Source organism: Comamonas flocculans (assembly GCF_007954405.1).
GTDB classification, from domain to species: Bacteria; Pseudomonadota; Gammaproteobacteria; order Burkholderiales; family Burkholderiaceae_C; genus Comamonas_C; species Comamonas_C flocculans.
In genome coordinates this window covers 549,659-603,342 of the sequence record NZ_CP042344.1, presented here as the reverse complement: position 1 = coordinate 603,342, position 53,684 = coordinate 549,659, and the positions used below count along the sequence as shown (strand labels likewise).

At 67.2% G+C, this 53,684-nt stretch carries 59 protein-coding genes and 2 tRNA genes (2 of these 61 running past the window's edge); 24 read left to right on the top strand and 37 right to left on the bottom strand.

Annotated features, from left to right (window positions below):
* Positions 1-553, bottom strand: partial view of an arginine/lysine/ornithine decarboxylase gene (locus FOZ74_RS03090; RefSeq protein WP_146911697.1) — the 5' portion only. 1,724 nt of this gene lie to the left of the window's left edge; only the first 553 of its 2,277 coding nucleotides appear in the window; its start codon is at positions 551-553; its stop codon lies off the left edge, out of view.
* Between the two features lie 147 nt (positions 554-700).
* Here FOZ74_RS03090 and FOZ74_RS03085 point away from each other — a divergent pair, with 147 nt between their 5' ends.
* The 7 genes from FOZ74_RS03085 (at position 701) to FOZ74_RS03055 (ending at position 5,414) form a co-directional block, all read left to right on the top strand.
* A complete protein-coding gene (locus FOZ74_RS03085) occupies positions 701-1,132 on the top strand; it encodes an NfeD family protein (protein WP_146911696.1) in 432 nt (143 codons plus the stop codon).
* Between the two features lie 51 nt (positions 1,133-1,183).
* Positions 1,184-2,101 (top strand): SPFH domain-containing protein, encoded by a 918-nt coding sequence (locus FOZ74_RS03080; protein ID WP_146911695.1) that lies wholly within the window; start codon positions 1,184-1,186, stop codon positions 2,099-2,101.
* Between the two features lie 42 nt (positions 2,102-2,143).
* A complete protein-coding gene (gene pgsA / locus FOZ74_RS03075) occupies positions 2,144-2,710 on the top strand; it encodes a CDP-diacylglycerol--glycerol-3-phosphate 3-phosphatidyltransferase (protein WP_146911694.1) in 567 nt (188 codons plus the stop codon).
* Between the two features lie 233 nt (positions 2,711-2,943).
* Positions 2,944-3,216 carry an HU family DNA-binding protein gene (locus FOZ74_RS03070; protein WP_146911693.1) on the top strand — a complete coding sequence of 91 codons (273 nt, stop codon included), beginning with the start codon at positions 2,944-2,946 and terminating at the stop codon, positions 3,214-3,216.
* A gap of 18 nt (positions 3,217-3,234) precedes the next feature.
* Positions 3,235-3,310 (top strand) — tRNA-Val (locus FOZ74_RS03065).
* Positions 3,311-3,373: 63 nt separating this feature from the next.
* Positions 3,374-5,293 (top strand): SurA N-terminal domain-containing protein, encoded by a 1,920-nt coding sequence (locus FOZ74_RS03060; protein WP_146911692.1) that lies wholly within the window; start codon positions 3,374-3,376, stop codon positions 5,291-5,293.
* Between the two features lie 45 nt (positions 5,294-5,338).
* A tRNA-His gene (locus FOZ74_RS03055) sits at positions 5,339-5,414 on the top strand.
* Positions 5,415-6,121: 707 nt separating this feature from the next.
* On the opposite strand, the gene FOZ74_RS03050 is transcribed toward FOZ74_RS03055, so the two are convergent.
* From FOZ74_RS03050 to gloB, 12 genes are all read right to left on the bottom strand, one after another.
* A complete protein-coding gene (locus FOZ74_RS03050) occupies positions 6,122-6,337 on the bottom strand; it encodes a hypothetical protein (protein WP_146911691.1) in 216 nt (71 codons plus the stop codon).
* Positions 6,334-6,552 carry a phosphoheptose isomerase family protein gene (locus FOZ74_RS03045; RefSeq protein WP_146911690.1) on the bottom strand — a complete coding sequence of 73 codons (219 nt, stop codon included), beginning with the start codon at positions 6,550-6,552 and terminating at the stop codon, positions 6,334-6,336. Before FOZ74_RS03045 ends, FOZ74_RS03050 begins: the two co-directional genes overlap by 4 nt.
* Positions 6,536-6,784 carry a hypothetical protein gene (locus FOZ74_RS03040; RefSeq protein WP_186764645.1) on the bottom strand — a complete coding sequence of 83 codons (249 nt, stop codon included), beginning with the start codon at positions 6,782-6,784 and terminating at the stop codon, positions 6,536-6,538. The genes FOZ74_RS03045 and FOZ74_RS03040 overlap by 17 nt, the downstream gene beginning before the upstream one ends.
* A 71-nt stretch (positions 6,785-6,855) precedes the next feature.
* A complete protein-coding gene (locus tag FOZ74_RS03035) occupies positions 6,856-7,647 on the bottom strand; it encodes a hypothetical protein (RefSeq protein ID WP_146911689.1) in 792 nt (263 codons plus the stop codon).
* Between the two features lie 98 nt (positions 7,648-7,745).
* Positions 7,746-8,480, bottom strand: a complete 735-nt coding sequence (locus FOZ74_RS03030) for a helix-turn-helix domain-containing protein (protein WP_186764644.1) — start codon at positions 8,478-8,480, stop codon at positions 7,746-7,748.
* A gap of 2 nt (positions 8,481-8,482) precedes the next feature.
* Entirely contained in the window at positions 8,483-8,836 is a 354-nt protein-coding gene (locus tag FOZ74_RS03025) for a helix-turn-helix domain-containing protein (protein ID WP_146911688.1), read from the bottom strand.
* A complete protein-coding gene (locus tag FOZ74_RS03020; RefSeq protein ID WP_146911687.1) occupies positions 8,837-9,085 on the bottom strand; it encodes a helix-turn-helix domain-containing protein in 249 nt (82 codons plus the stop codon).
* Positions 9,086-9,186: 101 nt separating this feature from the next.
* A complete protein-coding gene (locus tag FOZ74_RS03015) occupies positions 9,187-9,654 on the bottom strand; it encodes a hypothetical protein (protein ID WP_146911686.1) in 468 nt (155 codons plus the stop codon).
* Between the two features lie 105 nt (positions 9,655-9,759).
* Positions 9,760-11,016: a tyrosine-type recombinase/integrase gene (locus FOZ74_RS03010; protein ID WP_255437753.1), complete on the bottom strand. Its 1,257-nt coding sequence runs from the start codon at positions 11,014-11,016 to the stop codon at positions 9,760-9,762.
* Positions 11,017-11,430: 414 nt separating this feature from the next.
* Positions 11,431-12,246: an alpha/beta hydrolase gene (locus FOZ74_RS03005; protein WP_146911684.1), complete on the bottom strand. Its 816-nt coding sequence runs from the start codon at positions 12,244-12,246 to the stop codon at positions 11,431-11,433.
* 41 nt (positions 12,247-12,287) lie between these two features.
* Entirely contained in the window at positions 12,288-13,811 is a 1,524-nt protein-coding gene (locus FOZ74_RS03000; protein ID WP_146911683.1) for a transglycosylase SLT domain-containing protein, read from the bottom strand.
* Positions 13,808-14,584: a hydroxyacylglutathione hydrolase gene (gene gloB / locus FOZ74_RS02995; protein ID WP_186764643.1), complete on the bottom strand. Its 777-nt coding sequence runs from the start codon at positions 14,582-14,584 to the stop codon at positions 13,808-13,810. The genes FOZ74_RS03000 and gloB overlap by 4 nt, the downstream gene beginning before the upstream one ends.
* Here gloB and FOZ74_RS02990 point away from each other — a divergent pair.
* Positions 14,583-15,380: a class I SAM-dependent methyltransferase gene (locus FOZ74_RS02990; protein WP_146911682.1), complete on the top strand. Its 798-nt coding sequence runs from the start codon at positions 14,583-14,585 to the stop codon at positions 15,378-15,380. The genes gloB and FOZ74_RS02990 overlap by 2 nt on opposite strands.
* Complete coding sequence (rnhA, locus tag FOZ74_RS02985) at positions 15,380-15,829, top strand: ribonuclease HI (RefSeq protein WP_146911681.1); 450 nt, start codon at positions 15,380-15,382, stop codon at positions 15,827-15,829. Before FOZ74_RS02990 ends, rnhA begins: the two co-directional genes overlap by 1 nt.
* A gap of 92 nt (positions 15,830-15,921) precedes the next feature.
* Here rnhA and FOZ74_RS02980 read toward each other — a convergent pair whose 3' ends face one another.
* On the bottom strand, positions 15,922-18,171 hold the full coding sequence (locus FOZ74_RS02980; RefSeq protein WP_186764642.1) for a TonB-dependent hemoglobin/transferrin/lactoferrin family receptor: 2,250 nt from the start codon (positions 18,169-18,171) through the stop codon (positions 15,922-15,924).
* A gap of 237 nt (positions 18,172-18,408) precedes the next feature.
* On the opposite strand from FOZ74_RS02980, the gene FOZ74_RS02975 reads away from it, so the two are divergent.
* Complete coding sequence (locus FOZ74_RS02975) at positions 18,409-20,130, top strand: cytochrome D1 domain-containing protein (protein ID WP_432417469.1); 1,722 nt, start codon at positions 18,409-18,411, stop codon at positions 20,128-20,130.
* A 151-nt stretch (positions 20,131-20,281) separates the two neighbouring features.
* On the opposite strand, the gene upp is transcribed toward FOZ74_RS02975, so the two are convergent.
* The 4 genes from upp to FOZ74_RS02955 form a co-directional block, all read right to left on the bottom strand.
* The gene (gene upp, locus FOZ74_RS02970) at positions 20,282-20,911 is read right to left on the bottom strand and encodes a uracil phosphoribosyltransferase (protein WP_146911678.1); all 630 of its coding nucleotides are present in this window, start codon (positions 20,909-20,911) and stop codon (positions 20,282-20,284) included.
* A 27-nt stretch (positions 20,912-20,938) separates the two neighbouring features.
* Complete coding sequence (locus FOZ74_RS02965) at positions 20,939-21,913, bottom strand: pyridoxal-phosphate dependent enzyme (RefSeq protein ID WP_146911677.1); 975 nt, start codon at positions 21,911-21,913, stop codon at positions 20,939-20,941.
* 92 nt (positions 21,914-22,005) lie between these two features.
* Positions 22,006-22,839, bottom strand: a complete 834-nt coding sequence (locus tag FOZ74_RS02960; protein ID WP_146911676.1) for an enoyl-CoA hydratase-related protein — start codon at positions 22,837-22,839, stop codon at positions 22,006-22,008.
* 32 nt (positions 22,840-22,871) lie between these two features.
* Entirely contained in the window at positions 22,872-24,380 is a 1,509-nt protein-coding gene (locus tag FOZ74_RS02955) for a helicase HerA-like domain-containing protein (RefSeq protein WP_146911675.1), read from the bottom strand.
* Positions 24,381-24,443: 63 nt separating this feature from the next.
* Here FOZ74_RS02955 and FOZ74_RS02950 point away from each other — a divergent pair, with 63 nt between their 5' ends.
* From FOZ74_RS02950 to FOZ74_RS02920, 7 genes are all read left to right on the top strand, one after another.
* The gene (locus FOZ74_RS02950; protein ID WP_146911674.1) at positions 24,444-25,163 is read left to right on the top strand and encodes a YebC/PmpR family DNA-binding transcriptional regulator; all 720 of its coding nucleotides are present in this window, start codon (positions 24,444-24,446) and stop codon (positions 25,161-25,163) included.
* A 27-nt stretch (positions 25,164-25,190) separates the two neighbouring features.
* Positions 25,191-26,465, top strand: a complete 1,275-nt coding sequence (purD, locus tag FOZ74_RS02945) for a phosphoribosylamine--glycine ligase (RefSeq protein ID WP_146911673.1) — start codon at positions 25,191-25,193, stop codon at positions 26,463-26,465.
* Positions 26,462-27,400 carry an oxygen-dependent coproporphyrinogen oxidase gene (hemF, locus tag FOZ74_RS02940; protein WP_146911672.1) on the top strand — a complete coding sequence of 313 codons (939 nt, stop codon included), beginning with the start codon at positions 26,462-26,464 and terminating at the stop codon, positions 27,398-27,400. The genes purD and hemF overlap by 4 nt, the downstream gene beginning before the upstream one ends.
* Before the next feature lie 100 nt (positions 27,401-27,500).
* The gene (rsfS, locus tag FOZ74_RS02935; protein WP_146911671.1) at positions 27,501-28,178 is read left to right on the top strand and encodes a ribosome silencing factor; all 678 of its coding nucleotides are present in this window, start codon (positions 27,501-27,503) and stop codon (positions 28,176-28,178) included.
* Between the two features lie 12 nt (positions 28,179-28,190).
* Complete coding sequence (gene rlmH, locus FOZ74_RS02930) at positions 28,191-28,658, top strand: 23S rRNA (pseudouridine(1915)-N(3))-methyltransferase RlmH (RefSeq protein WP_146911670.1); 468 nt, start codon at positions 28,191-28,193, stop codon at positions 28,656-28,658.
* 63 nt (positions 28,659-28,721) lie between these two features.
* Positions 28,722-29,012: a type II toxin-antitoxin system RelE/ParE family toxin gene (locus FOZ74_RS02925; protein ID WP_146911669.1), complete on the top strand. Its 291-nt coding sequence runs from the start codon at positions 28,722-28,724 to the stop codon at positions 29,010-29,012.
* A 14-nt stretch (positions 29,013-29,026) separates the two neighbouring features.
* On the top strand, positions 29,027-29,329 hold the full coding sequence (locus tag FOZ74_RS02920; RefSeq protein ID WP_146911668.1) for an addiction module antidote protein: 303 nt from the start codon (positions 29,027-29,029) through the stop codon (positions 29,327-29,329).
* Between the two features lie 7 nt (positions 29,330-29,336).
* Here FOZ74_RS02920 and FOZ74_RS02915 read toward each other — a convergent pair whose 3' ends face one another.
* From FOZ74_RS02915 to FOZ74_RS02905, 3 genes are read right to left on the bottom strand one after another with little or no spacing between them, the layout of a single operon-like run.
* Positions 29,337-30,164 (bottom strand): ABC transporter permease, encoded by an 828-nt coding sequence (locus FOZ74_RS02915; RefSeq protein WP_146911667.1) that lies wholly within the window; start codon positions 30,162-30,164, stop codon positions 29,337-29,339.
* Positions 30,165-30,174: 10 nt separating this feature from the next.
* Positions 30,175-30,987 (bottom strand): ABC transporter ATP-binding protein, encoded by an 813-nt coding sequence (locus tag FOZ74_RS02910; RefSeq protein WP_146911666.1) that lies wholly within the window; start codon positions 30,985-30,987, stop codon positions 30,175-30,177.
* A gap of 6 nt (positions 30,988-30,993) precedes the next feature.
* Entirely contained in the window at positions 30,994-32,016 is a 1,023-nt protein-coding gene (locus FOZ74_RS02905; RefSeq protein ID WP_146911665.1) for an ABC transporter substrate-binding protein, read from the bottom strand.
* Positions 32,017-32,115: 99 nt separating this feature from the next.
* Between FOZ74_RS02905 and FOZ74_RS02900 the strand changes: the two genes are divergently transcribed.
* Together FOZ74_RS02900 and rng are read left to right on the top strand one after the other, a co-directional pair.
* A complete protein-coding gene (locus FOZ74_RS02900; RefSeq protein WP_146911664.1) occupies positions 32,116-32,736 on the top strand; it encodes a Maf family protein in 621 nt (206 codons plus the stop codon).
* A 29-nt stretch (positions 32,737-32,765) separates the two neighbouring features.
* Positions 32,766-34,247 (top strand): ribonuclease G, encoded by a 1,482-nt coding sequence (gene rng / locus FOZ74_RS02895; protein WP_146911663.1) that lies wholly within the window; start codon positions 32,766-32,768, stop codon positions 34,245-34,247.
* A gap of 141 nt (positions 34,248-34,388) precedes the next feature.
* On the opposite strand, the gene FOZ74_RS02890 is transcribed toward rng, so the two are convergent.
* From FOZ74_RS02890 to lptF, 4 genes are read right to left on the bottom strand one after another with little or no spacing between them, the layout of a single operon-like run.
* Positions 34,389-35,540, bottom strand: a complete 1,152-nt coding sequence (locus FOZ74_RS02890) for a pyridoxal phosphate-dependent aminotransferase (protein ID WP_146911662.1) — start codon at positions 35,538-35,540, stop codon at positions 34,389-34,391.
* A 57-nt stretch (positions 35,541-35,597) separates the two neighbouring features.
* Positions 35,598-36,539, bottom strand: a complete 942-nt coding sequence (locus FOZ74_RS02885) for a CysB family HTH-type transcriptional regulator (RefSeq protein ID WP_146911661.1) — start codon at positions 36,537-36,539, stop codon at positions 35,598-35,600.
* 53 nt (positions 36,540-36,592) lie between these two features.
* Entirely contained in the window at positions 36,593-37,693 is a 1,101-nt protein-coding gene (gene lptG, locus FOZ74_RS02880; protein WP_146911660.1) for an LPS export ABC transporter permease LptG, read from the bottom strand.
* A complete protein-coding gene (gene lptF / locus FOZ74_RS02875; protein ID WP_146911659.1) occupies positions 37,690-38,784 on the bottom strand; it encodes an LPS export ABC transporter permease LptF in 1,095 nt (364 codons plus the stop codon). Before lptF ends, lptG begins: the two co-directional genes overlap by 4 nt.
* 74 nt (positions 38,785-38,858) lie before the next feature.
* Here lptF and FOZ74_RS02870 point away from each other — a divergent pair, with 74 nt between their 5' ends.
* The 4 genes from FOZ74_RS02870 (at position 38,859) to FOZ74_RS02855 (ending at position 43,099) form a co-directional block, all read left to right on the top strand.
* Positions 38,859-40,334, top strand: coding sequence for a leucyl aminopeptidase (locus FOZ74_RS02870; RefSeq protein ID WP_146911658.1), 1,476 nt, complete (start codon positions 38,859-38,861; stop codon positions 40,332-40,334).
* Between the two features lie 170 nt (positions 40,335-40,504).
* A complete protein-coding gene (locus tag FOZ74_RS16025) occupies positions 40,505-40,678 on the top strand; it encodes a hypothetical protein (RefSeq protein ID WP_186764641.1) in 174 nt (57 codons plus the stop codon).
* A gap of 302 nt (positions 40,679-40,980) precedes the next feature.
* Positions 40,981-42,336 carry an FAD-dependent oxidoreductase gene (locus FOZ74_RS02860; protein ID WP_146911656.1) on the top strand — a complete coding sequence of 452 codons (1,356 nt, stop codon included), beginning with the start codon at positions 40,981-40,983 and terminating at the stop codon, positions 42,334-42,336.
* Between the two features lie 70 nt (positions 42,337-42,406).
* Positions 42,407-43,099, top strand: coding sequence for a Rieske (2Fe-2S) protein (locus FOZ74_RS02855; RefSeq protein WP_146911655.1), 693 nt, complete (start codon positions 42,407-42,409; stop codon positions 43,097-43,099).
* A 46-nt stretch (positions 43,100-43,145) separates the two neighbouring features.
* Here FOZ74_RS02855 and FOZ74_RS02850 read toward each other — a convergent pair whose 3' ends face one another.
* Complete coding sequence (locus FOZ74_RS02850) at positions 43,146-44,840, bottom strand: thiamine pyrophosphate-binding protein (protein WP_146911654.1); 1,695 nt, start codon at positions 44,838-44,840, stop codon at positions 43,146-43,148.
* Positions 44,841-44,918: 78 nt separating this feature from the next.
* Between FOZ74_RS02850 and ylqF the strand changes: the two genes are divergently transcribed.
* On the top strand, positions 44,919-45,872 hold the full coding sequence (gene ylqF / locus FOZ74_RS02845) for a ribosome biogenesis GTPase YlqF (protein WP_146911653.1): 954 nt from the start codon (positions 44,919-44,921) through the stop codon (positions 45,870-45,872).
* On the opposite strand, the gene FOZ74_RS02840 is transcribed toward ylqF, so the two are convergent.
* The 11 genes from FOZ74_RS02840 to FOZ74_RS02790 all read right to left on the bottom strand — a co-directional run.
* On the bottom strand, positions 45,869-47,125 hold the full coding sequence (locus FOZ74_RS02840; RefSeq protein WP_255437747.1) for an MFS transporter: 1,257 nt from the start codon (positions 47,123-47,125) through the stop codon (positions 45,869-45,871). The genes ylqF and FOZ74_RS02840 overlap by 4 nt on opposite strands.
* Before the next feature lie 49 nt (positions 47,126-47,174).
* The gene (locus tag FOZ74_RS02835) at positions 47,175-47,996 is read right to left on the bottom strand and encodes a LytR/AlgR family response regulator transcription factor (protein ID WP_146911652.1); all 822 of its coding nucleotides are present in this window, start codon (positions 47,994-47,996) and stop codon (positions 47,175-47,177) included.
* Complete coding sequence (locus FOZ74_RS02830; protein WP_186764640.1) at positions 47,993-49,084, bottom strand: sensor histidine kinase; 1,092 nt, start codon at positions 49,082-49,084, stop codon at positions 47,993-47,995. Before FOZ74_RS02830 ends, FOZ74_RS02835 begins: the two co-directional genes overlap by 4 nt.
* Positions 49,081-49,563: a monooxygenase family protein gene (locus FOZ74_RS02825; protein WP_146911651.1), complete on the bottom strand. Its 483-nt coding sequence runs from the start codon at positions 49,561-49,563 to the stop codon at positions 49,081-49,083. The genes FOZ74_RS02830 and FOZ74_RS02825 overlap by 4 nt, the downstream gene beginning before the upstream one ends.
* Positions 49,560-50,219 (bottom strand): glutathione S-transferase family protein, encoded by a 660-nt coding sequence (locus FOZ74_RS02820; protein ID WP_146911650.1) that lies wholly within the window; start codon positions 50,217-50,219, stop codon positions 49,560-49,562. Before FOZ74_RS02820 ends, FOZ74_RS02825 begins: the two co-directional genes overlap by 4 nt.
* Positions 50,220-50,225: 6 nt before the next feature.
* Complete coding sequence (locus FOZ74_RS02815) at positions 50,226-50,513, bottom strand: 2TM domain-containing protein (RefSeq protein WP_146911649.1); 288 nt, start codon at positions 50,511-50,513, stop codon at positions 50,226-50,228.
* Positions 50,514-50,526: 13 nt separating this feature from the next.
* On the bottom strand, positions 50,527-51,090 hold the full coding sequence (locus tag FOZ74_RS02810; protein WP_146911648.1) for a DUF6622 family protein: 564 nt from the start codon (positions 51,088-51,090) through the stop codon (positions 50,527-50,529).
* 142 nt (positions 51,091-51,232) lie between these two features.
* A complete protein-coding gene (locus FOZ74_RS02805; RefSeq protein ID WP_146911647.1) occupies positions 51,233-51,520 on the bottom strand; it encodes a DUF1330 domain-containing protein in 288 nt (95 codons plus the stop codon).
* A 177-nt stretch (positions 51,521-51,697) separates the two neighbouring features.
* Positions 51,698-52,453 carry a cell division protein ZapD gene (gene zapD / locus FOZ74_RS02800; protein WP_146911646.1) on the bottom strand — a complete coding sequence of 252 codons (756 nt, stop codon included), beginning with the start codon at positions 52,451-52,453 and terminating at the stop codon, positions 51,698-51,700.
* Positions 52,454-52,482: 29 nt separating this feature from the next.
* A complete protein-coding gene (gene coaE, locus FOZ74_RS02795) occupies positions 52,483-53,100 on the bottom strand; it encodes a dephospho-CoA kinase (RefSeq protein ID WP_146911645.1) in 618 nt (205 codons plus the stop codon).
* Between the two features lie 6 nt (positions 53,101-53,106).
* Positions 53,107-53,684 carry the 3' portion of a prepilin peptidase gene (locus tag FOZ74_RS02790; RefSeq protein ID WP_146911644.1) on the bottom strand. 316 nt of this gene lie beyond the right edge of the window, so 578 of the gene's 894 nt are visible here — the last part of the coding sequence; its start codon lies off the right edge, out of view; the stop codon is at positions 53,107-53,109.

The following is a 53,684-nucleotide window of genomic DNA, read 5'->3' as shown; positions in this document are numbered from 1 at the left end:
TCTGGCCGATCGGGCTCTTCAGAAAAGCCACCCCGCCCGAATGGCCGGGGCAGTGCCAGGAGTACGAGCCGTCCTCGGCATAGTCGAGCAGCGCCTTGAAGAACGGCGGCTGTATGCCTTCCAGATAGCCCTTGGCCTCGCGGATGATGTGCTTGGCAACGAACTCCGGCGTGTCCTCGAACATGTGGATGAAGCCGTGCAGCTCGCGCAGGATGTCGTTGGGCAGGTGGCGGCTGGTTCTGGTTTCGCCGTAGATGTAGATCGGCACGTCGGCGTTCTTGCGCCGCACCTCCTCGATGAAGGCGCGCAGGCTGTGGATGATCGGGTCCTGCCCCGAGCCCAGCGTGATCTCCTCGTCGTCGATCGACAGGATGAAGGCGCTGGCACGGCTTTGCTGCTGCGCAAACTGCGTCAGGTCGCCATAGCTCGTGACGCCAAGCACCTCGAAGCCCTCGGCTTCGATGGCTTGCGCCAGCGCGCGTATGCCCAGGCCCGAGGTGTTGTCGGAACGGTAGTCCTCATCGATGATGACAATCGGAAAGCGAAATTTCATGGGCCGGCTCCGGCGTGCGCGCAATGACAAAATGGCGCGAAGTGTAGGTAAAAAGCCAGACGGCCAAGACCGCTGGCGGGCGGTTCAAGGACAATGCGTATGCGCGCCGCCACACCCATACCCTAACGCGAAACAGGAGGCTTTGCCATGGAACTCAGTGCTGCAAGCTTGTGGTGGCTGGCCACCGGTGTGGCGGTGATCATCGAGCTGCTCAGTGGCACGCTGTATTTGCTGATGCTCGCGCTGGGATTGGCCGCCGGGGCGCTGGCGGCGCATCTGGGTCTGGGCAGCGTGGGCCAGATCGTGGTGTGCGCGCTGGTGGGTTCGGGCGCCGTATTTGCCGCATACTGGCTCAAACGCCATCGGCCGGGCGACCTGCCGGCCCGGGCGGACCGCGCGGTCAACCTCGATGTCGGCGAGCGGGTGCGCATCGACGCCTGGGCCGATGACGGCACCGCTGTGGTGAAATACCGCGGCGCCAACTGGACCGCGATGCACCGGCCGGGGGCGCAAGCGCTGCCCGGCATGTACCGCGTCGTCGAACTGGTGGGCAACCGCTTGATGGTGGAGCCTGTTTGAGCTCAGCGGGTCTTGCGACCCGCAGGATTTGCAACCTGGGTGGGAGTCGTCATGGAAGTTGCCATTGCCATATTCATCATCGCGGTGATCTTCATCGTAAGGGCGGTCAAGATCGTGCCGCAGCAGCACGCCTGGGTGGTGGAGCGCCTGGGCAAGTATGCGGGCACCCTCGCCCCGGGACCGAAATTCATCATTCCCTTCGTTGACCGCGTGGCCTACAAGCACAGCCTGAAGGAAATCCCGCTGGACGTGCCCAGTCAGGTCTGCATCACGCGCGACAACACCCAGCTGCAGGTGGACGGCATCCTGTACTTCCAGGTGACCGACCCGATGCGCGCCAGTTACGGTTCGAGCAACTACGTCGTGGCCGTCACGCAATTGGCACAGACCACGCTGCGCAGCGTCATCGGCAAGCTGGAGCTGGACAAGACCTTCGAAGAGCGCGACATGATCAACGCCCAGGTGGTGGAGGCCATCGACCAGGCGGCGCTGAACTGGGGCGTGAAGGTCTTGCGCTACGAGATCAAGGACCTCACGCCGCCGGCCGAAATCCTGCGCGCGATGCAGGCGCAGATCACTGCCGAGCGTGAAAAGCGCGCGGTCATCGCCACCTCCGAAGGCAAGCGCCAGGAGGAAATCAACCTGGCAGAAGGGCAGAAGCAGGCCGCGATCGCCAAGTCCGAAGGCGAAAAGCAGGCGCAGATCAACAATGCCGAAGGCGAGGCGGCGGCCATCACCGCCGTGGCCACGGCCACCGCTGACGCCATCGAGCGCGTCGCTGCCGCCATCCGGCTGCCCGCGGGCGATCAGGCGGTGCAGCTCAAGGTGGCGGAAAAGGCGGTCGACGCCTACAGCCGGGTGGCCGCGGACGCGACCACCACGCTGGTCGTGCCGAGCAACATGACGGAAGTATCCGCGTTGATCACCTCGGCCATGAAGATGGTGCAGGCGGGACAGCGCCCGATCTGAGACACCGGCGCCGGGCTACGCACCGCTTCGCGGGATGCACGCATGTTCTTCACCATTCCCACGTTGCTGACCTGGGCGCGCATCGTCGCCATTCCGCTGATCGTCGGCGTGTACTACCTGCCGCTGGAGATGGCGCTGCGCAACGAGGTGGCGACGGCCCTGTTCGTGGTGTTTGCCGCCACCGACTGGTTCGACGGCTATCTCGCGCGCAAGCTCAACCAGGCCTCGGCCTTCGGCGCGTTTCTGGATCCGGTGGCGGACAAATTCCTGGTCAGCGCCTCCCTGCTGGTGCTGGTGCATCTGGGGCGGGTGGACGTGTTCGTCGCGCTCATCATCATCGGGCGCGAGATCGCGATCAGCGCGCTGCGCGAGTGGATGGCGCACCTGGGTGCAAGCAAGAGCGTTGCGGTGCACATGCTGGGCAAGGTCAAGACGGCGGTGCAAATGATCGCGATCCCCTTCCTGCTCTTTGACGCACCGGTTGCCGGCTTGCTGGACACGGGTGTCTGGGGCAAATGGCTGATCTGGCTCGCGGCCGTGCTCACCATCTGGTCCATGATCTATTACCTGCAGCGCGCCTTGCCCGAGATCCGGGCACGCGCCCGTTAAAGCCGGGGCGGCGGGTACGGCGGGGAGGCGGGGGCAAATGCGACTAGAATTTGACCGGTCGCCAAGCGGGTTCAGACGGATTGACACCCGAAAAGGCGACGGTTTTAATGTACGCGGCTACCATGGCCGCCACGCGTTTTCCCCCGTGGGCGCCGGCACCTGGTCTGGAGCCGGCGGGCAGGCGCGGACCCGAATCACGACACACCACTACCCTTTTTCAAGAGAGGCTTCTTGTGAACAAGACCGAATTGATCGAGCACATTGCAAACCATGCTGATATCTCCAAGGCTGCCGCAACGCGTGCACTGGAGTCCACCATCGATGCGGTCAAGAAGACCTTGAAGAAGGGCGGCACGGTGTCTCTCGTCGGTTTCGGTACGTTCGCGGTCGGCAAGCGCGCTGCGCGCACGGGGCGCAACCCGCGCACGGGGGCCAGCATCAAGATCAAGGCGGCCAAGGTGCCCAAGTTCCGCCCGGGCAAGGCGTTGAAAGACGCCTTGAATTGACAGGCGGTTGATGAAGCAGGGTGCTTAGCTCAGTTGGTAGAGCGGCGCCTTTACACGGCGTAGGTCGGCGGTTCGAGACCGTCAGCACCCACCATTCACAACGCGAAGGCGAACGTCGAGTTCGCCTTTTGTTTTGTCGCTCAAGAGTAACCAGTCCATGTTCGAAGCCATACGCAAGCATTCCAAGATCGTCATGGGGATCTTGTTTTTGCTCATCATCCCTTCCTTTGTGCTGTTTGGCATCGACGGCAACTACTTCGGCGAAAAAAGTCCTGCGGTGGCGAGCGTCGACGGCAAGGCCATCACGCAGGCCGAATGGGACAACGCCCACCGCAACGAAAGCGACCGGCTGCGCGCGCAGCAACCCGGGGTGGACGGCAAATTGCTCGATTCGCCGCAGGCACGCTACGCCACCCTTGAGCGCCTCGTGCGCGACCGGGTGCTTGCCGCGGCCGCACAGCACATGCATCTGGCCGTCAGCGACGCACAACTGGCGCGCGAGCTGCAAGCCATACCTGCCATCGCCCAGCTGCGCAAGTCCGACGGCAAGCTGGATGTGGATGCCTACCGCGCGCTGGTCGGTGCCCAGGGCCTGACCCCCGAGGGCTTCGAGGCGCAGATGCGCAGTGACCTGTCGGTCGCTCAGGTACTGGGTGGCGTGGTTTCCACCAGCTTTGTCAGCCCGGCCGAGAGCAAACTGGGCATGGAAGCGCTGCTGCAGCGCCGTGAAGTGCAGATTGCGCGCTTTGATGCGCACAAGTACGCCTCGGAAGTCAAGGTGGACGATGCGGCGCTGCAGGCCTACTACCAGGCCCATACCGCACGGTTTCGCCAGGCCGAGGAAGCCAGCATTGAATACGTCGTGCTGGACCTGGACGCGATCAAGGCCGGCATCTCGGTCAACGAGGACGACCTGCGCACCTACTACAAGGAAAACCAGGACCGTCTGGCGGGCAAGGAAGAGCGCCGCGCGAGCCACATCCTGATCAACGCGCCCAAGGATGCGCCCGCTGCAGAGCGCGAGGCGGCGCACAAGAAGGCCGAAGGCCTGCTGGCCGAGGTACGCAAGGACCCGGCGCGCTTTGCTGCGATCGCCAAGGAAAACTCCCAGGACCCGGGCTCTGCGCCCCAGGGGGGCGACCTGGGCTATTTCATGCGTGGTGCCATGGTCAAACCGTTCGAGGATGCGGTGTTCTCCATGCACAAGGGCGAGATCAGCGACATCGTCGAGACCGATTTCGGCTACCACATCATCGAACTGACAGACATCAAGACGCCCAAGGCGCCCAGCTTTGAGGAGGCGCGTCCGGCGCTCGAGGCAGAGCTGCGTCAGCAGCAGGCGCAGCGCAAGTTCGCCGAGGTGGCCGAGGCCTTCTCCAACATCGTCTACGAGCAGCCCGACAGCCTGCAACCGGTAGCCGACAAACTGCATCTGAAGGTGCAAACCGCCTCGGGGCTTGCGCGCAAACCTGCCACCGGTGCCCAGGGTGTGCTGGCCAACGCACGCTTCCTCGACGCCTTGTTTGCGCCCGAGTCGCTGCAGAGCAAGCGCAATACCGAGGCGGTGGACGTAGGCAGCAACGAATTGGCCGCGGGTCGCATCGTTTCCTACCAGCCGGCGCAGACCCTGCCCTACGAGGAAGCCAAGGACCGCGTTCGCACCGCTTTTGTCGCTGCCAAGTCTGCAGAGCTGGCCACCGCCGAGGGCGAAGCCAAGCTGGCCGCCTGGCGAGAGAAGCCAGCGAGCGCCAGCGGGCTGGCTCCGGCAATCACCATTGCGCGCGATCAGCCGGCCGGCCAGCCCGCCGCGCTGGTGGACGCCGTGCTGCGCGCATCCTCCGACACGCTGCCGAACTGGGTTGGCGTAGGGCTGGGCGAGCAGGGCTATGCCGTGGTCAAGATCGAGCGCATCGTGCCCCGTGACCAGGCCGACACGCAGCAACAGGCCCTGACCCAGCAGTATCTGCAGGCCTGGACCCAGGCCGAAGCCCTGGCGTACTACGAGGTGCTCAAGCAGCGCTACAAGGTGCAGATCAAGGTCGCGCGCCCCGCGGCCGACGCCGTCGAGGACGACTGAGCGCGCGAGGGGCCGGAGAATTACCGCCTATAATCACGCGCTTTGGTGGCTGTAGCTCAGTTGGTAGAGTCCAGGATTGTGATTCCTGTTGTCGTGGGTTCGAGCCCCATCAGCCACCCCAGTAAAACAAAGGAAAGCGCGCTACATAAACAGTAGTGCGCTTTTTCTTTTGGTGTCGTTTTTGCGCTCGTACAGACTGTTTACAGACTGCGGTACAGGGTTTTGCACCCATACCGAACGCGCCGGTTAGAGCCTTCACCCATGCGCGCCGGGGGGAACCAGTGCGAGCCTCACTTGAAACGGTTTCAAGTGACCGGTTAGAGCCTTCACCCGGCGCGCGCGGGGGGGAGCGCCGCCGTTAGTCAGATTTCTGACGAACGTGCCGCCCACGCGCGCGGGGGGGGGAACCATCGGCGCGGGCAAGGTGACGGTTGATGTCGCGCTTCGACTCGCCAGACACCGCCGCCGTGTCGGCAGCGAACGATTGCGTTTGCTGTGGCGACCTCTTCCGGCCCAGTGCGTCTGCTGGTTGATGGGTGGGACAAGTTGTCCCACCCATCTCTTCACCCGGATGTAGCGCCTCCCAAATCTGCCTGCGCTTGATGGCCTGCGCCCACAAAAAAGCCCCTTCGATGGGGCTTGCAAGGGGCTTGTCAGGGCCTAGGCGGTGCTGGTGCTCGCCTGACGGTGAACGTGCGCCATGGCTCGCAGCCATGCACGCGCCTGAACTCGGCAAGGGCGGCGGCTTCGTCTTGACCTGGCCGAATCACCAGGCACGGGGCGATGGGCTTGTGCTGACGCTTGCGCTCAATGGCCAGCAGGCGGCGTTCAATGGATTGCATGGTGCGGCTCCTTCACCAGGTGTTGCATGTAGGGCACGGCCAGGCTCACCCATTCATCGGCGGGCAGTATCTCGCCCACCAGCAGGAAGCCGCCACGCACGCCAGCGGCAGCGGCGGCCTCGATGGATGACCACGCCAGCGGCCAGCGGCGCCGGGCGGCCTGGGCAGCTTCCAGGCGCTGCAATCTGTTTTTGATGCTCATATCAGCGTTTCCAACCAATCGACGGCGGCGTTCAGCCGGTCGGCATCGTCGGCAATCAGAATCACCGTGTGGCCTTGTGCGCGCAGACGTTCAGCTTGCGCTCGAACTTCATCGCCTTCGGGGCCATCAGGCGCAACCAGAATTGTCGGCAACGCTCCCGGCGTCGGGCGGCGCCTGGCCTCCACGGCGCGCAGGCGTTCAGTGAATCGGCGCATGGGTCTGTTCCTCCAAAACTTGCAGGCGGCGCTCCAACTCGCTGCCCTCGATTAGCCTGCCCAGCAGTGCAAGCACGTTCGCCAGCCTGGACACGTCGCCTACTTCACGCAGGCCGGCCTTGCCTTCGCGGTACAGCCGCGCCATCTCGGCTTTCACGTCATCAATGGTGTTCAATCTCAACCGCAGGCGGGGTGCAGCGTCTTTGTCCGTGGTGGTGCGGGTTCGCGCCATGTTCAGCTCTCCTTTCAAAGCCGGTTAAATGGCCCTACAGCGCGTTTTCTTGCGCCGTAGGGCCTGGGGTATTACTCCACGCCTTGCGACGCGTCAGCGGCCTGATATCGGCGCTCCAGCACGCCAATGGCCTCGGGGTCGCTGGTCATCACACCAGCCAGCCGCGCCCAATCACCACCAGCCGTCCCGAAGGATTGGTAGATTTCTTGCGGCGTCAACTGGGCGGCCTGGGTGACGGCGGCGCTGGCTTCGCGCAGAATTTCCTGGGCGCGGCGGGCAGACTGCGCCAGCTCCTGAAACTCACGCACCTGGTCAGGGTTCGCGCGCTCGATGGCTCTGACCTCAATCAGCCCCAGCAGCTCGTTGGACAGGCTGGTCAGCACGGGCGGCAGCCGCAGCACCGCATCAACAGCACGCTGATTCGTGCCATCGTGCAGCCCGGCCACGAACCGTTCACGCTCAGGCCCGGCCAGACTGCGCAGGTGCGCGGCAAGCGCCAGGTCAATCTGCACCGTCACGGCGTCGGTCGGGCTGTACGGTTGCGCGGCGCTCAATTTGCCACGCTCCACGCCCACGGCCTCGATGGCGGCGTTCAGTTTGACCTGCACCTGCCCCAGTTCGCGCAGGGTGCGGACAACGACGTTCTTGCTGTCTTCCAGCTTCGCGCCATCGCTCAGGCGCTCGTTATTGCGGATGGTGGCCAGCGAATCAGCCAGGTTTCCGACGTGCGCCAGCGCCAGCGAGACGGGCTCCCAGAATTGCGCATGTGCGCCGTTGCGCGGTGTGCGCCAGCTCGCCAACTGGCGGCGCTGGCCGGTTGCGGGGTGGACAAGCTCAATTGCGTTGCTATCAAAATTTGTCATGGTGTGTTGCTTTCAAAAAAAAGGTGGTTTTTAGGTGGTCGGGCATGGGTTGAAAATGGGGTAAATCAGCCGCGCCCGCTTTTTTGCGGTGCCAGCGCTCAAACTGCGGCGGACAAGCCCTCCGTTTTGTGGTGGCCAGCGCGGGCCGCTCGGGGTTTTGGCGGGGCCACCCGCTGTTTTCGCTTGCCAGTGACAGCAGGCTTTGCACGCTGACAGATGGCAATATCTAGAAGGTGTCCGCCTGACGGGGTAGGCGGGTCGGTCAAAACGGCCTCCATAGCCCCGTGAGACGGGGCAACGGACGATGCCTCTACCCCGTGAGACGGGGCAATAGGCGCTTCCTCTACCCCGTGAGACGGGGTAAGCGATGCGTTTTTGTCCCAGCGCCGATAAAGCTGCTCACGGCTCGGCTTTGGCGGTGGCAACGGCGCGTCATCCATGAAAGCACCACTCCTGAAGGTCTCAGCGGTGCCGGGGTCAAAACCCTTCTTGTCGTTGCTCAGTCGCTGCCAGGTGACGGCGTACCAGCTCGCCTTGTTCGGGCGATGGCCTTGCACCGTTTGATGCAGGAAACCCGCCTCCACCAGCTCACGCAGCGCACGCGCAATGACATCCTTGCTGCGCCAGCCGCGCTTGCTCAGATAGGCGCTACCCGACAGTAACCGCCCGTTGTTGCTGCTGCCAAGCTGACGCGCCAGTTCCAACAGCAACGACCGCGCAGGATGGCCTAGGCGCTGCCAGGCGGGGCTATCCAGCACTGCCCACGGCAGGGCCACAAACCCGCCCGCCATGCGCCCAGAATCGCCCTTGGTGCGCTTGTAGTCGCGGCCCATGCTCAGGCCCTCGCCAGGCCTAGCAGCGCATCGGCGTTATCGGGTTCGCGCAGCAGGTGATACCTGGCGCAGTTCCGATGCTCGAAACCCCACGCGTCCCAAAGCGAAACACGGTCGGAGTCGATCACAAACCCGAATTTGTCGTTCAGCTCCTTGACGCGGCCAGCCGGGTGATAAGCCCCGAGGACGCGCAAGTCGTGCGACGTCTTGGGGCCAATCCTCAACGCTTCGATGATGCGTCGATATTGCGCCTCGGTCGCGCTCGATTTGGTAGAATGGCGGGGCTTGCTGGTGGTATTTGAAAAGCCCTTGGTCGCGCTAACGACCGGGGCTTTTTGCTTGCTGGTGTCGGTCATTTACACGCCCTCCACGCCCACCAGGCGGCGAATGTCAGCCACGGGCCAAGCCAGACGGCCATTGATGCGAATGGGGCGAACCGGCCCGTTCTCTTGGCAGGCCCAGCCGCGCAAGGTCTGCGGGCGGCGATTCAGATAGTGCGCGGCTTCGCCCGTGGTGACCGTGGGGCGGGTGACGTGTTCCAGCGATGGATGGCTGGACTCAGGTGCCGCGCGGCGGATTGCAGCGCTGTGCAGTACGGTTTTCATCGGTTATCGCCTTTCGCCGTTTGGCGCTGTTGAGACGATTCCGAATTGTTCGCATATCTGGCCCTGCAACCGGTTGCCGATGGTTGCCGTTTGGTTGCCGATTACTGACCGAATTTTTGTTCGCGGTAGGCGTCAAGCCGCTTGGCAAATGTTTGTCGCTTGATGCCCTCGGCCCTGGCCACTTCGGAAATGCCGCGCGGGTACTGTGCATAGCTGTCGCCGGGCATGACCAGGCCAGCATCAATGCACGCTTGCCAGTGGCGCGCGCCCATCTGCGCTGCGGTTTCTTTTGGCTTTTTTTCCAGCGGCGCAATCGCAGGCGCTGCGGATTTTTTCTCGGCCCATGAATCAATGAAGTGAATCATGCGCCCGCGCTCCATAGCTTCCAGCTCATCGGGCGACGCGATTCGTTCATATGCTCGCACTATGACGCCATGATTTTCGGCGTACAGCCAGCCAAGCACTCCATGCCGAACAGCATGTTCAAACCGCCGGTAATCGCGGTGGCGATTCTTCAGGCGCTCGCGCGCAACACTCAGCAATGCCTCGCGTTCTTCGTTCGTCAACATATCCGCGCCTCCCATAGCGCACCCCTGAAAAGGTGCCCCAGCAGGCGGGCAGGGAAACCCGCTTTTCGGCCAGGTTTCGAAGCTGGCCTAGCTGGGGCGAAAACATCAATTCACGGCGCGCAACTTGCCAGGTTCCGCCTGGGCGTCGAACTGAACCCCGGCCTGTTCCAAAATCCACGCCTCGAACTTTTCATGGTGCAGGCGCAGCAGGTCGAGCGGGCGCACGCGGTAATGCTTTTCAGCGGTGGCGCTGGGCTTGTGGCCTTGAATCTGCGCCACCACGCCAGCGGGCAGCTCCAGCCACTCGGACAAGCTGCCAAAGCTGCGGCGCAGTCCGTGCAGGGTGACATTCACGCCAGCGACGGCGCAGGCGTCGGCAAGGCGGCGATGCGGGCGGCTTATGGGTGCAGTGCCCCATTCATTGGAAAACACGAAGTCGCCACGGCGGGGCAGGCTTGCAATCAGGTGGTGCATGTAGGGCGTCAGGGGCACTTGCCGGGTGCCATCGTTGCCGCCTTTGCTGGCGTCCTTGTCGCGAATGGTGAGTGCTTTCCATTGCGTGTTCACGTCCTCCCAGCGCAGCATTTGCAGCTCGCCCGGGCGCGCGCCAGTCAGCAGCAGCCCCAGCAGGTAGGCGCTTGCGGCGGCGCTTTGCAGCCCTTGCACGGCTTGAAAAAACGCGGGTAGCTGCTCCTTCAGCAGCGCGTCCTTCTTGGCTTGGGGCTTGCCCAGCGCTTCGCGGGCGCGGCGGTTCTTGGCAGCATTGGCAGTGACCAGCTCGGCATATTCCGGGCGCTCGGTACACCAGTTCAGGAAGGCGTTGAACAGGTGCAAGCCAAGGCGGGCGCGTGTCGGGCGCGTGCGGGCTTCTTCCATTGCCCACTGGTGCATGGTTTCCCCGGTCACGTCCAACAGGCGCAGGGGTGCGAAGTGTGCCAGCGGCCCGGGCGTGGTGGTGCCCTTGCCTCGCTTTTTGGGCTCGCCACCTGGGGCCATCATGCCCACGTTGTCGGCCAGGTGCAGCGCGCCCCAGAACGGGCGGCGGGCTTCGATGTACGCGGCCCATGCCTGGCCTACTGTCAGGGCTTCGCGCTGCGCTTGCACGGCGGCGGCAGCGCGTGCGGCTTCCTCGGCTTCGCGCTTTTCCCATGCTTCGCGTTCAACTTCGCGCGGGTCTATCCCTTGCGTGGTCATGTTGCGCAGGGTGCGGGCTTGCGTCTGGGCTTCGCTGATTGATACGGCGGGCCATTCACCCAGAGAACGGGTTATCAGCTTGCCCTTCATGCGGGTTTCAAACTGCCAGAACTTGCCCCCGGCAGGTGTCACGCGCAGGCGCAGGCCCTTGGTGTCGCCATCCTTCACCAGAACGAACCGGACGCCAGCGGGGCACGCGGCGCGCTCAAGTAGCCCCTGCGTCAGGGTATGGGCGGCCTTGTAGTCGATTGACGCTGATTTGCTCGGCCTTGCCATGGTGCTGCCTTGTACAGACTGTTTACAGACTAAAAACCCGAATTTTGGGCAATATCAATCAACGCTTCGCGGGCTTGGTGTAGCTCTAAACTGTTGATTTACATGGATTGTATCTACGCAACGCAACACAAGCAAACACTATTTGGGCTGGATTGTGATTCCTGTTGTCGTGGGTTCGAGCCCCATCAGCCACCCCAGATAAACAAAGGAAGCCCTGCTACTTAAAAAGTAGCAAGGTTTTTTTTGAGTGTCGTTTTTGCTCCCGAAGCGATCGCTGACGAGCCGGGCTGCATGGTTCTGGGCTCGTCACGCGCGTTCGATGTGCTGCAGGTTGAGCAAGGCCGCCTCGATCGCGGCAGCGGTGGTGCGCGGTTGCTCCATCGGAAAGAGGTGGCTGCCGTCGAGCATCAGGATGCGGCCGCGCGTGATTTTTTCCGTCAGGCCCAGGCCCACCTGGCGCATCTCGTGCGAGCCGCGTGCGCCGATGAAGGCGGCCGGGCACTGCAGCGGGTGGCGGCGCAGCAGCTGTTCCAGATTGTGCGGGACGGTGTTGTAGATCTGCGTTTCCACGTCGCGGTCAAAGCTCAGCGCGCAGCCCGCGCCGGTGTCGGTGAGGCCGGCGGCCACGTAGTCGTGCAGTACGGCGCTGTCCCATTGGGCAAAGGCCTTCTTGCGCTGGAAATGGGCCAGCGCTTCCTCGCGATCGGACCAGCTCTTGCGCCGTGCGCGGCTGATTCGCCCCGGAGTCAGGGCGCCTATGGCCTGAACCTGCTTGGCTACGCCGACGGCGCCCGCCTTCCAGCCGCCGACCAGGGGTGAATCGAGCAACAGCACGCCGCGCGCCAGTTCCGGATGGCGCGCTGCCGCCATCAGGCTGAGATAGCCGCCGAGCGAGTGCCCGACGAGGTAGGCGCGCTCGCCGCTTTGCTGTTGCAGAGCCGCTGCGTGGTCAGCCAGTTGCCGCACCAGATGGGGCCAGTTGCTTGTGACCGGGTAGCGTGGGTCGTGACCGTAGCGCTCGACCGCGCTGAGCTGAAAACCGCGTTCGCGCAAGTGGCCGAACAGGATGCGGTAGGTGCCGGCGGGAAAGCTGTTGGCGTGCGAGAAGACGATCTGGGTCATGGCGAGCGGAGGGCGGCGCCCGGGTTTGCCAATGCCGGCGCTCAGCGCGCCTTGCGCTTGGGCGCGCCTGCCCGCGCGGGGCGCACTGCGCCCTTGTGGGCCGGGCTGGCCTGGCGGCGTGCGGCCGGCGCGGCTCGGGTGGCAGCGCGCTTGCCGGGCCTGGCGTGGGGTGCCGCTGCACGCACCGGCAGGTAGAGCACGATGGTTTCGCCGGGTTTGAAATGGCTGGTGGTCTTGAGATCGTTCCAGTTGGCGACGTCGCCTGCGTTGACGCGGTAGCGCCGCGCGATGCTGGCCACGGTGTCCTTCTTGCCGGCGCGCACGGTGCTGCGCCGGATGGTGGCTTCGGGCGCGAGCGCGATCTGCCCGTTGTCGGCGATGCTGCCCGAGACGTCGGCCAGCATTTCCGCGGAGCGCGGCACCATGAGCGTCGAGCCCGCCTTGATCATCATGCGCGGCGGAATGGCGTTGATGGTACGCAGATCCGCTTCGCTCATGCCGGTGCGCCGGGCGGCGGAAGCCACGCTCATGGTGGCGGGTGCGGTCCATACCGTCCAGCTGGCGAGTTGCCCTTCGTTGAATTCCTGGAAATTGCGCCGGAAGGTCCGCGCGCTGTCCCAGGGCAGCAGGACCTGGGGCACGCCGGCGGCCAGGATGACCGGGCGGTGCAGCGAAGGGTTGAGCGCGCGGAAGTCCGCTTCGTTGATGCCGGCCAGGCGCGCGACCAGCGCCACGTCGATGTCGCGCGTGATCTCGACGACGTCGAAATACGGGTGGTTGCCTATGGCCGGCAGCTCGATGCCGTAGTGCTGCGGCTGGGCAACGATGTTCTTCACCGCCTGCAGCTTGGGCACGTACAGGCGCGTTTCCGCCGGCAGGCTCAGTTCGCCGTAGCTCGTGCCCAGCCCCGCCTTTTCGTTGCGGGCGATGGCGCGCGCCACATTGCCTTCGCCCCAGTTGTAGGCGGCCAAGGCCAGGTGCCAGTCGCCGAACATGCCATGGAGCTTTTGCAGATAGTCCAGTGCCGCACGCGTGGAGGCGAGCACGTCGCGACGGTCGTCGCGAAAGGCGTTCTGCTTGAGATCGAAGTAGCTGCCCGTGGCCGGCATGAATTGCCACATACCGGCGGCCTTGGCGCTGGAGACGGCCTGGGGGTTGAAGGCGCTTTCGATGTAGGGCAGCAGAGCCAGTTCGGCCGGCATGCTGCGCCGCTCCAGCTCTTCGACGATGTGAAACAGGTATTTGCTCGAGCGCTCGGCCATGCGCTGAATGTAGTCGGGGCGCGTGGCATACCACTGTTCGCGTTCGAGCACCAGTTCGCCCATCAGATCGGGCATGGAAAAGCCCCGGCGGATGCGCTCCCACAGATCGGCCGGCGCGTCCACGCGCGCCACACCCAGGTAGGCCGCCTGCGCGGAGGTGATGGACTGCAGTGGCGCACTCGGGTAGAGCGGTGTGCGCTCGACGGCATTGCTCGGCGTATCGGTTTCGGTATCGCCAGGGACGCTTGCACACCCGGCCAGGGCAAGCAGGCAGATGGCGGCCAGCAGGCGCAACCAGTTCATCGGAAATCGTTCTTCCATTGGCGCAGGGTTGCCAGCACGGCAACCGGGTCTTGCGGATCGGTGTCGGGCGCGTGCGCCTGGGCGGCCTGGCGCACGGAGATCTCGGCGGTGCGCACAAACGGGTTGACGGCGCGCTCGATGGCCATGGTCGAGGGCAACGTGGGTTGTCCCGCCCGGCGCAGCTGCCGGCAATGGGCCAGGTAGTCGGCCAGCGCGCGGTTGTCCGGCTCGACGGCCTGGGCGAAGGCGAGGTTGGCGAGTGTGTACTCATGGGCACAGCACACCCGGGTGTCGTCCGGCAGCGCGGCCAGGCGGCTCAGCGAGGCGTGCATCTGCGCCGGCGTGCCTTCGAACAGCCGTCCGCAGCCGCCGGAAAACAGGGTGTCGCCGCAAAACAGCACGGGCGCGCCGTCCAGGCTTGCGCAGTAGTAGGCGATGTGCCCCGCGGTATGGCCGGGCACGTCCAGCACCGTGAAGCGCAGGCCCAGCGCCTGAAGCTGCTCGCCGTCGTGCAGAGCGGTGAAGGGTTCGGGGATGGCTTCACGCGCCGGGCCGAAGACCCGGGCGCCCCAGCGCTCGCGCAGTTCGGCGACGCCGCCGGTGTGGTCGCCATGGTGGTGGGTGACTAGAATCGTGCGCAATGACAATTGCATGCTGCGCAGCGCCTGCTGGACCGGTGCTGCATCGCCCGGATCGACCACCAGAGCGTCACGCCCATCGTGCACCATCCAGATGTAGTTGTCGGAGAAAGCGGGCAGCGGCAGCAGTTTCATGAGCGGCAAAATTATAGGTTTCAGCAGTTGGCTTGGTTCGCCCGCAGGGCGCTACCTGCTGCAGTGGCAGCAGGAGCGCCATGACGAGCTGGTGGCCGACATCTTCGGTTACCACGCGCTGCAACTGGGCATGCCGCAGCTGCAGGGCCTGCGCGCCAACCGCATGCAGCACCGCTGGCTGGCGCTGGCCACGGGCGATGCCGAGCAGCAGGACGGCGCGCCAGCGCCCTCCCTGTGGGCCGATGCGGTGCAACTGCCGTTCGAGCAGGCCAGCCTCGATCTGGTGCTGATGCCGCACACCCTGGAGCTCAGCGTCAGCCCGCATGCGGCGCTGCGCGAGGCAGCGCGGGTGCTGGTGCCCGAAGGGCGCCTGATTGTCAGCGGCATCAATCCCTGGAGCCTGTGGGGCGCGCGGCAAAGGCGCATGCAATGGTATAGGCGTCTGGGCGCGGGCGGGCCGCTGTTCGTGCCCGAGCTCGAAGAATTCTTTTCGCCCTGGCGCCTCGGCGACTGGATGCGCCTGCTCGATCTGGAGGTGGAGTCGGTGAGCCTGGGATGTTTTCGGCCGAGCTTTCAAAGCGCTCGCTGGCTGCAGCGCATGGCCTGGATGGACCGTCTGGGTCCGCACGGCTGGTCGCTGCTGGGCGCGGCCTATGTGATGGTCGCGGTCAAGCGCGTGCTCGGTGTGCGGCTGCTCGAGCCGGCCTGGCGTACGGCGCCGGTGGCCGCCAAGGCCGTGCCGCTGGCACGCTTCGAGACCGCCGGGCGCACCCGCGACGGCATGGGGAACCCTTGATGGCCGAGCGCGTGCAGATCTACACCGACGGCGCCTGCAAGGGCAACCCCGGCCCCGGCGGCTGGGGCGCGCTGCTGCGCTACGGCGGCACGGAAAAGGAACTCTGCGGCGGCGAGCGGCTGACGACCAACAACCGCATGGAGCTGGTGGCGGTGATCGAGGCGCTCGCCGCGCTGCGCCGCCCCTGCAGCGCCGACGTCCATGTGGACAGCCAGTACGTGCGCCAGGGCATCACCCAGTGGATACACGGCTGGAAGAAGAAGGGCTGGCGCACTGCCGCGGGCCAGCCGGTGAAGAACGTCGAACTCTGGCAGCGCCTGGACGCGCTGGCCCATGGCGCGGGCCATGAGCTGCGCTGGCACTGGGTCAAGGGCCACGCGGGTGACCCGGGCAATGAGCGCGCCGATGCCTTGGCCAACCGCGGCGTGCAGCAGGCGCTGCAGGCTTGAACACCGGCGGGATGCGCTCTTCAAAAGAGATAGCCTGTAGCGCCCGACCAGTAAGCGTTTGGGCCGATTTCTACTCTTGATTCCTGCCCGACTCAGAAATCCTTGACCAGCGATACCCGCAGGCTGCGTCCGGGCTGGGTATAGGCGTCCAGCACCGCCGAACTCGCCGACTGGCCGTACACGTCCGACCAGAGCCAGTACTTGCGGTTGGTCAGGTTGTGGATCGCCAGGTTCAGGCGGGTGTCCTTGGCCAGGCGCCATTGCCCGCCCACGTCCAGCGTGGTGAAGGAGGGCGTGGCGAACTGCACGTCGGGCTTGGAGTTGAAGATGGCGCTGTTGTCGATGTCCCCCGGCCTCTTGGCCTGGCGGTAGCGCAGATTCGCCCACAGCGACCAGGGCGCGGTGTCGTAGCGCACGCCCAGCGTGGCCTGGGCCGGATCGACCGAGTTCAGCGGCTGGCCGGTTTCGCGGTTCTTGCCGCGCGCCATGCCCCAGGAAAAGGTGCTCGACAGGCGCCCCTGGCCCAGCACGCCCCAGTCGTAGCTGCCCTTGAGCTCGAAGCCGTGGATGCGGGCGCGCCCGATGTTCACCGACTGGAAGTAGCGCGTGGTGCCCACTTCCTGGATGAACTCGGCGTCCACGATGAGGTTGGAATAGTCGTTGACGAAGGCCGTCGCATCCAGCTTCAGGCGCTCCAAGCGTGCGCGCGCACCGATCTCCAGGCCGCGGCTGCGCTCGGGCTGCAGGTTGGGATTGGGCTGGATGACCACGCGCGCGCCCGGCACCACCGCCTCGAAATGGTCGTTGAGCTGGCCCGGCTCGGGTGCGCGCAGTCCCTGCGAATACTGGCCGAACAGGCTCCATTCGGAGCTGGCGCGCCAGAGCACGCCCAGCTTGGGCAGCACGGCCGCCTTGGACAGCGACTTGCCCGGCTGCGCCGCCGGCGGGTAAAAGCCGCTCTGGCTGGTCACGTCGATGGCAAAGTGGTCGATGCGCAGGCCGGGCGTGAAGGTCCAGTCGCCCCAGACGGTTTCGTCCTGCAGGTACAGCGCGCTGGTGCTCTCGCGCGTGTCGGGAAAGCGCTTGAGCGGAAACACGTCCGGCGCCAGCGGGGCCAGGCCGTCGTAGAGGTTGCTGATGTGGTTGCGCGTGTACTCCGCGCCATACGCCAGGCGGTGCGTCCATTCGCCCGCGCGCAACACCTTTTCGGCCTGCAGGCCCAGCTGCCACAGGCGCTCCTGGTAGCGGTTGTCGCGCACGCGGTGCACGCCACTGTTCAGGTCGCTCGTGCCCACGCGGCGCGACTTGCCCTGCTGCGCAGCCACGATGGTGCGCACCTGGTCGGCCCAGCCGCTTGCCACGTCGTAGCGCGCATCCCAGGTAATGCGGTTGCGCGCGGCGTCGTAGCGCGAGCTCTCGCCGAGCACGTCGGCAGGCTTGGAAGGCTGCGGCGTGCGGCTGGACAGCAGTGCCACGTCGGAATCGCGGTTCACGTGCTCGAAGCCGAGCACGTGGCGCTGGCCGCCACCGGGGCTGAGCACCACCTTGGCCAGCAGCGCCTGGTCGCCGTCGTCCTGCGGGTTGGCGCGGGTGCGCCGGCTGTCGGGAGCGTCGTTGTCGCCCATGGTCTTGGGTGCATGGGCGCGGCGCAGCTGCGCGGTCAGCATCCATTGCGCGCTCTCGCTCGCCTTGCCGGCTAGCGTGCCGGCCAGCAGCTTGCCATCGTCCTCGCTGCCGTATTGCACGGCAACGCGCCCGCCCAGGGTCCGGTCCTCGCCCAGGAAATCCTGCGGATCGAGCGTCACGAAGTTGACTACGCCGGCCAGGCCGTCCGAGCCATAGAGCGCCGAGGCCGGCCCGCGCAGCAGTTCGATGCGCTTGAACAGCTCCAGCGAGAGGTATTCGCGATCGAAGATGGCCGAGCGCGAAACATAGCTGCGCGGCATGCGGATGCCATCCACCGTCATGAGCACACGGTTGCCGCCGATGCCGCGGATGTTGATGCCCGTATTGCCATCGCGCGCAAAGGCCGATGAGGACGCGCCCACGGCCAGCCGCGCCGGCGCGGTGCGCACCGAGGTGTTGGGCAGGTCCTGCAGGGCGTCGCGCAGGCTCTGGCTTTGCTGCTCCTCGAGCTGCCCGGCGGTGATCACGTCGATGGACTGTGGCAGGTCATCCACAGGCTGCTCCTGCATCGATCCGCTGACCACCATGGACGGGAGCGGGGCGCTGGCGGTGCTCTGGGCCAGTGCGGGGCTGGGGAGTGCGCAGGCAAGCAGGCTGGTGAACGCCAGGGCATGCAGATGCAGCGGCGACCGGCAGGGGTGGGGCTGGGGTTTCATGGTGCGGCGGAGGATGAGAATCGGGGGAAAGGATTCAGGGGTAAACCCTAGCATCAACTGCAGGTTGTACAAAGGTATTACCCTTGTGACTAAAGGCAGAATTTTTTGGTATACCTTTTCAAGTAGTTTGGCAAACCATACGGATAATGGCCGCAAGGTCGCCGGAACATTTGCCGCCCCCGGTTGGCTCACTACAGGAGACAAGGTGGCGTTTTCTCACGCAAGAGAGGATGGACAATGAAACTCCGCCCGATGACGACCCTCGCAGTGCTGGCCCTGGCCGCCATGGCAACGACGGCGATGGCACAACAGAAGAAGGGGGCGGTGCTGCCCCAGACCGAGATCAACCTGCAGGCTGGCTCCTCCCCCGTGGGCGAGGCGCTGATGCACCAGAACTCCAACCCCAAGGCGCCAGCCATGACCCAGGAGGAGTTCGACCACGCGCGCCAGATCTACTTCGAGCGCTGCGCCGGCTGCCACGGCGTGCTGCGCAAGGGCGCGACCGGCAAGGCGCTGACGCCGGAGATCACCATCGACAAGGGCACCGACTACCTCAAGACCTTCATCGCCTACGGTTCGCCGGCCGGCATGCCCAACTGGCAGACCTCGGGCGAGTTCGACGAGGCCACGGTGGACCTGATGGCCCGCTACATACAGCAGGACCCTCCCACGCCGCCGGAGTTTTCGCTCGAGGACATGGAGAAGTCACGCAAGGAAATCGTGCCCGTGGCCCAGCGCCCGACGAAGAAGATGAACAAATACAACATCGAGAATATTTTCTCGGTGACGCTGCGTGACGCCGGCGAGGTGGCCCTGATCGACGGGGACACCAAGGAGATCATCAACATCGTCAAGACCGGCTATGCGGTGCACATCTCGCGCATGGGCGCCAAGGGCCGCTACCTGTACGTGATCGGGCGCGATGCGCGCGTGAACATCATCGACCTGTGGATGGAAAAGCCCGACAACGTGGCCGAGATCAAGGTCGGCCTGGAGGCGCGCTCGATCGAGACCAGCAAGTTCAAGGGCTGGGAAGACAAGGTGGCGATCGCCGGCACCTACTGGCCGCCGCAGTTCGTGCTGATGGAAGCCGAAACCCTCAAGCCGCTGAAGATCGTCTCCACCCGCGGCATGACGGTGGACAACGAATACCACCCCGAGCCGCGCGTGGCCGCGATCGTCTCCAGCCACCAGAAGCCCGAATTCCTGGTCAACGCCAAGGAAACCGGCAAGATCTGGACCGTGGACTACACCGACCTGAAGAACCTCAAGACCAAGCAGATCGATGCCGCCAAGTACCTGCACGACGGGGGCTTTGACAGCACCGGGCGCTACTTCCTGACGGCGGCCAACTCCTCGGACAAGATCGCGGTGGTGGACACGAAGGAGAGCAAGCTGGCGGCGCTGATCGACGTCGGCAAGATCCCGCACCCGGGGCGCGGCGCCAACTTCAAGCACCCCAAGTTCGGTCCGGTGTGGGCCACCTCGGGCCTGGGTGACGAGAGCATCTCCATCATCGGCACCGACCCCAAGGGCCACAAGGCCAACGCCTGGAAGGTGGTGGACAAGCTCGAAGGCCAGGGCGGCGGCTCGCTCTTCATCAAGACCCACCCCAAGTCGCACAACCTGTGGGTGGACACCACGCTCAACCCCGACGCCAAGGTCAGCCAGAGCGTGGCGGTGTACGACATCCGCGACCTGGGCAAGAAGCCCCAGATCGTAGACATCGCCGCCTGCGCCGACCTCAAGGACGACGGCGCCAAGCGCGTGGTGCAACCCGAGTACAACCGCAGCGGCGACGAGGTCTGGTTCTCCGTCTGGAGCGCCAAGGACAAGCAGTCGGCCCTGGTGGTGGTGGACGACAAGACGCGTACCTGCAAGGCGGTGATCAAGGACGCCAGGCTGATCACGCCGACCGGCAAGTTCAACGTCTACAACACCCAGCACGACGTGTATTGAGCGCGTGGCCTGCGGCGCACGCGCCGCAGGCCGCCTGCACCCCGAAGGCCGACAGCGATGTCGGCCTTTTTTTTACGGAGCGCAGCGGGCAGCGCCAGGCGCCGGCGGGTGAACACCGCGCAGTCGGACTCGCGGGTGTGGCCCGGGCAGGCTATTTGGTGCCGAAGATGCGGTCGCCCGCATCGCCCAGCCCCGGCAGGATGTAGCCGTGTTCGTCGAGCTGGCGGTCTATCGCCGAGGTGTAGATCGGCACGTCCGGATGCGCCGCCTGCAGCGTGGCGATGCCTTCGGGCGCGGCCAGCAGGCAGACGAACTTGATCGAGCGCGGTCGGGTCTGCTTCAGGCGCGCGAGCGCGGCGCTGGCGGAGTTGCCGGTGGCCAGCATCGGGTCCACGACGATCACGTCGCGCTCGTTCATGCCCGAGGGCATCTTGAAGTAGTACTCCACCGGCTGCAGCGTCGCGGGGTCGCGGTACAGGCCGATGTGGCCCACGCGCGCGCCGGGCACCACGTCGAGCATGCCGTCGAGAAAGCCGTTGCCCGCGCGCAGGATGGAGACCAGCACCAGCTTCTTGCCGTCGATCACCTTGCCGGTCATGGTCTCCAGCGGGGTTTCGATCTCGATGTCCGACAGCGGCATGTCGCGCGTGACCTCGTAGGCCATGAGGGTGGCCAGCTCCCCCAGCAGGCGGCGAAAGCTGTTGGTGCTGGCGTCCTTGCGGCGCATCAGCGTGAGTTTGTGCTGGACCAGCGGGTGATCGATGACGTGGATGTTGCTCATGAGAAAGGGGAAAAAGGGCGATGAAGCTCAGTCGGAAATGAAACGGGCGTAGCGCGACAGGTCCACGTTGCCGCCGCTGATGACGATGCCCACGCGCTTGCCATGCAGGTCCACCGCGCCGCTCTGCGCGCCGGCAAAGGCCAGCGCCCCGGTGGGTTCGGCCACCAGCTTCATGCGCTGAGCCAGAAAGCGCAGGGCGTCCAGCATCTGCGGGTCCGATGCCGACAGGATCTGCGGCGTGGCCTGGCGGATGACTTCGAAAGCGGTGGGCGCCAGCGCCGGCGTCTGCGCCGCGTCGGCAATGGTGCGCGGGTGCGTCACGGTGATGATCTGGCCGCTGGCCAGCGAGCGGCTGGCGTGGCCGGCCGCTTCGGGCTGCACGCCGAACACCTCGCAGTTGCTGGCGGCGGCGCGCACCGCCAGCAGGCTGCCGGCGAGCAGGCCGCCGCCGCCCACGGGCACGAAGAGGTAGTCGAGCCTGGGCACTTGCTGCAGCAGCTCCAGCACCGCCGTGCCGTGCCCGGCAATGATGGCCGGGTGGTCCGATGGCGGCACGATGCCCAGCTGGCGTTCGTGTGCCAGCCGCTGGCTCAGGGCCTCGCGGTCTTCCTGCTCGCGCCGGTAGGTCACCACCTGCGCGCCGTAGCCGCGCGTGGCCGCGAGCTTGGCGGCGCTGGCGTCTTCGGGCATGACGATGAGCGCCTCGGTGTCGTGCAGGCTCGCGGCCAGCGCCACCGCCTGCGCGTGGTTGCCCGACGAATAGGCCAGCACGCCCTTGCCGCGCTGCTGCCGCTCCAGCTGCGCCAGCGCGCAGTAGGCACCGCGGAACTTGAAGGAGCCGGTGCGCTGCAGGTTCTCGCACTTGAAGTACAGCGCCGCGCCAAACAGCCGGTCTATGGTGGTGGAGCGCAGCACCGGCGTGCGGTGCGCCACGCCTTCGAGCACGCGGGCTGCGGCCAGGACATCCGAAGGGGTGGGTAGGGGCATGGCGGGCGTGGGCATGGCATCAACGAGGTTCAGTTTGGGTATCAAAACCTGCTCCAGCGCCCATGGATAAAGCGCTGACAGCTATGAAAACAGGAAGCTGCCCGGTTTTATGCCCCATCGGTGAATCTTGTCAATGGGGCCAGCGGATCGAAGCGGCCGGGGCGCTTTTCCTGGTGGGCGCGCAGCGCCTCGTGCACCTGGGCGGTGCTCCACACCATGCCTTGCAGCCAGCCCATCTGCTGCAGGCTGTCGTGCACGCTGTGGTCGCGCGCATGGTTCAGCGCCTGCTTGCTGGCCCAGACGGCCACGGGCGGCTTGGCGGCAATCTCGCGCGCGCACTGCAGCGCGGCGGCCAGCATCGCTTCCTGGGTGTCGAAGACCTCATTGACCAGGCCCAAGGCCAGAGCGCGCTCGGCCGGCAGGCGCCGCCCGGTGTAGGCCATCTCGCGCGCCACACCCGGCGGGATGAGCTTGGGCAGGCGCTGCAGGGTGCCCACGTCGGCCACCATGCCGATGTTGATCTCCTGGACGCAGAAGAAGGCGTCGCGCGTGGCATAGCGCAGGCAGGCGGCGGTCACCAGGTCCAGCGCGCCGCCCACGCAGCCGCCCTGGATGGCGGCGATCACCGGAATGCGCAGGCTTTCCAGCCGGCTGAAGGTGTGCTGCAGCTCGGCCAGCTGCTCTGGTATGGCGGCGCGCGCGGCGGCACTGGCGTCGTCCAGCGCCAGGGCCGAGTCGAACACCTCCAGCGCCATGCCCGCGCTGAAATGCTTGCCGGTGCTGCTGATGAGCAGCACGCGCGCTCCGTTGCCGCGGTGCAGCGTGTCGAGCACCTCGTCGAGCTCGCGCCAGAAGCGCGGCCCCATGGTGTTGAAGGCCTCGGGGCGATGGAGCATCAGGTGGGCAATGCCCTCGTCGATGCCGAGTTCGAAGCAGTGCATGGCAGGTCGTCCGGGGTTGTCGCTTGCGGTGCTCAGCGGCGCTTGCCGCCGATCAGGCTGCCCAGCGCGCCGCGCAGCAGCTCGCGGCCCATGCGCCGGGCTTCGCCCTTGATGACGTTCTGCACCAGGCCGTCGTACTGTCCGCCGCGCGGGCCGGTGCGGCCGAACAGCGCTTCCTTGACCATGGTGCCTATGCCGTCGAACATGCCGCCGCCCTGGGCCGGCGCCGCCGCACCGTCGGCGGGCGCGCCGACGCCGGTGGCTTGCGCGCCGCGCGCGGCCAGCATTTCATAGGCCGATTCGCGGTCCACCGGCGTGTCGTAGCTGCCGGCGACGAGGGAATTCTTGACCAGTGCCTGGCGTTGTTCGACCGTGATCGGCCCGAGCTGGCTGCCCGGCGGCAGCACGTAGACGCGCTCGGTCTCGCTCGGGCGCCCCTTGGCGTCCAGCAGGCTCACGAGGGCTTCGCCCACGGCCAGTTCGGTGATCGCCGCCTCGATATCGAGCCCCGCCTTGGGCCGCATGGTGCTGGCCGTGGCCTTGACCGCCTTCTGGTCGCGCGGGGTGAAGGCGCGCAGCGCGTGCTGCACGCGGTTGCCCAGTTGCGCCAGCACGGTGTCGGGAATGTCCAGCGGGTTTTGCGTCGCGAAGTACACGCCCACGCCCTTGGAGCGCACCAGGCGCACGACGAGCTCGATGCGCTCCACCAGCACCTTGGGCGCGTCGGCAAACAGCAGGTGGGCCTCGTCGAAGAAGAACACCAGCTTGGGTTTATCCGGGTCGCCGATCTCGGGCAGGCGCTCGAACAGCTCGGAGAGCATCCACAGCAGGAAGCTGGCATACAGGCGCGGCGCGTTCATCAGCTTGTCGGCGGCCAGGATGTTGATCACGCCCTTGCCGCCCACCGTCTGCATGAAGTCCTCGATGTCGAGCATGGGCTCGCCGAAGAACTTGTCGCCGCCCTGCGTCTCGATCTGCATCAGGCCACGCTGGATGGCGCCTATGCTGGCGCTGCTGATGTTGCCGTACCGCGTCGTGAAGTTCTTCGCGTTGTCGCCCACGTGCTGCAGCATGGCGCGCAGGTCTTTCAGGTCCAGCAGCAGCAGGCCGTTGTCGTCGGCGATCTTGAAGACCAGGTTGAGCACGCCGGTTTGCGTGTCGTTCAGGTCCAGCATGCGCGCCAGCAGCAGCGGCCCCATGTCCGAGATGGTGGCGCGCACCGGATGGCCCTGCTGGCCGAACACGTCCCACAGCGTGGTGGGGCAGGCCACGGGCGCGGGCGCGGGCAGGCCGCGCTCGGCAATCACCTTGGCCAGCTTGCCGCCGATTTGGCCCTTCTGACTGATGCCGGCAAGGTCCCCCTTGACGTCGGCCATGAAGACCGGCACGCCGATCGCGGAAAACTGCTCGGCCAGGGTCTGCAGGGTCACCGTCTTGCCGGTGCCGGTGGCGCCGGTGATCAGGCCATGCCGGTTGGCAAGGCCGGGCAACAGCCTGCATTGGGTGCTGCCGTGTTGTGCTAGCAGGATGGGCTCGGCCATGACATGCTCAAAAGTAGAATCACAGGCTGCAGATTAAACCAGAGTAGTTGGAAGGAAGACGTTGTGGCAGGACACAGCAAATGGGCCAACATCCAGCACCGCAAGGGGCGCCAGGATGAAAAGCGCCAGCGCATCTGGACCCGCGTGGTGCGCGAGATCATGGTGGCTGCGCGTGCCGGCGGGGGCGACCCCAGCGCCAACCCGCGCCTGCGTCTGGCGATCGACAAGGCCAAGGCGGCCAACATGCCGGCCGACACCATCAAGCGCAACATCGACAAGGCCACGGGCAACCTCGAAGGCGTGACCTACGAGGAGATCCGCTACGAAGGCTACGGCATAGGGGGCGCCGCCATCATCGTGGACACCATGACCGACAACCGCGTGCGCACCGTGGCCGACGTGCGCCACGCCTTCAGCAAGCACGGCGGCAACCTGGGCACCGAAGGTTCGGTGGCCTTCCAGTTCCGCCACTGCGGCCAGCTGGTATTCGCGCCCGGCACCGATGAGGAAAAGGTGATGGAAGTGGCGCTGGAAGCCGGCGCGGACGACGTGATCACCGACGAGGAGGGCGCCATCGAGGTGCTGTCCGAGCCGGGCGACTTCGAGGCCGTGAGGCAGGCCTTGCAGGAGGCGGGGCTGAACCCGGAGGTGGCCGAGGTGACCATGCGCGCGGAAAACACCATCGAGCTTGCGGGCGAGGACGCCGAGCGCATGCAGAAGCTCCTGGACGTGATCGAAGACCTGGACGATGTGCAAAACGTCTACCACAACGCGGCGCTGTGAGGCGCCGCGTCAGCCGGACCGGACCCCATGAAAATCCTCGTGATCGGCGGCGGCGGGCGCGAGCACGCGCTGGCCTGGAAGCTGGTGGACTCGCCCAAGGCCAGCATGGTGTATGTGGCGCCGGGCAACGGCGGCACGCAGCTGTCGCCCCGGCTGGAAAACCTGCCCATCACCGATGTGCAGCAACTGGCCGACTGGGCGCAGGACAACAAGATCGGCCTGACCGTGGTCGGCCCAGAGGCACCGCTGGCCGCCGGTGTGGTCGACCTGTTTCGCGCCAGGGGCCTGCGCATCTTCGGCCCGACGCAGGCGGGGGCGCAGCTGGAAAGCTCCAAGGCCTTTTCCAAGGCCTTCATGCGCCGCCATGGCATCCCCACGGCCAATTACGACGTCTTCTCCGACCCCGAAGCGGCCCATGCCTTCATTGAGCGCCTGGGCGCACCCGTGGTCGTCAAGGCCGACGGCCTGGCCGCGGGCAAGGGCGTGGTGGTGGCCACTAGCCTGGCCCAGGCGCATGCCGCCGTGGACGCGATGCTGGTCGACGCCCGCTACGCCGGCGCGCAAGAGGGCGCGGCGCGCGTCGTCATCGAGGAGTTCCTCGCGGGCGAAGAGGCCAGCTTCATCGTGCTCTCGGACGGGCGCGACGTGGTGGCGCTGGCCACCAGCCAGGACCACAAGCGCCTGAAGGACGGCGACGAAGGCCCCAATACCGGCGGCATGGGCGCGTATTCGCCCGCGCCCGTGGTCACTGCCGACGTGCACGCGCGCGCCATGCGCGAAGTCATCCTGCCGGCGGTGCGCGGCATGGAAAAGGACGGCATGCCCTACACCGGCTTTCTCTACGCCGGCCTGATGATCGACGCGCAGGGCCAGCTCAAGGTGCTGGAATTCAACTGCCGCCTGGGCGACCCCGAAACCCAGCCCATCCTGATGCGCCTCAAGAGCGACCTGCTGGACGTGCTGAACGCCGCGGTGGACGGCAAGCTCGCCGACGTCGAATTGCAGTGGGACCGGCGCACGGCGCTGGGCGTGGTGATGGCCGCGGCCGGCTACCCCGAAAGCCCGCGCAAGGGCGACGCGATCAGCGGCACCCCGCCAGAGCAGGACGACGCCATGGTCTTTCATGCCGGCACGCGGCTCGAAGACGGCACACTGCGCACCTCGGGCGGACGCGTGCTGTGCGTGACGGCACTGGCCGACAGCGTGCGCCAGGCGCAGCAGCGCGCCTACGAAGTGGTGCGCGGCATCCATTTCAACGGCGCGCAATATCGCAACGACATAGGACACAGGGCCATCAAATGAGTCGATTCAACCCTGCGGGCACGGTGCAGCCGGTGCGCAGCTACCTGGTGGGTTTGCAGGCGCGCATCATGAATGCGCTGCAGGAGGTGGAGGGCGAGGGCGGCGCGCGCGCCATCTCCGACGCCTGGGAGAAAGCCCCGGGCGACAAGCTGCAGGGCAACGGCATCACCCGCATCATCGAAGGCGGCCTGGTGTTCGAGCGCGCCGGTTGCGGCTTTTCCGACGTGAGCGGCCCCCAGCTCCCGCCTTCGGCCACCCAGCACCGGCCCGAACTCGCCGGCGCGCCCTTCGAGGCCATGGGCGTGTCGCTGGTCTTCCACCCGCGCAACCCCTACGTGCCCACGGTGCACATGAACGTGCGCATGATCGCGGCCGGCCATGCGGGGCAGGAGCCGGTGTGCTGGTTCGGCGGCGGCATGGACCTCACGCCCTACTACGGCTTCGAGGAGGACGCGGTGCACTTTCACCGCGTCTGCCGCGATGCGCTCGCGCCCTTCGGCGACGAGCTCTATCCGCGCTTCAAGAGCTGGTGCGACGAATACTTCTGCAACAAGCACCGGGGCGAGCAGCGCGGCATCGGCGGCATCTTCTTCGACGACTTCTCCGAGCTCGGCTTCGAGCAGGGCTTTGCCATACTGCAAAGCGTGGGCGATGCCTTCCTGACCGCCTACCTGCCCATCGTGCAGGCACGAAAGAACATGCCCTACGGGGAGCGCGAACGGGCCTTCCAGCTCTATCGGCGGGGGCGCTATGTCGAATTCAACCTCGTCTGGGACCGCGGCACCCACTTCGGCCTGCAGTCGGGCGGGCGCACCGAATCCATCCTGCTTTCCATGCCGCCGCAGGCCGCCTGGAGCTACCGCCACAAGGTGCCGGCGGGTTCGCCCGAAGAGCGCCTGACCAGCCATTTCCTCAAGCCAAGATCCTGGATTTGATAGCTGCCAGCGCTTGCCAGTCGGGCGTTTGAGCCCAATTTGATCTGAAAAGCCAAATCCTGCACACTGTGCACATTCAACCACCCAACCCACACCATCGATGACCACTGCACCCGCCACGGACGCTGCCGCCAAGAAATCCCTCACCAAACTGCAGCGCGCCATCGTTGACGGCCTGGAAGACGTGAAAGCGGTGGACATTCGGGTGTTCGACACCGAACACCTCTCGCCCCTGTTCGAGCGCGTGATCGTTGCCAGCGGCAACACCAACCGCCAGACCAAGGCCCTGGCCGCCAGCGTGCGCGACGCGGTGCGTGATGCCGGCTTTGCCAAGCCGCGCAGCGAGGGCGAGGACAACGGCGAATGGATCATCATCGACTGCGGCGCGGCCGTCTGCCACATCATGCAGCCGGCCATCCGCCAGTACTACCGCCTGGAAGAAATCTGGGGCGAAAAACCCGTGCGCATGAAGCTCGGCGCCGCCAAGCCGCGCACCGCCGTCACGTCACCGGATGCCGCCCCTGCGCCCGCGCGCAAGACGCCTGCGCACAAGGCTCCCGCACGCAAGGCCGCTGCGACTGCCACGAGCAAGAACCCAGCCAGGAAGACTGCAGTCGCCAAAAAGGCTGCGGCCAGCGGCAAGAGCACCGCAGCCAAAAAGCTGCCTGCGAAGAAAGCTGCTCCGCTCAAGACCGTGGTGGTCAATGCCCCTGCCGCCAAAAAGCCTGCCACCCAGCGCGTGGCCGCCAAAAAGACCGGCAAGACGGCCGGCAAGTAAGGCCCGCCGGCCGTGCACCTTGCCATCGTTGCCGTCGGCCAGCGCATTCCCGCCTGGGCGCAGACCGCCTACGACGATTACGCCAAGCGCTTTCCGCCCGAGCTGAAGGTCGAGCTCAAGGCCGTCAAGACCGAGCCGCGCGGCTCCAAGACCCTGCAAACCCTGCAGGCCGCCGAGCGCGAGCGCATCGAGGCCGCCATTGCCCGCGGCACCCGCCGCGTGGCGCTGGACGAGCACGGCACGCGCCTGACCACTCAGGCCCTGGCCGCGCGCCTGAAGGATTGGCAGCTGGCGGGCGACGACGTGGCCCTCCTCATCGGCGGCCCGGACGGTCTTGACCCTGCGCTGCTGCAATCCGCGCACGAGCGCATCCGCCTGTCGGACCTGACCCTGCCGCATGCGCTGGTGCGGGTGCTCTTGATCGAGCAGCTTTACCGGGCGTGGTCGGTGAATGCGGGGCATCCCTACCACCGGGAGTGATCCGCATCGCGCGATACAAGGGCGCAGGCTTGCGGTCCGTATCCTGATATATACAATTAAGCCATGACGGTCATTCATACCACCGAAACGTTTGATGACTGGTTTGACGCATTGCGCGACAAGCACGCACAAAAGCGTATTCAGGCGCGCATCAGGCGTGCTGAACTTGGAAATTTTGGGGATTGCGCGCCTGTGGGTGAGGGTGTATCGGAGATGCGCATTCACCATGGGCCGGGGTATCGCGTGTATTTCGTGCAGCGAGGTCTGGAAATTGTCATCCTGCTCGCCGGTGGCGACAAGTCAACCCAGCGTTTGGATATCAAGCTGGCACTCGAACTGGCGCGGCAGTTGTAAAGCAAAGGAGCACCATGGGAACGATCAAACTACGCCGATGGGACAGCGCAGAGCACCTCAAGACCGAAGAGGACATCGTGCTGTATTTGCAAGCCTGCATGGAAGAGGCGGGTGATGATGCGGCTTTCATCGCGGCAGCGCTGGGCGATATTGCCCGCGCCCGTGGCATGACCCAGCTCGCCAAGGAAACCGGTCTGGGCCGCGAAAGCCTCTACAAGGCGCTGTCGGGAGAAGGCAACCCGAGCTTTGGCACTGTCCTGAAGGTCATGCACGCCCTGGGAATCAAGCTGCAGGCCCTGCCGGTGAACCCTGCCTGAGGCTGAGCTACAGCCGCTCCGTCTCACCCGCCTTGGGCTGCCACACCATCAGCCGCTTTTCTATCGCGCCCACGGCCTCGTCCAGCGCCAGCGCAAAGGCGGTAAGCACCAGGATGCCCGCCATCACGGTGTTGATGTCAAAACTGCCCTCGGCCTGCAGGATGAGGTAGCCCACGCCCCGGCTGGAGCCCAGGTATTCGCCGACGACGGCGCCGACGAAGGCCAGGCCCACGCTGGTGTGCAGCGAGCTGAAGACCCAGCTCGTCGCGCTGGGCAGATAGACGTGGCGCAAGAGCTGGCGCTGGCTGGCACCCAGCATGCGGGCATTGGCCAGCACCACGGGGCTCACCTCCTTCACGCCCTGGTAGACGTTGAAGAAGACGATGAAGAACACGAGGGTGACGCCCAGCGCCACCTTGGAGCCCATGCCCAGGCCGAACCACACCGCGAAGATGGGCGCGAGGATGATGCGCGGCATGGCGTTCATGGCCTTGATGTAGGGGTCCATGATGGCCGAGGCCATGGGCGAGAGTGCCAGCCACAGGCCGCAGGCCAGGCCCCCGACCGCCCCGATGGCAAAGGCCATGACGGTTTCGGCCAGCGTCACCCACAGGTGCTGGTAAATGTCCGCGTCGGTGAAGAACCAGTCCTGGATCACGCCGAAGATCTTCAGCGGCTCGCCGAAGAAGAAGGCCGCCTGCCGGTCGTTGTCGAACATGAAGGGCGGGATCAGCCCCGGCTTGGTCATCACGTGCCAGAACACGAAGAGCAGCACCAGCAGGCCCAGCTGCCACAGGCGCAGCGTGGCCGGGCGCGGTTTGATCAGGTTCCACATGCTTGCGCCCTCATGCCTTCTTGAGTTGCTGCGCGTAGCCCTTGAGCACTTCGCCCCGCAGCTCGGCCCAGATGGCCGCGTGCAGCTCCAGGAAGCGCGGCTGGGTCTTGACCTCGGCCACGTCGCGCGGGCGCGGCAGGTCGATGGCGAATTCGCCCATGGGGTGCGAGGCCGGGCCGGCGCTCAAGACGACGACGCGGTCGCTCATGGCGATGGCTTCATCGAGGTCGTGGGTGATGAAGAGCACGGCCTTTTTCTTCGCGTGCCACAGGTCCAGCACCTCGTTTTCCATCAGCTGGCGCGTCTGGATGTCCAGGGCGGAAAAGGGCTCGTCCATCAGGATGATGTCGGGGTCCAGCACCAGGGTTTGCGCCAGGCTGGCGCGCTTTCTCATGCCGCCGCTCATCTGGTGCGGATAGCGGTCGCCGAATTCCGCCAGGCCCACGCGCGCCAGCCATTCCTGCGCCTGCGCGCGCGCCTCGAGTTCGGGTGCGCCGCGAAACTGCAGCCCGGCCATGACATTGGCCAGCGCCGTGCGCCAGGGCATCAGGCTTTCGGCCTGGAACATGTAGCCGGCGCGCCGGTTGATGCCGGACAGCGGCTCGCCGAAGATGCTGACGCTGCCCACGCTGGGCGCGAGCAGCCCGGCCGCGACGTTGAGCAGCGTGCTCTTGCCGCAGCCGGTGGGGCCCACCACGCTGACGAATTCGCCCGCGCCCACGGTCAAGTCCACGTCCTGCACCGCGGTGTAGCGCTGGCCGGGGTTGTCCTTGCTCACGAAGGTGCAGGCCACACCCTGCAGCACGATGGCCGGATCGGTCATGCGCGCTCAGCCCTTGGGGTACTTGGCGTTGGCCTTTTTGGCAAACGCGTTGGTGTAGAGCGCATCCAGGTCCACCTTGGCCGCGGCGATCTTCTTGTCGATGCTGGCCATGGCGCGATAGGCGGTGGCTGCGCCCTTGGCCGGGAACAGCCCGTCGTGCGACAGTGCCTGCTTGGCCGCGAGGAAGCCGTCGATGTAGACCGCGCGGTCGCCCAGCAGGTAGCTCTCGGGCACCACCTTGATCACGTCGCCCGCGCCGGCCTGCTGGATCCACTTGTCGGCGCGCACGATGGCGTTGGCCAGCGCCTGCGCGGTGTGCGGGTTCTTGTCCAGGAAGGGCTGGGGCGCGTACAGGCAGGCGGCGGGCATGGGGCCGCCGAAGACCTTTTCCGCCTCGTCCAGGCGGCGCGTGTCCGAGATGATCTTCAGGTCGCCCGAGCGCGCCAGCAGCGTGGCTACCGGGTCGAGGTTGGAGATGGCGTCGATCTGGCCCGCGCGCATGGCCGCTACCGCGCCGCTGCCCGCGCCCACGCCGACGAAGCTCACGTCCGTGGGCTTGAGCCCACCCTTGGCCAGCACGAAGTTGGCCACGATGTTGGTCGAGCTGCCCGGCGCCGTGACGCCGATCTTCTTGCCCTTGAGGTCGGCGATTTCCTTGTAGTCGGGCATGGTCTTGGGGTTCACGCCCAGCACGATCTGCGGCGCCGCGCCCTGCAGCACGAAGGCGCGCATCGGCTGGCCCTTCAGTTGCATGCTGATGGTGTGCTCGAACGCGCCCGAGACCACGTCCGCGCTGCCGCCGACCACCGCCTGCAGCGCCTTGGAGCCGCCGGCAAAGTCGACGATGGTCACGTCCAGCCCCTCGTCCTTGAAGTAGCCCAGCTGCTCGGCAATCGTCAGCGGCAGGTAATAGAACAGGTTCTTGCCGCCGACCGAGATGGTGATCTTGGTCTTTTCCAGTGCCTGTGCCAGGCCCAGGCTGGGGAGGGCGGCGGCCAGGCCGGCCGCAATCAGTTCGCGTCTTTGCATGAAATGTCTCCGGTGGGTGTCGAACGGCGAAAATCATAGCCCGTGTCGCGCTGCGCGGGTGCGGCAACAGGCATGGGGGCATGTCGGACAATTTGCGCCATGCCCGATTTCATTTATCTTGCCTCCCAAAGCCCGCGCCGTGGCCGGCTGCTCGATCAGCTGGGCGTGCGCCATCTGCCCCTGCTGCCCAATGCGCCCGGCGACGTGGCCGAAGACGCCGAGGGCCTGGAGCAGGTGGCACGCGGCGAGGCGCCGGCCACCTATGTGCAGCGCGCCACCGGGCTGAAGCTGGACGCGGCCGTCGCCCGGCGCGAGCGGCGCGGCCTGGCGCCTGCGCCCATCCTGTGCGCCGACACCACGGTGGCGCTGGGGCGCGAGATCCTGGGCAAGCCCCTGGATGCGCAGGACGCGGCGCGCATGCTCGCCAGCCTCTCGGGACGCGAGCACCGGGTGCTGACCGCCGTGGCGCTGCAGGTGGATGGGCCAAGGCGGCTGGTGGCGCTTTCGGTCTCGCGCGTGCGCTTTGCGCCGCTGACCGCCCGCCAGATCGATGCCTACGTGGCCAGCGGCGAGCCGCTGGGCAAGGCCGGCGCCTACGCCATCCAGGGCGCGGCGGCGCAGCATGTGCGGCATCTGAGCGGCAGTTACAGCGGCGTGATGGGCCTGCCGCTGTTTGAGACGGCGCAATTGCTGCGCCTGGCCGGCGTTCTGGCGTCTTGATGCATGATGAGGGCAACAAGAAAGCCAAGATGCAAAACGACATATTGATCAACTGGTCGCCGCAGGAGACGCGCGTGGCGGTGGTTGAAAACGGTGCGGTGCAGGAGCTGCACGTGGAGCGCACCCTGGAGCGCGGCCTGGTGGGCAACATCTATCTGGGCAAGGTATCGCGCGTGTTGCCGGGCATGCAGTCGGCCTTCATCGACATCGGCCTGGAGCGCGCGGCCTTTCTGCATGTGGCTGACGTCTGGCAGCGCGCCGAGAACGGCGAGGGCGCGGTGCGCCGGGGCGAGTCCCAGGTGCCGATAGAAAGGCAGGTCTTCGAAGGCCAGCCTCTGATGGTGCAGGTCATCAAGGACCCGATAGGCACCAAGGGCGCGCGCCTGTCCACGCAGATCAGCGTGGCCGGGCATTTGCTGGTGTTCCTGCCCCAGGACAACCATGTGGGGGTGTCGCAAAAGATCGCCCCCGAAGAGCGCGAGGCGCTGCGCGAGCGCTTGCTGCAGCTGGTGGCCGAAGCCGGCGCCGGGGCCAAGGGCGGCTTCATCCTGCGCACCAATGCCGAGGACGCAAGCGATGCCGAGCTGCGCGAGGACATCGCCTACCTGCGCAAGACCTGGGCCGGCATCCGCGCCGCCGCGCAGCGCCTGCCGGCCATGTCGCTGCTGCACCAGGACCTGAACCTGCTGCAGCGCGTGCTGCGCGACCTGGTGGGCGAGCAGACGCAAAGCGTGCGCATCGACTCGCGCGAGCAGTTTGCCGCGCTGCAGGCCTACGGCCTGGAATACATGCCCAAGGCGGTGGAGCGCCTGCAGCTGTACAAAGGGGAGCGTCCGATCTTTGACCTGTTCGGCATCGATGAGGAAATCGGCCGTGCGCTGGGGCGGCGCGTGGAGCTCAAGTCCGGCGGCTACCTGATCGTGGACCAGACCGAGGCGTTGACCACCATCGACGTGAACACCGGCGGCTATGTGGGCGCGCGCAATTTCGACGAAACCATCTTCAAGACCAATCTGGAGGCCGCGGGCACCATCGCGCGCCAGCTGCGCCTGCGCAACCTGGGCGGCATCGTGGTGGTGGACTTCATCGACATGGCGCGCCCCGAGCATCAGGAGATGGTGCTCGATGAGCTGAAAAAATACCTGCGGCGCGACCGGGTGAAGACCGTGGTGGGGGGGTTTTCACCGCTGGGGCTGGTCGAGATGACGCGCAAGCGCACCCGCGAATCCTTGGCGCACATGCTGTGCGAGCCGTGCCCCACCTGCCACGGCGTGGGCGAGATCAAGACCGCGCGCACCGTCTGCTACGACATCCTGCGCGAGGTGCTGCGCGAGGCGCGCCAGTTCAATCCGCGCGAGTTTCGCGTGATTGCCGCGCCCAAGGTGGTGGAGCTGTTTCTGGACGAGGAAAGCCAGCACCTGGCGGGCCTGTCGGACTTCATCGGCAAGCCGATCTCGCTGCAGGCCGAGGGAGCGCTGCGGCCGGGGCAGTACGACATCGTGCTGATGTAAGCAAACCTGGTCGCGGCGCCTTGCGCATTGCCGCCTGGTTTGGCGCACCAAGTCGTGCCGAACTCTCAAAAATAGAGCTGCCAGCGCTTGCTGGGCAAGCGTTTGAGGCCGATTTGACTGATATTTTTCAGGTTAATCCATTCACAGCTTGCGCAGCCGCGCCAGCGCCTCGCGCAGCGTCTCGTCGCGCTTGGCGTAGCAAAAGCGCACCACATGCTGGTCAAACCCGTCGGCGTAGAAGGCCGACAGCGGAATCGCCGCCACGCCGATCTCGCGCGTGAGCCATTGGCAGAACTCGGCGTCGGGCAGGTCGCTGACGGCGGAAATGTCCACGCACTGGAAGAAGCTGCCTGAAGACGGCAGCAGCTTGAGGCGCGAGCCCGCCAGTCCCTCGCGGAACAAATCGCGCTTGGCCTGGTAGAAGGCGCTCAGGCCGTCGTAGCTGGCGGGATCGGCCATGTAGGCGGCGATGCCGTGCTGCATGGGCGTGTTCACGCTGAACACGTTGAACTGGTGCACCTTGCGAAATTCCGCCGTCAGCGCGGCGGGGGCGCAGACCGAGCCCACCTTCCAGCCCGTCACGTGCAGGGTCTTGCCAAAGCTCGACACCACGAAGGCGCGCTCGGCCAGACCGGGAAAGCGTGCGCTGCTCTGGTGCTGCCCGCCGTCGTAGACCATGTGCTCATAGACCTCGTCGGACAGCAGCAGCACCCTGGTGGGGGCCAGCACCTCCTGCAGAGCACGCATGTCCTCGGCCGTCCAGACGCTGGCGCTGGGGTTGTGCGGGGTGTTGACGATGAGCAGGCGCGTGCGGGGCGTGATGGCGGCGGCGATCTTGCCCACGTCGGGCCTGAAGCTCGCCGGCGTGAGCGGCACATGCACCGCCACGCCGCCGGCCAGCGCGATGCTCGGCAAATAGCTGTCGTAGCAGGGGTCGAGCACGATCACCTCGTCGCCCGGATGCACGCAGGCGAGGATGGCGGTGAGGATGGCCTGCGTGGCGCCAGCGGTGATGGTCACCTCCGCATCCACGTCGTAATGCCGACCGTACAAAGCCTCGGTCTTGCGGCTGACCACCTCGCGCAGCGCGTGCACGCCTGCCATGGGCGGGTACTGGTTGTGACCGGCCTGCATGGCCTGAGTCACTGCCCCGGTCAGCGCCGCATCGCAGGAAAAATCGGGGAAGCCCTGGCCGAGGTTGACCGCGCCGTGCTCCACCGCCAGGGCGGACATGACGGTGAAGATGGTGGTGCCCACGTCGGGCAGGCGGCTGGGGAAGTGGGGTGTGGTCATGGTGAATGCCCGGGTCTTGAGCCCGCTGAACGCCAGGCGCCCAGCGCTCAAGCGGTTTCAAAGTCCGTAATCTTCCGCCTGTCCCGACATCGCGCGCTCGATCAGCTGGCGGTTCAGGCGGTCGCTGGCCAGTTCGGCCAGACGGTAGACGAAGTGGCGCAGCCAGGCGCCGCGCTTGAAGGCGATGCGCGCCACGCTGTGCCCGAACAGGTGGCCCGTGGGGCGCGCGATCAGGTCGGGCGGCAGGCCCTCGCGCGTGGCCATCTCGGCGACGATGCCCACGCCCATGCCCAGGCGCACATAGGTGTTGATCACGTCGGAGTCCATGGCTTCGAGCACCACGCGCGGCTGCAGCCGGCGCGCGGCAAAGGCGCTGTCGATGCGGCTGCGGCCAGTGAACGAGGGGTGGTAGGTGATGAGCGATTCATGCGCCAGGTCTTCGATGTCCACGCGCTCCTTGCGCGCCAGCGGGTGCGTGGTGGGCAGCACCAGCACGTGCTGCCATTCGTAGCTGGGCAGGGTGACGAGCTCGGGGTAGTCGGCCAGCGACTCGGTGGCCATGCCGATCTCGGCCACTTCGTCGAGCACCATGCGCGCCACCTCGTCGGGCTTGGCCTGGTGCAGGCTGACGTTGACCTTGGGGTATTGCTCACGCAACTTGGCCACCGCGGGTGGCAGCACGTAGCGCGCCTGGGTGTGGGTGGTGGCGATCGAGAGGGTGCCGCTGTCCTGGGCGCTGAACTGCTCGCCGATGCGCTTGAGGTTGCCCACCTCGCGCATGATCACCTCGATGCTCTTGAGCACGTGCTGCCCCGGCTCGGTGATGCGCTTGAGCCGCTTGCCGTGGCGCGCGAAGATGTCCACGCCCAGCTCGTCTTCCAGCTCCAGGATGGCCTTGGAGACGCCCGGTTGCGAGGTGTGCAAGGCCTTGGCCGCTTCGGTGAGGTTGAGCTGGCGGCGGGCGGCTTCCCGGACGAAGCGGAATTGGTGCAGGTTCATAACCTAAACGGAATATAAAACGCGTTTATTATGCATTCTATGGGCGCCGCAAGCTATTGCCGCAAGACCAGCCAGCCAAAGGCGCCGAGCGAGAGCACCGAATAGATCAGCCCCGGCGCGGCTGCGCTCAGCCAGGGCGACCAGTTCTGCAGATTGCCCGCGAAGCCGAAGACGTTGTTCAACAGGAAGAAGCTGATGCCGGCCATCACTCCGCCGAACACATAGGCCGCCATGCCGCCGGAGCGAAAGTGCAGATAGGCAAAGGGCAGCGACAGCACCACCATCACCAGGCAGGACAGCGGGTAGAACACCTTGTGCCAGAGCTCGATCTCGTAGCGCTGCGCCTTCTGGCCATTGGCCTGCAGGTGGCGCACATACAAAAACAGGTCGAGCGTGGCCATCTTCTGCGGATTGAGCAGCGAGGCGGCCACCATCGAGGAGGTGATGCGCGTCGGCCAGAGCCACTGTGCGTCGCTCTCGCGCAGCACGCGCGCCTCGTCGGTGCCGGTGTGCAGGAAGGTGTTGCGCGCCACCTGCGTGAGCTCCCAGCCGTCCTCGGTGAAGCGCGCCGCGTCGGCGCGCGCGCTCATCGCCAGGTGGCCGTCGGCGTCGAAGGCGAAGATGCGCACGCCGCGCATGTCGCCACCGGGCTCCAGCGCGCGCACGTTCACCGCGTAGGACTGCTCGCCCTGCTGCTCCTTGAGCCAGGCGCCGGTGAGGCCCGTGCTCAGCGGCCCGAACTGGCGCGCGCGCACGATGTCGGCCGCGCGTTCGCTCGCCGGTGCCACGTAGTCGCCGATGGCAAAGGTGCCCAGCGCAAACACCAGGCCGAGCAGCGCCGCCGCGCCCAGCGCACGCCAGGGCCCGAGGCCGCTGGTGCGCATGATGGTGAATTCCGAGTTCTGCGCCAGCCGCGCCATGACGAAGATGGTGCCTATCAGCACCGTGATGGGCAGCAGCTCATAGACGTGCTGGGGCTGGCGCAGCAGCACGTACACGAGCGCGCTCGACAGCGTGTAGCCCGGCCCGACCGAGCCGGCCACGCGCAGCTCATCGACCATGTCGAAGAAGAAGAACAGCGCGATGAAGGCCAGCGTGACGAAGCCCACGCTGAGCGCGACCTCGCGAAACAGGTAGCGGCGCAGGGTCTTCATGCCGTGCGCCTCGCCGCCAGCAGGCTGCGCCAGCTCCAGTGGTTGTGGCGCACCAGCAGGATCGCCAAGCCCAGCGCCAGCACGCTGCCGTGCAGCGCCAGCATCAGTGCGGGCAGGCTCAGGCGCTCGGCCTCCACCCAGCGCTGGCCCACGTTCATCAGGTTGTAGTAGGCCATGAAGGCAAACAGCGCGGCCATGACACCTGCGCTGCGCCCCGCGCGCGGCTGCACCACCGCCAGCGCCAGGCCGAGCACCACCAGGTTGAGTACCGCGAACACCAGGCCCAGGCGCCAGCCCAGTTCGGCCAGCAGCGCCGGCGCACCGCTGGTGGCAAGCTGCCAGGACGCGGTGGTCTTGGCCGAGGGTGCGCCCGGCGTGGCGCCCTGGGCGTTGCCGACCTGCGTGCCGTATTCGACAAACTCGCTCACGCGCAGGCCGGGTTTGTCCAGCATCATTTCGACGCGTTCACCGTTGTTCAGGATGGCGATGCGCTGGCCGTCCTGCACCTTCAGGCGCGCGCTCTGCGCCGAGGTCACCGTCTCGCGCTCGGGCGTGGTGGAGGCGATGAAGATCTTGCTCGCCGCGTTGGCCCCGGGCGTGTCCTTGTCGATGAAGAACACGCGCGTGCCGCCGGCGGTCTCCTGGAATTCGCCGGGAGCGATGCGGTCCACGTCGCTGCGCTGCTCGTAGCGCGTCTTCAGTTCATCGATCTGCTGGTTGGCCCAGGGCCAGACGACGAGTGCCAGCGCCCCCACCGCCAGCATCACCGGCCAGGCAAAGCGCAGCAGCGGCGCGAGCACCTGCAGCAGGCCGCGCCCGGCGCCGAACCAGATCACCATCTCGCTGTCGCGGTACATGCGCGCCAGGGTGCTGACGATGGCCACGAACAGGCTCAGACTGAGTATCGTGGGCAGGTGCCCGAGCACCGTGAAGCCCATCACCAGCAGCACGTCGGCGGGTGCCACCCCGCCGCGCGAGGCCAGGCCCAGCGTGCGCACCAGCATGATGGTCATGACCACGGTGACCAGCACGATGAGCGTCGCGCCGAAGCTGCGCGCCAGCTCCTTGCGGATGGATGAATCGAATAACATTGATTGGAGACCGACCAGGCAGGGGCCGCGCCGCGCGCAGGGACGCGCGCCAGCCGCTGAAGAGAAAGACCAACATGGATTTTGAACTGAAAACGATGTCGCTGGCCGCCGCCCGTACCGAGCGCTGCGATTTGCTGGTGCTGCTGGTGGGCGAGGGCTTCGAGCCCGCGCAGGACGCGCTTTCGGCGCTGGCGGCGCTGGCGCTCAAGCAGGGCGACCTGAAAACCGGCGCGGCGAGCATGCTGCAGTGCTATGCGCCGCCCACCGTCACGGCGCGCCGCGTGGTGCTGCTGGGCAGCGGCCAGGGCACCGCAGCCGAGCTGCGCAAGGCGGCGCTGGCGCTGGCGCCGCTGCTCAAGGCGGGCAAGACGCTCAAGCGCGCTGCCTTCATCTTTGCCCAAGCGCCCGCGCCGGAGGCATTGGGCGCGCTGGTGCGCTCGCTCGCTCAGGCCAGCTATGTCTACACCACCACCAAGGGCAAGGGCAGGGCCGAACCGCGCACGCTCGCGCGCGTGACGGTCGGCGTGCCCCAGGCGGCGGCGCTGCGCGCAGCCTTCGATGCGGCGGTTGCGGTCGTCGCCGGCGTGGAATTCGCCCGCGAATGGGCCAACCGCCCGGCCAACCATGCCACGCCCACGCTGCTGGGCGAAGCCGCGCGCTCGCTCGCGCGCCAGGGCACCATCCGCTGCAAGCTGCACGGCCCCGAGCAGGTGGCCAAGCTTGGCATGGGCGCCTTCATGGCGGTGGCGCAAGGCTCGGCCGAGCCGCTGCGCTTCATCGAGCTGCACTACCAGGGCGCGGCCAGGTCGCAGGCGCCGGTGGTGCTGGTGGGCAAGGGCATCACCTTTGATGCCGGCGGCATCTCCATCAAGCCGGCTGCCGGCATGGACGAGATGAAGTTCGACATGGGTGGCGCAGCCAGCGTGCTGGGGACCTTTCGCGCGCTGGCCGAACTCAAGCCCAAGATCAATGTGGTGGGCCTGATCCCGAGCTGCGAAAACCTGCCCGGCGGCAAGGCCGTGAAGCCCGGCGACGTGGTCACCAGCATGAGCGGGCAGACCATAGAGGTCCTCAACACCGACGCCGAAGGGCGCCTGGTGCTGTGCGACGCGCTGGAGTACGCGCGGCGCTTCAAGCCGGCGGCGGTGGTGGACCTGGCCACGCTCACCGGCGCCTGCGTGATTGCGCTCGGCGGCGTGCGCAGCGGGTTGTTTGCCAACGACGAGGAGCTGGCCGCGCGCCTGCAGGCAGCGGGTGAGGCCGCGCTCGACCCCTGCTGGCGCATGCCGCTGGACGAGGACTACGCCGAGGGGCTCAAGAGCGCCTTCGCCGATGTGGCCAACGTGGCCGGGCGGGAGGCCGGCGCGGTAACGGCGGCCAAGTTCCTGCAGCGCTTTGTGGGCGCTTTCCCCTGGGCGCACCTGGACATCGCCGGCACGGCCTGGAAATCCGGCGCGGCCAAGGGGGCGACGGGTCGCCCGGTCGGCCTGCTGGTGCACTACCTGCTGGGTCTGGCCGAGAGCGCCCCCCGCGCGCAGCGGCGCAAGTGAACATGGCCCGCTCCAACGCGCCGCCGCGCTTCGTGCCCACGCTGACCGACGTGGTGCAGGTGCCTGAGCCCGCGCAGCAGCCTGCGCCCGCATCTGCGCCGGCGCCTTTTGTTCCTGCGGCACCCGCGTCCGTGTCGCCGCCTTCCTGGGCTGCGCGGACGGCGCCCACGATGGCTGAGGCATCGCCGGCTGCGCCGGTGGTGAGCCCCGAGCTGGTCGCCAAGATCGCCGATCGCGTGCAGGCCGTCTTGCAGGAGCGCATGGCCCTGGCCCTGCACTCGGCCTTGCGCGACATGCGCCCGCTGGTGCACGACGCGGTGATCCAGGCACTCAAGCAGCGTTGAGCACCACGGCGCAGGGCGCTCGCCGCGCTTTGCACGCAGCGGTTTAGACCAAACAGCCGTGGGGCGCTACGATTTTTTGCTTATTTTCTAATATGTCCGCGCGTTGATGCATGTACCTACAATGAAACGCAGGGGGACAAACGCATGCGTTCGTGGGTCCCGGCTCCAGTAGTCTGCGGTTGGCAGTGCACCAGACCATGCGCCTGATGTTCGTTTGATTTGCCGTTTTCTCTGTCCGGTGGCTAGAGGGTGTTGCGTGAAGCTCCTTCACGGTTTTTCACCACGACACACAGGAGAGAGCAATGTCGGATCGCAGAGGTTTCTTGAAGAGCAGCGGGCTGGCCCTGGCCGCTGGTGCCACGGGTGTGGCAGTGGGCACCACCGGTTGTGCCACGGCAGCAGCGCCGGCCGCACCGGCCGTGGTGACGGGGCGTCTGGCCGCCCTGCCCCAGGCCAGGGGGCCAAGGCTGGTGGTGGTGGGTGGCGGCACATCGGGCCTGACCATCGCCAAATACGCCAAGAAGGAATTTCCCAGGTTCGACGTCGTGCTGGTGGAAAAGCGCGACATGTATTCCTCCTGCTTTACCAGCAACCTCTGGTATGCGGGCCTGATCACGCTGGAGAACCTGGCCAACCACAGCTTCCTGGATGCGGCGGTCAACAACCACTACACCTATTTCAATGCCACGGTGACGGGACTGGACCGCGCCGGCAAGACCCTGGTGACCAGCGAAGGCGACATCAAGTACGACTATCTGGTGATCGCCCCGGGCATCTCCTACGACTACGACAAGATCGGTGTCTCGGACATCGACAGCAAGACCGCGCTGCGCCAGGTCTATCCCGGCGGCTTCGTCTCGCCGACCGAACACGTCACGCTGCACCGCAAGATCCGCGAGTTCGAGGGCGGCACCTTCGTGCAGACCGTGCCCGGCGGCAACTACCGCTGCCTGCCCGCGCCGTACGAGCGCGCCTGCCTGATCGCCTCGCTGATCAAGAAGAACAAGCTCAAGGGCAAGGTGGTGATCCTGGACGCGAATCCGGACGTGACCATCAAGGCCAAGGGTTTCCATGCGGCGTTTGACGAGCTGTACACGGGCATCATCGACTACAAGCCGAACTCGGCCGTCAAGGGGGTGGACGTGGCCAGGCGCACCATCGAAACGGACTTCGACAGCGTGCAGTTCGACGACGCGGCGATTTACCCCAACGTGCGCGCCTCCACGCTGATCGAGCAGCTGGGCCTGCTGGCTCCGGCCACCAAGTCCAACCAGAAGGAAGCCGACATCGACACGCGCTTCTACAACATCGTGGGCGACACCTCGGTGTACGTGACCGGCGACTCGCGCCCGCACCCTTACTCCAAGAGCGCCAACACCTCCAACACCGAGGCGCACTACGTGGCCAAGGTGCTGGCTGCGCGCGCGCAGGGCAGGGAGATTGCCTGGAGTACGCCCGAGACGATCTGCTATTCGGTGGTCAACGCCTTCCCGATGCAGGCCATTTCGGTCAAGGCGCACTACGTCTACGACGCGGGCAAGGACGCCATCACCGGCTTCTCGCCCGACACCCAGGTGTTCGAGAACCGCGACGCCGCCAAGGGCCAGGCCACGCTGGAATGGGCCAAGGGCCTGTACCGCGACATGTTCAATGCCTGAGGGCGCGCGCCGCCATTGAGGCACGAGGCCACCGGCGCGTGGCCTTTCTTCGCATACTGCAGGAGGCGCGATGGATCGCAGATGTTTCACGCAGTGGTGCTCGGGCGCGCTGCTGGGACCGGGCCTGACGGGCTGGGCCGCGGCGCTCGAAGACTATCCCCGCACCCTCCTGGTGCACCCCGACGGCGCGCCGCTGAAGGCGACCGAGGTGGGCACCGAAGAGGCGATGGTGTTTGCCTACCCGCTCAAGGGCGTGCCGTGCTATCTCATCAACCTGGGCGAGCGCAGCGCCGCCACCGGGCCGCTGGCATCGCCCGACGATGGCGACTACAGCAACCCGCCGGGCGTGGGCCCGAAAGGCAAGCTCGTGGCCTTCGTGGCGATCTGCACGCACCAGCTCAGCTACCCGACGCCGGCCGCCAGCTATCTGCGCTACGCCGCGTCCGGCAGCGAGCTTGGCGGCGGGCCGGGGCGCATCGTCTGCTGCGCGCACGGCAGCGTCTACGACCCGGCGCATGGCGCCGCGCCCGTCTCCGGCCCGTCGCAGTACCCCTTGCTGCCAGTGCGCCTGGAGCACGACGCGGCCAGCGACCGGCTGTTTGCCACCGGCGCGGTCGGGCGCAACTTCTTCGCGCGCTTTTTCCAGAATTTCAAGGGCGAGCTGATCGAACGCCATGGCCCCGGCGTCTACCGCCAGGAAGTCGAGGGCGATGCGGTCACCGTGCCGCTGAGTACCTATTCGCGCCTGGTGCCGGCCTGTTGAGGGTCCAGGAGCCCCTGCTCCGGGCCAGCCCTTGCCTCGCACGGTCTCAGTCGGTGCTCCCGCTTCGGGCGCTGCGGCGCAACGCATCGAGCGTGGTGCCGGGCGTGATCGCCTGTGGATCGATCAGGCAGTGGATCAGCGCCGGCTTGCCGCTGGCGCGCGCGCGGGCCAGTGCGGGGGCGAAGTCCTCGGTGCGCTCGACGCGCTCGCCATGCCCGCCAAAGGCCTGGGAATAGGCGCAAAAGTCTGGATTCTGCAGTTCGGTGGCGCTGACGCGGCCGGGGTAGTGGCGCTCCTGGTGCATGCGTATCGTGCCGTACATGCCGTTGTCCAGCACGATGACGACGATGGGCAGCGCGTACTGCACGGCCGTGGCGAACTCCTGCCCGTGCATCAGAAAGTCGCCATCACCGGCGAAGGCCAGCACCTCGCGCGCGGGCCACAGACTCTTGGCGCCCAGTGCCGCGGGCAGCCCATAGCCCATGGAGCCGCACACCGGTGCGAGCTGGCTGGCCCAGCGGGTGAAGGGCCAGAAGCGGTGTACCCAGGTGGTGAAATTGCCCGCGCCGTTGCAGACGATGGTGTCCGCGGGCAGCGCCTCGCGCAGGTGCTGCATGACGGCGCCCATCTGCAGCCGCCCCGGAATGGTGATGCTGCGCGGATCGCTCCATGCCAGCTCGTCGGCGTGCGCCTGCCGGGTGTGTTCGGTCCAGGGCGGCGCGCAGGGCGCCGCAAGTTGTGCCAGCGCGCCGGCCATTGCCTGCGGCGTGGCGTGGATGGCCAGACGTGGCTGATAGAGCCGGCCCAGCTCTTCGGCGCTGGCATGCACGTGGATGAGGGCCTGGCCGGGCACGGGAATGTCCCACAGCGCATAGCCTTGCGAGGGCACGTCGCCCAGGCGGGTGCCTAGCGCCAGGACCAGGTCGGCTGCCCTGATGCGCTGCAGCAGCCGCGGGTTCGTGCCTATGCCGAGCATGCCTGCGTGGCCGGGGTGGTCTGCGGGAAACAGCATCTGGCGGCGGAAGGTGGTGGCCACGGGCAGCTGCCAGCGCCCGGCAAAGGCGGCGAGGTCTTGCACCGCCTGCGCCGACCAGCGGCTGCCGCCGACCAGCACCATGGGGCGCTCGGCCTTGCGCAGCTGCGCCGCCAGCACATCCAGCGCGGGGGCATCGGGGGCGATCTCCAGCGCCGCGCAGGGCAGGGCGTCGGGCACGCTGACGCTGTCGGTCAGCATGTCCTCGGGCAGCGCCACGACGACGGGGCCGGGGCGGCCGTTCATGGCCACGTGAAAGGCCCGTGCCACCAGCTCCGGGATGCGCCGCGCGTCGTCGATTTGCACCGCCCACTTGGCGAATTGGCTGAACAGCGCCGGGTAGTCCACCTCCTGGAAGGCGTCGCGGTGCATGGCCTCGCGCGCGATCTGGCCAACGAAGACGATCAGCGGCGTGGAATCCTGCTGCGCGACATGGATGCCCGCCATGGCATTGGCGATGCCCGGCCCGCGCGTGACGAAGCAGATGCCGGGCCGCCCGGTGAGCTTGCCCTGGGCCTCGGCCATCATCGCCGCGCCGCCTTCCTGGCGGCAGACGATGACGCGGATGGCGCCGCCGTGCAGCGCGTCGAGCACGGCCAGATAGCTTTCGCCAGGCACGCAGAACAGCTGCCCGACACCTTGCACGCGCAACTGGTCCACGAGCAGCTGTGCGCCGGTGCGGGCGGGCGGGGTGGTTGTTTCGGACATCGCAGGCTTTGCACGGAAAGGCGGATGCCAGCCATTATCCTTGGCCGAGTTTGTCTCCATCGTCCCAAGGCACTTCCCATGGCCATCCAGTGGTTCCCCGGTCACATGCACCTGACGCGCCAGGCGATTGCCGAGCGCGTGAAAAGCATCGACGTGGTCATCGAGCTGCTTGACGCGCGCCTGCCGGGCTCCAGCAGCAACCCGCTGCTGGCCGAGCTGGCCGGGCACAGGCCCACGCTCAAGGTGCTCAACAAGCAGGACCTGGCCGACCCGGCGCGCACCCAGGCCTGGCTCGCCTGGTACGGCGCGCAGGCGGATACGCGCTCGATGGCGCTGGATGCGTCCGAGCGCGCGCCCGCGCGGCGGCTGATCGATGGCTGCCGCGAGCTTGCGCCGCTGCGCCGGGGCATGGCGCGGCCGATGCGCGTGCTGATCGTGGGTGTGCCCAACGTGGGCAAGTCCACGCTGATCAACACGCTGGCGCGCAAGGCCCAGGCCAGGACCGGCGACGAGGCGGGCGTCACCCGGCAGGAGCAGCGCATCGTGCTCGACGACGACTTCTACCTCTGGGACACGCCGGGCATGCTCTGGCCGCGCATCATCGTGCCCGAGAGCGGCATGCGCCTGGCCGCCAGCGGCGCCGTGGGGCGCAACGCCTACGACGAGCAGGAGGTGGCGCTGGACCTGCTGGCCTATCTGAAGATTCACTATCCGGATCGGCTCCTGGCCCGCTACCAGATTGCGCAAGCAGCTCTTGAAATCGTAGAACTGCACGACGATGAATTGCTGGAGCAGATTGCGCGGCGCCGGGGCGCACTGATGGCTGGCGGCAGGCTCGACTGGCAAAAGGCCGCGGAGATCGTGCTGACCGACTTTCGCTGCGCGGCCATGGGCCGGCTGACCCTGGAGACACCCGAGGAATATGCCGTGTGGCTCGCCGCCGGCCAGGCCAGGGACGCCGAGCGCCAGCAGCGCCGCGAGGAGCGCCGGCGCCAGCGCAGCGGGCAGGGGCGCGGCAGGGCGCCAGGCTAGGGTGCGGGTGCGCGCGGCTGCGGCAGCAGCGCAAAACCGGCGGCCGACAGCGCCAGCCACAGCGCGATGCAGCCCATGACCACGGTGTAGGGATCGGCCCCCGCGTCCGCGGCCCAGGTGGCGATCGCACCGGTGGCCCATTGCATCAGCGCCACGCCCATGAACATGGCCATGGTGAAGGCGGCCATGGCCCGGCCGGTCATCTGCGGCGCATAGGCGATGCGCACGTCGGCGTATTGCAGCACGATGTAGCCGCTGGCCAGCCCTATGGCCAGCATGCAGGCGATGTCGAGCCAGGCCAGACGCCCCAGCGCCAGCAGCGCAAACAGCGCGGCGCTGGCGAGCGTCCAGCCCACCAGCCAGCGCCGGCGCCGCGCCGGGCCGGGGTCCAGGCGCCCGAACAGCAGCGGGCCGAAGAGCGCCAGCAGCGACAGCGCCACCGCCACGTTGCCGCTTTGCACCAGGCTGTAGCCGTGGCGCGCGACCAGCATCGGCCCCATCCACAGCCCGCGCAGCGTGATCAGGGCCGCATAGCTGGTGCTGGCCAGCACCACGATGCCCCAGGTGTGGGGCAGCAGGAAGAGCGCGGCGAAGCGGCCGAGCGCCTGGCCGGGCGACTCGGCCGGTACGCTGGCGGCAGCCGCGCGCGGCGGGGGTTCGAAGACCGAGCGCCAGATCCACAGCCAGGCCAGCAGCGCCAGCGCCGCCAGAACCCAGAAGCCGGCGCGCCACGAGCCACGCTCTATCACCCAGGCCAGCGGCGTGCCGGTGAACAGCATGCCCAGCGTGCCCAGCGACATCGCCATGCCGGAGACGGTGGCAAAGCGCTGCGGCGCAAAGTGGCGTGCAATGAAGACGGTGCACACCAGGAAGGCCGGCGCGCAGCCCAGCCCGATCAGCACCTGCGCCAGCGTCAGCGGCAGATAGCCCGGCGCGAGCGCCGAGATCAGCGCGCCGGCGATGCACAGCGGAAACGCCCCGAGGATGGTGCGGCGCACGCCATAGAGGTCGATGCTGATGCCCATGAACAGCTGCATCGCGCCGAAGGCGAAGTGAAACGCGCCGGAGAACACGCCGAGCTGGCGCGCGTTCAGCCCGAAGTCGGCCTGCAGCGGCGGCGCCATGATGGCCGCCACGGTGCGAAACGCCTGGCTCAGCGCAAACGCGCCCACCAGCGCCAGCAGCATCCACGGCGCCGCGCGCGCCTGCGGGGCATGCGCCGGATCGGCGTTCATCGCGGGTGTCTCGGGCATGGGGCCAAGGCTAGCCTGCCCGGGGGCGCTGGCGCTGTCGCATGCGGCACTACATGGCCTTGAACAGCGGCGCGTACACGCGGCTGACGGCCAGGCGTTCGGGCCGTTGGTGCAGTTCCAGCGTGATGCGCCCGGCCTCGTCGCGCAGCGCGGCGCGGATGGCGCTCACGCGCACCAGCGTGCCGCGGTGGATCTGCCAGAACTCGTCGGGGTCGAGTTGCGCCGCAAGCTCCTTGAGCGGGGTGCGCAGCAGATGCTCGCGCTCGGCGGTGAGCACGCGCACGTATTTGTCGGCCGCCTCGAAGTACAGCACCTGCGCCACCGGCACCAGTTGCACGGACTGGCCGCTGCCCGCCTGCAGCACCTTGAGCGGGCGCGCCGGCGTGGCGCCCGGCTGCCGGGCTGCCGCGGGTGGCTGCGCCAGCAGCGCGCGCAGCTGGCGCAGCACCGTGTCTTCGTCGCCCGGCAGGCCGGCCGGCGCGGCCAGTGCCTGCTGCAGCTTGTGCACCGTCTTGCGCAGGCGCTCGTCCTGTATCGGTTTGAGCAGGTAGTCGCTGGCCTGCGCCTCGAAGGCCTGCACTGCGTACTGGTCGTAGGCGGTGGTGAAGACCAGCAGCGGCAGGCGCTGCGCCGCGGGCCAGGCGTCGAAGAGCTCGGCCGCGGCCTCCAGTCCGCTCTGGCCGGGCATGCGGATGTCGAAGAACAGCACCTCGGGGCGCAGCGCCAGCGCCTCGCGCACGGCGGCCAGGCCGTCGCCCACCGTCGCCACCACCGTGAGCTGCGGCCAGGCACGGGCCAGCGCCTGCCGCAGCGCCTGTGCGAGCAGGGGCTCGTCCTCGGCGATCAGGGCGCGTACGGCGGGTGTGTTCATGGCGCGGAAAAATCCAAGGGAAATACGATGTTTGCGCAGGTGTAGCCTGCGCCATCAGCTACCAATTCAAGAGTAGACCGTGGTCCGTAGAGCGTCTGCAGGCGCTCGCGCACCTGCGCCAGGCCAAAGGCGCGCCCGCCGCCTGCATCGCCCGCCGCCGCACCAGGGGCCAGCGGCCTGCCGCTGTTGCGTACCTGCAGCGCCAGCATGGTCACGTCGCCTGCCATCTGCGTGCGGGCGCTCACCCGGATGTCCCCGCCCCGCACCTCGGGTTCCAGGCCGTGGCGGATGGCGTTTTCCACCAGGGGCTGCAGCAGCAGGGGCGGCACCGGCACAACGGCCAGCGCCGGATCAAAGTCCAGTTCATAGCGCAGGCGCGGCCCCATGCGCACGGCCATCAGCTCCAGATAGTCCTTCAGGCGCGCGAACTCGTCGGCCAGCGGGTGCAGCGTGGCACGCGAGGCTCCGAGCGTCGCGCGCAGGTAGGCGATCAGATGGTCGAGCATGCGCTGGGCGCGCGCCGGGTCGCTGCCCACCAGCACGCGCAGATTGGCCAGGGTGTTGAACAGCATGTGCGGCTCGAGCTGCGCCTCGAGCAGCTTCAGCCGCGCCTCGGCCGCGTCGCGCTCGGCGGCGGCCATGCCGGCCTGCAGCGCGGCTTGCTTGCCGTGCGTGAAGAAGTAGAAGCTGGCCACTGCGCCGGCCGCGATGGTGACCAGCAGGCCCAGGGTGAAGTCGCCCCGCTGCGTGCCGCCGGCCTCGCCCAGCAACGCGCGCGCCAGGCCATTGCCACCGAAATAGCCCGCGGTGATGCCGACGGCCGTCAGCACCACGCCACGCCAGCCCTTGGGCCAGCCGTGGCCACGGCCCTCGGGGTCGCGGTGGCACAGGTGCGCGGGCACGAGCAGGCGGCCGAACTCGATCACCGCCCAGATCACCAGCCCTATGGCCGCCGAATGCACGAGCTGCGTGCCATAGCTGCTGCCTGCCCAGATGGCCGTGGTGAACACCGCGACGACGCAGCAGAAGGCCAGCACCTGCAGGCCGTGGCGCAGCGCGTCGCGCCAGTCCACGAGCGGCGTGCTCACGGGCGCGGCTCCGCCGCCCGCGCGGCCCGTGCCCGGCCACGCGCCGAGAACATGGACCCTTGCGCCGGCTGCTGCGGCGCAAAGCGCAGGAAGCCGACCTCGCGCTGCATGTCGACGTACACCGCCTCCATGCCGCCGCGCATGAGGTAGCTTTCGTGCCAGAAACCGGTGCCGCCCGAATCGCGCAGGAAATCCCGCCACCAGCGGCGGTGCGGGTCGGAGCGCGTCCAGGCCTGCAGCGCGTCGAAGTCGCGCCAGTACTGGCGCATGCCCACGTGCGGCGGGAACAGCGAGAACACGAAGCTCTCGTGCAGCAGCAGCCCCTCGGGCTGCTCGGCCACCGAGCGGGCGATCTTGGGGCCAAAACCGAGCAGGGTTTTCAAGCCGGCAAATGCCCGGACCTGCATGCCCAGCACGATCACCACCAAATCCGGGTAGGCGCGCAGATCGACGGTGCGGCGCCGGGTGTCCGACGTCATGGGCGCTCCCTGGTTCGCGCACGCTGCAAGGCCGGGCGCGCCTCGATGCGCGCAAGCCAGTCGCTCAGGCGCGGGTGCGCGGCCTCGCTCAGGCCGGCGCGCTGGCGCGCGGCCATCAAGGGGTAGCTCAGCTGCACGTCCGCCGCGCTGAAGGCGTCGCCCGCGAACCAGTCGCGCTGCGCCAATTCACTCTCCATGTAGCCCAGGTGCAGCTTGAGCTGCGGGCCGACGAAGCCCCTCATGACCTGGCTTACGATGCTGCGTGCGATCGGCTTGGCGAAGAAGGGCATGGGCGCGGCGGCGACGCGCTCGAACACCAGCTTGAGCAGCAGCGGCGGCATGGCCGAGCCCTCCGCGTAATGCAGCCAGTAGCGGTAGCGCGCAAAGTCGGGCGTGCCGCGCGGCGGCGCAAGCTGCTGCGCGCCGAAGCGCTCGACCAGGGTCTCGATGATCGCGCCCGATTCGGCCAGCGTCTCGCCGTCGATCTGCACCACCGGGGACTTGCCCAGCGGGTGGATGCGCCTGAGCTCGGGCGGCGCCAGCAGGGTTTTGGGGTCGCGCTGGTAGCGCACGATCTCGTAGGGCTGCCCCAGTTCTTCCAACAGCCACAGGATGCGCAGCGAGCGCGAGGCGTTCAGGTGGTGGACGGTGATCATGGCGGCTCAGATGCGCGGGGTGCGCGCAAGCTTATCGCGTTCGGCCTGCAGCAGGCGCTCGTGCAGCCCGGTGCCGCTGCCCAGCCAGACCGCCAGGCCGTGGATCGCCAGCCCCAGGCCCCAGCCGGCCAGCGGATACAGCGCCCAGGACTGCTTGGTGTGCCAGGTGAGCAGCGCCAGGGCGGCGTTGACACAGACATAGACCAGTGCGTGAATCAGCCAACCCAGCTTGGCCCCGGCGCGCCGGCGTGCCAGGCGCTCGATGCGCCCGTCTTCGGTGGCGGTTTGCCTCATGGCCGGGCTCCGTTCAGCACTGCGGGGCGGCCAGGGCCGCGGCCCCGCCGCGGGCCAGCCGCAGCACGCTCAGCGCCCGGGCCGAGAAGAAACCCGTCAGCAGACCATAGAGCGCGACCACGGTCAGCGCGAAACCCAGGTGCTGCGCGAGCGGCGGCTCCATCGCCAGCTGCACGCCTATGCCGTACTTCATCAGGAAGACGACCAGGATCAGCACCATGCTGACCCAGTTGCCGGGCAGGGTGAAGCTGCGTGTCTCGGGATTCCAGCGCGTGCCCGCGGGCGGCGCGAGCCGGCTGGCGGCCAGCAGCACGAGGGCCGCGCAGACCGCCCACAGGCCGAGCAGCGCGGCCAGATGGCCGCTCGCGCCGAAGGCCGATTGCACGCCCCACAGGGCCAGGCCCGTCATGGCAAGGGGCAGCAGGACCAGACGCGGGATGGCAACTTCGCGTTCGCGCGTGGCGGAAAAACCGAGCCAGAGCAGGCCGGCCAGCAGCGCCCCGACCCAGGCGGGCGTGCCGCGCACGATGTCGGTGATGGCTTCGGGGTGCTGAGAGAGCAGTTGGGTGAGCAGCATGCGTGGGTTCCCGTGGAAAGTGGTGGACAGGGAACGCACTGTGCATGGGCGGCGGTGGGGCTTCCAGCGCCATGCGACGAAGCGCGCCGTCTGCGGCGCAGCTTGCTGCCGGGCGGCGCGAACCGCGCCGGATTCACGCCCCTCAGCTGCGGTAGGACAGCAGCAGCACTTCGGCCGCCTGCTCGCGCACGGGCAGCAGCGCCTGGTAGGCGTCGGAGTGGAACCAGCGCTCTATCGCGTCGGTGTCCGGAAAGCGGATCACGACGATCTCGGGGTGCGCCAGCGCGCCCGAATAGGTGGCTGCGCGTTCACCGCGAAACAGCAGCTCGGCGCCCCAGGGTGCGAGCGTGGCGGGCACCTTGCTGCGGTATTCGGCCCACTTTTGTGCGTCCTTGACGCTGACGTGGCCGACGAGATAGGCATCTGACATGGCGTGCTTCCTTGTGCGGGGCATGTGCGTGGACCCGGGACGCCCAGCAGCCGTCGCTGCAGCGCGCGGCTGCATGCGGCTTTGCCCGCCAACGCACCGCTGCCTTGATTGGCCCTGCCGTGCTGCAGCGCCATGGGTGGCCGGGGCCCTCGTCCTGCGCTTGAATGCAAGGCCGCATCAGGCGCAAAGGGTCAGCTCGAACGCCGTGTCCTGGGTGGAAGTCACCAGTTTGCCATCGCCGTCGTGCTGCAGCAAGCGCACCGAAACGATCAGCCGGTTGCCGCTGATCTCGGGAATCAGCCGCAGCGAGGGGTCCATGCGCAGGCGCAGCAGCTGGAAGGTGCGTCCGGCCGGCAGGTTCTGCTGGAACTGGCCGCGCTCGGCCGCCACCTTCTGCGCGGTGCCGGAGTCGCGCAGCAGGTGCAGCAGCAGATAGACCGAATCGGCCAGCGGCGCGAGCGTACCGGCCCAGATCTGCAGGTCGTGCTGGCGCCGCTCGGCGCTCTGGTGCTGCCAGGCGTGGTAGGCGGGCAGATCAAAGCTGCAGGTGCCGCCGGGTATGCCCATGCGGGTGCGCACGCTGGCGAGCCAGTCGCTGTCGAGCAGCGCCTGGCCGGCCTTGCCGCTCTGGCCGTTGAGCATGGCAAAGCAATGCTGCAACTGGCCGAGCACGGATTCCAGCGCGTCCTCGGCAATCGAGGGAATGCCGCGGTAGCCTTCAAACACCGCGCGCTGCTTGTCCAGGTCCTTGAGCAGGTCGGTCTTGAGGTCGGCGCGCGCCGCCACGTCCATGACTTCGAAGATGGTCGCCAGCGCGTAATGGTGGTCCAGCGGGTGGCTGCGTGGGATCAACTCGGCCAGACGCCTCAGCAGGTGCTCCAGCCGCAGATAGGTTCTCAGACGTTCGTTGAAGGGATATTCGTACAGGATCACGCTGCGAACTTTTCAAAATGCGCGCTGCATCATAGCCCGAACGACCGTGCAATCTGGTGTGCCTTTGTACGCAGATCGGCGAGCGTCGTGCCCGCGCCGTTGAACACCACCCAGTCGGCCGCGGCCAGGCGTTGCGGGCGCGGGCTCTGGGTGGCCATGATGGCGTGAACGGCTTCCTCCTGCAGGCCGCTGCGCCTGCGCACGCGCTCGATCTGCATGGCGGGCGGGCAGTCGACCACCGCGACGCCGTCGAGTCGCGCCGGCCAGTGGCCCGATTCGGTCAGCAGCGGGATGTCCAGCACGATCAGGCGCAGTCCGTCCTGCTCCGCCTGGCGGCAGGCCTGCGCGATGGCCGCGCCGACCAATGGGTGGACGATGGCCTGCAGGCGCTCGCGCGCGTGCGCGTCCTCGAACGCCAGCTGGCGCATGCGTTCGCGGTCCATGGCGCCGTCGGAAGTGATGAAGGTGGGGCCGAATTGCGCGGCGACTGCCGCGATGGCCGCGCCGCCTGCGGCCGTGACCGAGCGCGAGAGCGCGTCGGCGTCCACCAGCGCCGCGCCGCGCTCGGCCAGCATGGCGCTGAAGGTGCTTTTTCCGCTGCCTATGCCGCCGGTGATGCCCAGGCGAAAACTGCGCCGCGCCGCCATGCCCGCTCAGGCCGCCAGGCCCAGCACGCCGAGCAGAGCGTGCATGACCTGCTGCGGGCCCCACAACAGGGCCACGAAACCGCCACCGGCCAGAAACGGGCCGAAGGGCACGTACTTGCCCTCGTGCAGCCCGCCCCTGAGCTTGAGCACCACGCCCACGACCGCACCGACGACCGAGGCCAGCAGGATGATCGGCACCAGCGCCTGCCAGCCGAACCATGCGCCCAGCGCGGCAAACAGCTTGAAGTCGCCGTAGCCCATGCCTTCCTTGCCGGTGGCAAGCTTGAAGCCCCAGTAGACGCTCCACAGCGACAGGTAGCCACCCATGGCGCCCAGCACCGCGTCGGTGAGCGTGACGCCGCTGTAGTGCAGCAGGCTCGCGAGCAGCCCGCCCCAGAGCAGCGGCAGCGTGATGTCGTCGGGCAGCAGCGTGGTGTCCCAGTCTATGCAGGCAGCGGCCACCAGCGCGGCCGAGAAGGCGCTCCATGCCAGGCCCGCCGGGCCCAGGCCCCAGTGCAGCCCGCAGAAGAAGAACAGCAGCCCGGTGGCGAGCTCCACCGCCGGATAGCGCAGGCCGATGGCCT

What these genes read in the sequence shown, in the direction of transcription:
- FOZ74_RS02900 (WP_146911664.1), top strand. Translation starts at nt 32,116, where the DNA reads ATGCCCGATTTCATTTATCTTGCCTCCCAAAGCCCGCGCCGTGGCCGG.
- FOZ74_RS02965 (WP_146911677.1), bottom strand. Translation starts at nt 21,913, where the DNA reads ATGCCCACGCCCGCCATGCCCCTACCCACCCCTTCGGATGTCCTGGCC.
- FOZ74_RS02885 (WP_146911661.1), bottom strand. Translation starts at nt 36,539, where the DNA reads ATGAACCTGCACCAATTCCGCTTCGTCCGGGAAGCCGCCCGCCGCCAG.
- FOZ74_RS02915 (WP_146911667.1), bottom strand. Translation starts at nt 30,164, where the DNA reads ATGTGGAACCTGATCAAACCGCGCCCGGCCACGCTGCGCCTGTGGCAG.
- FOZ74_RS02920 (WP_146911668.1), top strand. Translation starts at nt 29,027, where the DNA reads ATGGGAACGATCAAACTACGCCGATGGGACAGCGCAGAGCACCTCAAG.
- FOZ74_RS02855 (WP_146911655.1), top strand. Translation starts at nt 42,407, where the DNA reads ATGGATCGCAGATGTTTCACGCAGTGGTGCTCGGGCGCGCTGCTGGGA.
- FOZ74_RS03080 (WP_146911695.1), top strand. Translation starts at nt 1,184, where the DNA reads ATGGAAGTTGCCATTGCCATATTCATCATCGCGGTGATCTTCATCGTA.
- pgsA (WP_146911694.1), top strand. Translation starts at nt 2,144, where the DNA reads ATGTTCTTCACCATTCCCACGTTGCTGACCTGGGCGCGCATCGTCGCC.
- FOZ74_RS02815 (WP_146911649.1), bottom strand. Translation starts at nt 50,513, where the DNA reads ATGAGGCAAACCGCCACCGAAGACGGGCGCATCGAGCGCCTGGCACGC.
- FOZ74_RS02990 (WP_146911682.1), top strand. Translation starts at nt 14,583, where the DNA reads ATGAGCGGCAAAATTATAGGTTTCAGCAGTTGGCTTGGTTCGCCCGCA.
- FOZ74_RS03005 (WP_146911684.1), bottom strand. Translation starts at nt 12,246, where the DNA reads ATGACCCAGATCGTCTTCTCGCACGCCAACAGCTTTCCCGCCGGCACC.
- FOZ74_RS02905 (WP_146911665.1), bottom strand. Translation starts at nt 32,016, where the DNA reads ATGCAAAGACGCGAACTGATTGCGGCCGGCCTGGCCGCCGCCCTCCCC.
- FOZ74_RS02890 (WP_146911662.1), bottom strand. Translation starts at nt 35,540, where the DNA reads ATGACCACACCCCACTTCCCCAGCCGCCTGCCCGACGTGGGCACCACC.
- FOZ74_RS02975 (WP_432417469.1), top strand. Translation starts at nt 18,409, where the DNA reads ATGAAACTCCGCCCGATGACGACCCTCGCAGTGCTGGCCCTGGCCGCC.
- rng (WP_146911663.1), top strand. Translation starts at nt 32,766, where the DNA reads ATGCAAAACGACATATTGATCAACTGGTCGCCGCAGGAGACGCGCGTG.
- FOZ74_RS02910 (WP_146911666.1), bottom strand. Translation starts at nt 30,987, where the DNA reads ATGACCGATCCGGCCATCGTGCTGCAGGGTGTGGCCTGCACCTTCGTG.
- FOZ74_RS03025 (WP_146911688.1), bottom strand. Translation starts at nt 8,836, where the DNA reads ATGACCGACACCAGCAAGCAAAAAGCCCCGGTCGTTAGCGCGACCAAG.
- ylqF (WP_146911653.1), top strand. Translation starts at nt 44,919, where the DNA reads ATGGCCATCCAGTGGTTCCCCGGTCACATGCACCTGACGCGCCAGGCG.
- FOZ74_RS03085 (WP_146911696.1), top strand. Translation starts at nt 701, where the DNA reads ATGGAACTCAGTGCTGCAAGCTTGTGGTGGCTGGCCACCGGTGTGGCG.
- FOZ74_RS02860 (WP_146911656.1), top strand. Translation starts at nt 40,981, where the DNA reads ATGTCGGATCGCAGAGGTTTCTTGAAGAGCAGCGGGCTGGCCCTGGCC.
- purD (WP_146911673.1), top strand. Translation starts at nt 25,191, where the DNA reads ATGAAAATCCTCGTGATCGGCGGCGGCGGGCGCGAGCACGCGCTGGCC.
- FOZ74_RS02810 (WP_146911648.1), bottom strand. Translation starts at nt 51,090, where the DNA reads ATGCTGCTCACCCAACTGCTCTCTCAGCACCCCGAAGCCATCACCGAC.
- FOZ74_RS02825 (WP_146911651.1), bottom strand. Translation starts at nt 49,563, where the DNA reads ATGACGTCGGACACCCGGCGCCGCACCGTCGATCTGCGCGCCTACCCG.
- FOZ74_RS03060 (WP_146911692.1), top strand. Translation starts at nt 3,374, where the DNA reads ATGTTCGAAGCCATACGCAAGCATTCCAAGATCGTCATGGGGATCTTG.
- FOZ74_RS02820 (WP_146911650.1), bottom strand. Translation starts at nt 50,219, where the DNA reads ATGATCACCGTCCACCACCTGAACGCCTCGCGCTCGCTGCGCATCCTG.
- FOZ74_RS02850 (WP_146911654.1), bottom strand. Translation starts at nt 44,840, where the DNA reads ATGTCCGAAACAACCACCCCGCCCGCCCGCACCGGCGCACAGCTGCTC.
- hemF (WP_146911672.1), top strand. Translation starts at nt 26,462, where the DNA reads ATGAGTCGATTCAACCCTGCGGGCACGGTGCAGCCGGTGCGCAGCTAC.
- coaE (WP_146911645.1), bottom strand. Translation starts at nt 53,100, where the DNA reads ATGGCGGCGCGGCGCAGTTTTCGCCTGGGCATCACCGGCGGCATAGGC.
- FOZ74_RS03030 (WP_186764644.1), bottom strand. Translation starts at nt 8,480, where the DNA reads ATGGGCCGCGACTACAAGCGCACCAAGGGCGATTCTGGGCGCATGGCG.
- FOZ74_RS02925 (WP_146911669.1), top strand. Translation starts at nt 28,722, where the DNA reads ATGACGGTCATTCATACCACCGAAACGTTTGATGACTGGTTTGACGCA.
- FOZ74_RS02835 (WP_146911652.1), bottom strand. Translation starts at nt 47,996, where the DNA reads ATGAACACACCCGCCGTACGCGCCCTGATCGCCGAGGACGAGCCCCTG.
- FOZ74_RS03050 (WP_146911691.1), bottom strand. Translation starts at nt 6,337, where the DNA reads ATGAGCATCAAAAACAGATTGCAGCGCCTGGAAGCTGCCCAGGCCGCC.
- FOZ74_RS03035 (WP_146911689.1), bottom strand. Translation starts at nt 7,647, where the DNA reads ATGACAAATTTTGATAGCAACGCAATTGAGCTTGTCCACCCCGCAACC.
- FOZ74_RS02840 (WP_255437747.1), bottom strand. Translation starts at nt 47,125, where the DNA reads ATGCCCGAGACACCCGCGATGAACGCCGATCCGGCGCATGCCCCGCAG.
- FOZ74_RS03015 (WP_146911686.1), bottom strand. Translation starts at nt 9,654, where the DNA reads ATGTTGACGAACGAAGAACGCGAGGCATTGCTGAGTGTTGCGCGCGAG.
- FOZ74_RS02960 (WP_146911676.1), bottom strand. Translation starts at nt 22,839, where the DNA reads ATGCACTGCTTCGAACTCGGCATCGACGAGGGCATTGCCCACCTGATG.
- FOZ74_RS02870 (WP_146911658.1), top strand. Translation starts at nt 38,859, where the DNA reads ATGGATTTTGAACTGAAAACGATGTCGCTGGCCGCCGCCCGTACCGAG.
- FOZ74_RS16025 (WP_186764641.1), top strand. Translation starts at nt 40,505, where the DNA reads ATGGCTGAGGCATCGCCGGCTGCGCCGGTGGTGAGCCCCGAGCTGGTC.
- FOZ74_RS02805 (WP_146911647.1), bottom strand. Translation starts at nt 51,520, where the DNA reads ATGTCAGATGCCTATCTCGTCGGCCACGTCAGCGTCAAGGACGCACAA.
- gloB (WP_186764643.1), bottom strand. Translation starts at nt 14,584, where the DNA reads ATGAAACTGCTGCCGCTGCCCGCTTTCTCCGACAACTACATCTGGATG.
- lptF (WP_146911659.1), bottom strand. Translation starts at nt 38,784, where the DNA reads ATGTTATTCGATTCATCCATCCGCAAGGAGCTGGCGCGCAGCTTCGGC.
- rsfS (WP_146911671.1), top strand. Translation starts at nt 27,501, where the DNA reads ATGACCACTGCACCCGCCACGGACGCTGCCGCCAAGAAATCCCTCACC.
- upp (WP_146911678.1), bottom strand. Translation starts at nt 20,911, where the DNA reads ATGAGCAACATCCACGTCATCGATCACCCGCTGGTCCAGCACAAACTC.
- FOZ74_RS03020 (WP_146911687.1), bottom strand. Translation starts at nt 9,085, where the DNA reads ATGAAAACCGTACTGCACAGCGCTGCAATCCGCCGCGCGGCACCTGAG.
- lptG (WP_146911660.1), bottom strand. Translation starts at nt 37,693, where the DNA reads ATGAAGACCCTGCGCCGCTACCTGTTTCGCGAGGTCGCGCTCAGCGTG.
- FOZ74_RS02955 (WP_146911675.1), bottom strand. Translation starts at nt 24,380, where the DNA reads ATGGCCGAGCCCATCCTGCTAGCACAACACGGCAGCACCCAATGCAGG.
- FOZ74_RS03045 (WP_146911690.1), bottom strand. Translation starts at nt 6,552, where the DNA reads ATGCGCCGATTCACTGAACGCCTGCGCGCCGTGGAGGCCAGGCGCCGC.
- FOZ74_RS03040 (WP_186764645.1), bottom strand. Translation starts at nt 6,784, where the DNA reads ATGGCGCGAACCCGCACCACCACGGACAAAGACGCTGCACCCCGCCTG.
- FOZ74_RS02980 (WP_186764642.1), bottom strand. Translation starts at nt 18,171, where the DNA reads ATGAAACCCCAGCCCCACCCCTGCCGGTCGCCGCTGCATCTGCATGCC.
- rnhA (WP_146911681.1), top strand. Translation starts at nt 15,380, where the DNA reads ATGGCCGAGCGCGTGCAGATCTACACCGACGGCGCCTGCAAGGGCAAC.
- FOZ74_RS03000 (WP_146911683.1), bottom strand. Translation starts at nt 13,811, where the DNA reads ATGAACTGGTTGCGCCTGCTGGCCGCCATCTGCCTGCTTGCCCTGGCC.